Below are 55,325 nucleotides of genomic sequence, written 5' to 3'. Positions count from 1 at the left end.
CCGCGCCGGCCGCGCCCACGCCATCAATACCTGCATCGCCTGCAACCAGGCATGCCTGGACCATGTGTTCGAGAACAGGACCGCCAGCTGCCTGGTCAATCCGCGCGCGGTGGCCGAGACCGAGCTGAACTACCTGCCCACGACGGCGAAGAAGCGCATCGCTGTGGTCGGCGCCGGGCCCGCCGGCCTGGCCTGCGCCACCGTGGCCGCGCAGCGCGGGCACGCGGTGGTGCTGTTCGACGCGGCCACGGAGATCGGCGGCCAGTTCAACCTGGCCAAGCGCATCCCCGGCAAGGAGGAGTTCCACGAGACCCTGCGCTACTTCGGACACCGCCTGGCCGAGACCGGGGTGGAGCTGCGCCTGGGCACCCGTGCCGGGCCGGAGCAGTTGGCCTGCTTCGACGGGATCGTGCTGGCCACCGGCATCGTGCCGCGCACGGTCGACTTCCCCGGTGCCAGCCATCCGATGGTGGTCGGCTACCTGGACGTGCTCTCCGGCCGCGCGCGCGTGGCCGACCGGGTGGCAGTGATCGGCGCGGGCGGGATCGGCTTCGACGTGGCCGAATTCCTGGTCCACGAAGGCGTCTCCCCCAGCCTGGACCCGGTCCGCTGGCGTGCCGAATGGGGCGTGGACATCGAAGGCTGCGGCCGCGGCGGCCTGACTCCGCCGCGACCGGAGCCGCCGGCGCGCGAAGTCTGGCTGCTGCAACGCAGCCCCGGCCGCCCCGGCGCCAGGCTGGGCAAGACCACCGGCTGGATCCACCGCGCCACGCTCAAGGCCAAGGGCGTGAAGATGCTCGGCGGGGTCGAGTACCTGGGCGTGGACGACGCCGGCCTGCGCATCCGCCTCGAGGGCATCGAGCAGGTCCTGCCGGTCGGCAGCGTGGTGGTCTGCGCCGGGCAGGAACCACGCCGCGACCTGCACGCGCAGTTGCAGGCCGCCGGCAGCACCACGCCGGTGCACCTGATCGGCGGCGCCGACGTGGCCGCCGAACTGGACGCCAAGCGCGCGATCGACCAGGGCAGCCGGCTCGCCGCCGCACTCTGACCCCTGCCGCCGTTCGCTCCTCCTGTAGGAGCCCACTTCAGGGGGCGACCCGATCCCGTCTGGAGATGCCACGTTCGACGCGTGGGCTCCGGAAGGGGAGCGTTCAACGCGGTTGCATGTCCGGCGGCGTCGGGTCGCCCCCTGAAGTGGGCTCCTACAGAAATCCGTCGCGGCGGATCGGATCGGGCCAAGTAGCTGAATACGCAGGGAAGTTTGCCAGGAGTCACGATTTCACACCCCGTGCCAGCCCCGCCTGTCAAGCGGACGCGTTCAGTTTCGGTTGGGAAACCGGCCCCTATCGTGCCGCCACTTTCCCGACCCGCCGCTCTTCCGGCAGGTTGCGCCGGCCCTCCAGATTCGCCGGCAACCCGGGCGGCCCGTGGACCTTCGGCCGCCTCCCCATGACGCCCCGCGGCGCCGTGCCCGCCCCCTTCCGGGACGAGGCGTGGCCACGCGCAGACGGAGCAAGGAGAAACTGATGAAACTGGCATGGATCCTCTGGCTGTCGCAGCTCCTGCCGCAGCCGGCCGCCGACTCGCTGTGCCTGAGCACTACCGTGTACCTGGAAGCCCGCGACCAGAGCGTGCGCGGCCAGGAAGCCGTCGCCGAGGTGGCCCTGCGCCGCCGCGACAGTGGCCTGTGGGGCGACTCGATGTGCGACGTGGTCACCGCGCGCAAGCAGTTCGCGCCGACGATCGTCTCGCCCAACACCCGGCTGGCCAACATGCAGGCCTGGGACCGTTCGATCGACGTGGCCCTGCGCGCCGAGCGCAACTGGGCACTGCCGGTCGGCCAGCGCCGCGAGATCGTGCCCGGCGCCAGCCACTTCGCCGCCCACGCCATCGCCAGCCCGAGCTGGAGCAACGCCTACCAGGTGGCCACCATCGGCGACCACACCTTCTACCGGGTGCAGCGGCTACGGCCACGGGGCTGACGCGACGGCGGCGCAAGCCGGGCTGCCGCGACGCTCCGTTGCGGCACCACCACGCATGCTGGACGACAGGCCCGCGCATAATCGCGGGCCTGTCTCTTTCCATCGCGAGGATCGCTGCATGAAGCTCTACACCAAGCCCGGCGCCTGCTCGACCGCGGTCCACATCGACCTGTGCTGGACCGGCCAGCCGTTCGAGGCACAGGTGGTCGACGCCGACGCCATGAAGTCGGACGTGTTCCGCGCGCTCAACCCCACGGGTGCTGTGCCGGTGCTGGTCGACGGCGACTTCGTCCTGACCCAGAACGCGGCCATCGTCGGCTACATCGCCGACCGCTTCCCCAAGGCCGAACTGGCCGGTGACGGCAGCCCGCGCCAGCGCGCCGAGGCCGGGCGCTGGCTGGCCTTCGTCAATTCGGACCTGCACCCGGCGTTCAAGCCGCTGTTCGGTCCTGGCAACTACATCGACGACCCGGCCCAGCACGAGGCGGTCAAGGCCAGCGCACGCAAGCGCGTGCGCAGCCTGTTCGAGGCGGCGGACCGCCAGTTGCAGGGCCGCGAATGGCTGGCCGGTTTCCGCAGCTTCGCCGACCCCTACCTGTTCGTGACCCTGCTCTGGGCCGGCCGCACCGGCATCGACCTGTCCGGGCTGGAAGCGCTGGCCGCGTTCGTCGCACGCATGCAGGCCGACGCCGGCGTGCAGCGCGCGCTCAAGGCCGAAGGCCTGGCCTGATCGCCAGCGGCACTGGCCGTGCCGGCGCGACTTCACCGGCGCGACCCTCGCCTGCCGGCGGCGGCTCTCCCCCGCCGCCGCCGGCAGGCTCAGGCCGGCTCTACCAGCGCCCGCTCCCAGTCGCTGGCGAAGCTGGCGCCCTTGCTCTTGGCCAGGGCCTGGCGCAGCTCCGGGAGCACGGCCTGCAGGCCGGCTGCGTCAGTGCAGCGCTCGATCTTCAGCTGCAGGAAATAGCCGCGCAGGCCCAGGTGGGTACGCACCGCCTCGGTCATGCGGCCGTACAGGCGCACGTAGTGGTCGGGATCAAGGGCGGGCGTGGTCGCGTCCGGCGCGACGTCCAGCACGGCGATGGCTTCGTCGGCGATCTGGGCCTGGGACGCCGGTCCTGCCGCGGATGCGGTGGTGGGCTCGGGTGGTGCAGGCAGCGGCACCGGCGGTGCCACCGCCACTGCCGGCCTGGCCATGGCCGCGGCGGCGGCGCTGCCTGATGCGGCCCGCATCAGGCCTTCCACGTCGAAGCTGTCGGTGGTCGGCTCGATCAGCCCTTCCGCCAGCAGGCGCTCCAGTGCGTCGTCCGGCGCGCGCATGCCGCCGGCCACCTGGCGCAGGTCGGCCAGCGTGCGCTGGCCGTCCACCATCAACAGCACGGTCCTCAATGCCGGCGGCAGGCGCCGGCTGCGGTCACGGATCTCGTCCCGACCCGCATCCGTCTTGCGATAGATCCCCTCGCGCATCGCTCCCCCCGAGCATCCGCGTCATCGATGTCACCCCCGCCGATCCCTCGGCACGAACTTCTGGTCCTCAGGCCCGGTGTAGTTGGCGCTGGGCCGGATGATCTTGCCATCGATCCGCTGCTCGATCACATGGGCGCTCCACCCGGATGTGCGCGCGATCACGAAAAGCGGGGTGAACATCGCGGTGGGCACGCCCATCATGTGGTAGCTGACCGCGCTGAACCAGTCCAGGTTGGGGAACATCTTCTTGATGTCCCACATCACCGTCTCCAGCCGCTCGGCGATGTCGTACATCTTCATGCTCGACTGCTCGGCCGACAGGTCCTTCGCCACCTGTTTGATCACCTGGTTGCGCGGGTCGCCCACGGTATACACCGGGTGGCCGAAACCGATCACCACTTCCTTGCGCTCGACCCGGGCCTTGATGTCGGCTTCGGCGTCGTCCGGGCTGTCGTAGCGCTTCTGCACCTCGAAGGCGACCTCGTTGGCGCCGCCGTGCTTGGGCCCGCGCAGCGCGCCGATCGCACCGGTGATGCAGCTGTGCATGTCGCTGCCGGTGCCGGCGATGACGCGCGCGGTGAACGTGGACGCGTTGAACTCGTGCTCGGCGTAGAGGATCAGCGAGGTGTGCATCGCCCGCACCCACGATTCGCGCGGCGGCTCGCCGTGCAGCAGGTGCAGGAAGTGGCCGCCGATCGAGTCGTCGTCGGTTTCCACGTCGATCGCGCGGCCGTTGTGCGACCAGTGGTACCAGTACAGCAGCATCGAACCGAGGCAGGCCATCAGCTTGTCGGCGATGTCGCGCGCGCCGGGATGGTTGTGGTCGTCCTTCTCCGGCGACACGCAGCCGAGCACCGACACGCCGGTGCGCATCACGTCCATCGGGTGCGCCGACGGCGGCAGTTCTTCCAGCGCGGCCTTCACCGCGGCCGGGATCCCGCGCAGCGACTTCAGCTTGGCCTTGTAGCCGGCCAGTTCGGCGGTGTTGGGCAGCTTGCCGTGGACCAGCAGGTAGGCGATCTCCTCGAACTCGGAGCTCGTGGCCAGGTCGAGGATGTCGTAGCCGCGGTAGTGCAGGTCGTTGCCGCTGCGGCCGACCGTGCACAGCGCGGTATTGCCGGCGGCGGTGCCGGACAGGGCGACGGACTTCTTCGGCTTGAAGGGGGTGGTGGTGGTGTCGCTCATCGGGATTCTCCCTGTATTGGGCCACCTTCTCCCGCGGGAGAAGGGCGAAACGTCACTTCTTCGCGGCGAACAGCCCGTCGAGCTTCTGCTCGAAGGCGTGGTAGCCGATGCGGTCGTACAGCTCCTCGCGCGTCTGCATCGCGTCCACCACGGACTTCTGGTGGCCGTCGCGGCGGATCGCCTGGTAGACGTTCTCCGCCGCCCTGTTGGCGGCGCGGAACGCCGACAGCGGGAACAGCTGGATCGCCACGCCCACCGAGGCCAGTTCGTCGCGGGTGAACAGCGGGGTCTTGCCGAACTCGGTGATGTTGGCCAGCACCGGCACCTTCACCGCGTCGACGAAGCGCTTGTAGGTGGGCAGGTCGTAGGCGGCCTCGGCGAAGATGCCGTCGGCGCCGGCCTCCACGCAGGCGATGGCGCGCTCGATCGCCGCATCCACGCCGTCGACCTGGATCGCGTCGGTGCGCGCGATCAGGAAGAACGACGCGTCGGTCTTCGCATCGGCCGCGGCCTTGACCCGGTCGGCCATCTCGCCGGCGCTCACGATCTCCTTGCCCGGGCGATGGCCGCAGCGCTTGGCGCCGACCTGGTCCTCGATGTGGCAGGCGGCCGCACCGGCCTTGATCAGCGACTTGACCGTGCGCTCGATGTTGAACGCACTCGGGCCGAAGCCGGTGTCGATGTCGACCAGCAGCGGCAGGTCGCACACGTCGGTGATGCGGCGGGTGTCGACCAGCACGTCGTCCAGCGTGTTGATGCCCAGGTCCGGCAGGCCCAGCGAACCGGCGGCCACGCCGCCACCGGACAGGTAGATCGCGCGGTAGCCGGCACGCTGCGCCAGCAGCGCGTGGTTGGCGTTGATCGCGCCGATCACCTGCAGCGGCGATTCGGCGGCCAGGGCGGCGCGGAACTTCGCGCCGGCGGACAGGGGGCTGGACATGGACGGTTCCTCGGTGCGCAGGGTGCACGCGGCACCGGCAATGTGTCACCCTGCCATCAGTTGATCAATCTTGATCGTATCGATCAATATTTCCCGATGGACCGCGACCTCATTCCCGCCACCGAAGCCTGCCGGATCCTCGGCATCAGCGCCGCCACGCTGTATGCCTACGTCAGCCGCGGCCTGCTCGAATCGCGCCCCGGCGCGGACCATCGCAGCCGCGTCTACCGGCGCCAGGACGTGGAGCGGCTGGCCCAGCGCAAGCGCCTGGGCCGCGGCCCCGCGCGCGGCGCGGCGCAGAGCCTGGACCGCGGCCTGCCGGTGCTGGAAACCCGGATTTCGCTGATCCGCCCGGACGGCCCCTACTACCGCGGCCGCCCGGCCGTGGCCGCCGCCGAAGCCGGCGCCACCCTGGAAGACATCGCCCGCCTGCTGTGGGACTGCGGCAGCCAGAATCCGTTCGCCGACCCGCCCGGCGACTGGCCGGCGCACATCGCCGCGCTGGCCACCGACGCCGGGCTGCCGCCGCTGAGCCGGTCGATGGCCGCGATCCCGCTGCTGGCCCTGCACGTGCCGCATTCATTCCAGGCCGACCAGCCGACCCGCCGCGCGGTGGCCGCCACCCTGCTGCGCCAGAACGCCGCCCTGCTGGTCGCCCGGCGCCCGGCCGGCCCGGTCCACCGCCTGCTCGGCGAGGCCTGGCGCCCCGGCGATGCGGCCTTCGCCGAGCTGGTCCGCGCCGCGCTGGTGCTGTGCGCCGACCACGAACTCAACGTGTCCGCATTCGCCGCACGCGTGGTCGCCTCCACCGGCGCGCACCTGCACGCCACCGTCTGCGCCGGCCTGGCCGCGCTGTCGGGTCCGCGCCACGGCGGCGCCACCGCCCGCGCCTACGCCCTGGTGGAAAGCGCGCGCGAATCGGCCGACATCGAAAGCTTCATCGCCAAGCGCTGGCAACGCGGCGAAGACCTGCCGGGTTTCGGCCATGCGCTGTACCCCGACGGCGACCCGCGCGCGGCCACCCTGCTGGCGATGCTGCGCGCCAACCCGGTCGACGCCGACACGTTGCGCACGCTCGAAGCGGTGATCGCCGCCGCCGAAGCCGCCAGCGGGCGGCGCCCGAACGTGGACTTCACCCTGGCCGCGATCTGCTTCGCGCATGGACTGCCGGCTGCGCCGGCGCTGTCGATGTTCGCGGCGGGGCGGCTGGCCGGCTGGCTGGCGCACGCGCTGGAACAGCAGGCGCCGGGGCAGGTGATCCGGCCGCGCGCGAGCTACACCGGACTGCAGCCGGAGGCCGACGCCGACGTCGCCCACGATTGACCGGAAAGGCGCCCCGCCCGCCCCGCCGTTTTGACTTCGCGGCGCGCGGGAACCCCGCTGCCCTGCACCCGAACCGCCCTGGCACGACCATGGCCAAGCCCTCCGCGCCCGCCCTGCTCCTGGCGCTTGCCGCATGCGCCGCGCCCGCGTTCGCGCAGGAACCGGCGGGCGCGCCCGCCCCCGCCTCCACGCCGGTTCCGCCGCCCCCGGCATGGATGGCAGGGGTCGACGCGCTGTACCCCGGGCTGCGCGTGCCCGGCCTGGACCGGCGCGACTTCGACCCGGACCAGTGGTGGCGGGTCGCCACGCCCTTGCTCGGCCGCGATGCCGGCTTCCGCAGCGAAGACATCGGCCGCAGCGTCGAGGGCCGCCCGCTCCGGCACCTGCGCTGGGGCACGGGCAAGACCCGCGTGCTGCTGTGGTCGCAGATGCACGGCGACGAGAGCACCGGCACGATGGCGCTGGCCGACCTGTTCGCCTTCCTTGGCCAGCACCCGGACCATCCCGTGGCGGCGCGGCTGCGCGCGAACACCACGCTGCACGTCCTGCCGATGCTCAATCCGGATGGCGCCGCGCGCTTCCAGCGGCGCAACGCGCAAGGCATCGACATCAACCGCGACGCACGCCTGCTGGCCACGCCCGAGGCGCGCGCGCTGAAGACGCTGCACGACCGCGTGCGCCCGGCGTACGGATTCAACCTGCACGACCAGGACCCCGGCCACCGCGTCGGCGACTCAGGGCGCGGCACCGCCATCGCCCTGCTCGCCCCGCCCGCCGACGCCGCCAACCGCGTCGACGCGGCCCGCGCCCGCGCGATCGAGGTGGCCGCCACGATCCGCATCGCCCTGGAGCCGCACATCGCCGGCCACATCGCGCGCTGGGACGAGACCTTCAACCCGCGCGCGTTCGGCGACCTGACCGCACAGTGGGGCACCAGCACGGTCCTGATCGAAGCCGGCGGCATCGAAGGCGATCCGCAGAAGCAGGCACTGCGCAAGCTGTATTTCCTTGGCCTGCTGGCGGCGCTGGACGGCATCGCCGGCGGCGGCCACGCCGGCGTCGCGCACGCGCTCTATCGCGACCTGCCGGAGAACGGCGATACCTGGGCCGACCTGCGCATCATCGGCGGCACGCTGGCGATCCCCGGGCAACCACCCGCGCGCGCCGACCTGCTGGTGAACTTCCGCGAGCCGCTGGCCTGGCAAGGCGGCAGCATCCGCGACATCGGCGACCTGGCCGACACGCCCGCGCGCAGGACCATCGATGCCAGCGGGCTGTTCATCGTGCCGGCTCCCGATACCGGCGCAGCGTCGGATGCGCCTTGCCGGATCGCGATCAACGCCGCCGCCTGTTTCCACCTCGCCCGCGACCCGGAAGGCCGCGACCAAGTGTGGACGTTGCGCTACGACCTGGATCCCGCGCGACCGGTGCCCGACGCCGACCGCTGAGCCGGGTCAGCTTACCGCGTCGGTGCCCAGCGCTGGCCCGGCCAGGGTTCCGTAGACACCCAGTGGCGGCCGAGAAAACGCTATGACCACAAGAACCCATCGAACAACTTGAAGAGATAGGCGGGCTGTTGCACTTCGAGTGCTAATTCACCGCTCTATGCTTGATGGTGCCGCCGCCAGACGATCTGACAGCTCAGCTACCGCGACAAGCCACTCCGAAAGATCTGCGTCAGCCCACAACTCATACAGTTCGGAACCCTCCGGCGATACGATTCTTGAGATTGCGGATTTTGCGGAGGGGATGAGTGCGATGAGTTCTAGCGCTGATTGGCGGGCAATCCAGGAGTTCAGATCGTCTGGCAGGTCGGGGCTGGGATAGCCAGCCGCGGCCGCTACTACCTCTGCTGCAACGAGTGCGGTCATAGCCTCGGGTGCTTCGATGTACGTCGACCCTTTAATTGCCTCAAGTGCGCGCTGAACAACCAACGTCGATTCAGCCTCAGCCCAATCGGACGAACGATCCAGAGCCTCGTCGTTGTCGAACTGTCCAACACCCCAAGTGCCCGCCTGCGCGGGGAATGAGAGAAGAAGGACGAGGATAGCGATGAATGCTTTCATGAGCCCTGAATTAAGCCGCGCGGCAAAGCGGCGTCGGCTTGAATGACTGGCTAGGGCACAACGCCACCAGCCATGCCGGCCTAGCGACCACGGCGATAAACCCAACGCCAAGCCAGCGGGACTGTGCATATCGCAACAAGCCCGAAGGCCAATGACATGAGGCCGACCCACGGTGGGTTGTAAGAGAAATCGTCGGGCCCAGCCAGAAGACGTGGCAGAACGATCTTACAGGCCAAGCTTGCCAGGAGTGAAACAAGAAAAATTAGGGCAAACCAACCCCTAATTTTTCTTTCCCGGACCTCACGCCAAGTCTCAGTCCGAGATACGTTTGAACTCGTCATCGTGTCCCCTCTTGCCCCCCAACTACCAGTAGACCCCCAGCGGGGGTGTAGCACCGAGTTTGGGGCGGTCCGTGAGAGGCGTCAATTGAAAGATTCGCCCTCCGATCAGGAGGTTGCCCCGATGCAGCCAAGACCACACCTTGGCTGGCAACCGGGAAAGACGGCGAGCAGACCCCGATATGTTTTATGACGGTCTGCAGCCCCCGATATCTCTCAGCACCGGCTACGGAAGGGCAACAGGCATCCGGGTGTGCGCGCCCGATGGGATCACCCGTTTTTTCACCGGCCCCTGCTGGCTTGCCAAGTCCTTCTGCACCGGCCCGCTCAGCCGCCCGCGTCCGCGCCCCGCTCCAGCGCGCGCTTCACTTCCTCCAGCGCGTTGGGATCGTCCAGCGTGGACAGGTCGCCCGGGTCGCGCTGCTCGGCCAGCGCCTGCAGCGAACGCCGCAGCAGCTTGCCCGAACGCGTCTTCGGCAGCGCGTTGACCACGTACACCCGTGACGGCCGCGCCACCGCGCCGAGCTGCTCGGTCACGGTGCGCATCATCTGCGCGGCGGACTCGGCCGCATCGCCGTCGCTGCGCTTGAGCGTGGCGAACACCACCGGCACCTGCCCCTTCAGTTCGTCGTGCACGCCGATCACCGCCGCCTCGGCCACGGCCGGATGGCTGGATACCGATTCCTCGATCTCGCGCGTGCCCAGGCGGTGGCCGGCCACGTTGATCACGTCGTCGGTGCGGCCGAGGATGAAGGCGTAGCCGTCCTCGTCGCGGATCGCCCAGTCCAGCGAGCTGTACAGCAGCTCCTTGAAATGGCTGAAGTAGCTGGCGATGAAGCGCTCGTCGTTGCCCCACACCGTGGTCAGGCAGCCCGGCGGCAGCGGCGGCTGGATCGCCAGCACGCCCTTCTCGCCGGGGCCGCAGTCGCGCCCGGTGTTCTCGTCGATCACGCGCAGGCGGTAGCCCGGTGCGGGCAGGCCCGGCGAGCCGAGCTTCACCGGCTTCATCTCGACCCCGGGCATCAGGGTCAGCACCGGCCAGCCGGTCTCGGTCTGCCAGTAGTTGTCGATCACGGTCTTGCCGAGCGCGCCGGCGATCCAGTCGGCGGTCGGCTCGTCCAGCGGTTCGCCGGCCAGGAACAGGTATTGCAGCTTCGACAGGTCGTGCCGGCGCAGCCATTCCGGGTCCTGCTTCTTCAGCACGCGCACCGCGGTGGGCGAGGAGAACATGGTGCGCACGCCGTAGCGCTCGCAGATCTTCCACCAGATGCCCGGGTCGGGCGACGTCGGCAGGCCTTCGTAGAGGATCGAGGTGGCGCCGGCGATCAGCGGGCCATACACGTTGTAGGAATGGCCCACCACCCAGCCGATGTCGGAGGTGGAGAACATCACCTGGCCGGCGCGGATGTCGTAGATCGACCACATCGACAGCGCCAGTGCCACCGCGTAGCCGCCGACGTCGCGCTGCACGCCCTTGGGCTTGCCGGTGGTGCCGGAGGTGTAGAGGATGTAGCTGGGCGCGTTGGCTTCCAGCCATGCCACGGGCACTTCGGCGTCGGCATGGGCCTGGCGCAGCGGGCCGTACTCCAGGTCGCGGCCCTGCTGCATCGGCAACTCGCCCGCTAGGCCGCGGTTGACCACCAGCACGTGCACCGGCGGATGCGCCGACAGCGCCAGCGCCTCGTCCACCATCGGCTTGAACGGGATCACCTTGCCGCCGCGCATGCCGGCGTCGGCACAGACCAGCACCTTCGGCTTCGCATCGTCGATGCGCAGCGCCAGGTTGTGCGAGGCGAAGCCACCGAACACCACCGAGTGCACCGCGCCGATGCGCGCGCAGGCGAGCATGGCGATGGCCGCGTCCACGGTGTGCGGCATGTACACCACCACCCGGTCGCCGGTGTCCACGCCCAGCGACTGCAGCGCGGCGGCGAAGGTGTTCACCTCGCGGTGCAGCTGGCGGAAGGTCAGCTCGCACACGCTGCCAGTCTCGCTGGACCAGCCGACCAGGGCGAGCTGGTCGCCACGCTCGGCCAGGTGGCGGTCGACCGCGTTGTGGCACAGGTTGGTGGTGCCGCCGACGAACCAGCGCCGGAACGGCGGATTGTCGTAGTCGAGGATGCGCTGCGGCGGGGTGTGCCAGTCGATGGCCTGCGCGGCCTCGGCCCAGAACGCTTCCGGCTCCTCGATCGAACGCCGGTGGAAGTCTTCGTAACGCATCGCCTGCCCTCCCGGTAGCTAGCCTGAAGGCTAGACCCGGGCCGGGCGGGCCGCGTTAAGACCTTGGTCGAAAATCCGCCCGCCGGACCGGGAAAACACCGGATCCAGCGGCATTCCCACGCCCGAAAGGTTGATCGGGCTCGTCAATGCGGGCGCGGCGGAAGGCGTCGTGGTCCGCGCCGGGACCACGGCGATGGCTCAGCGGGCAGCGGGCTGCTGCGCCGGCGCTTCCTTCACGTAACGGTCGAACCAGGCCAGCATCTCGGCGACGAAATGCTCGTTGGACTCCTGCGCGGCGTACCAGTGCGGCTCGAACGGCAGCATCACCAGCCGGGTGGTGCCGCCGTTGCCGCGGATCGCCTGGAACAGGCGCGGCGACTGGGTCGGCTCGGTGCCGGGGTTGGCGTCGTCGCTGCCGTGCACGATCAGCAGCGGCTCGTTGATCCTGTCGGCGTGGAAGAAGGCGGAGGCCTGGTCGTACACCTCGCGCGCGTCCCAGAACGAGCGGCGTTCGTTCTGGAAGCCGAACGGGGTCAGGGTCTTGTTGTAGCCGCCGCTGGAGGCCACGCCGGCGCGGAACAGGTCGGTATGGGCCAGCAGGTTGGCGGTCATCAGCGCGCCGTGGCTGTGGCCGGTGACGCCGATCCGGTCGCGGTCGACCACGCCCAGCTCCACCGCCTTGTCCACCGCCGCCTGCGCGTCGGCGACCAGCTGCTCCAGGTAGGTGTCGTAGGCGGTCTTCGGATCGCCGACGATCGGGAACGAGGCGTTGTCGATGATCGCGTAGCCGGCCAGCAGCATCAGCCGGTAGCCGGTGAGGCGGGTGAAGGTCTGCTCCGAACCGCTCACCTGCCCGGCCTTGGACGGGTCGGCGTAGTCGGCCGGATAGGCGTACAGGATCGCGGGGATGCGCGTGCCTTCCTGGTAGCCGGGCGGCGTGTACAGGGTGAACGACAGGTCCACGCCGTCCTTGCGCTTGTAGGTCACCAGGCGCTTCTTCACCCCGCGCACCAGCGGCGCCGGGTCGGGGAAACGGGTCACCGTGACCGGGGTGGAGGCGTAGGCGGCCTCGCCGGCGGCGGCATCGGCCTGCGCCTGGCCCAGCGTGCGCAGGAACAGGTTCGGCGGATCGGACGGCGACTGGTGCCAGGTCAGCAGCCGGGCGGTATCGCCGCCAGCGAAGTCGACGAACGACTCCAGCGCATCCGGTGCGCTGCGGAACAGGCGCGTGCTTGTGCCGCTGGCCAGGTCGTAGCGGTCGAGGAACGGGCGATTGCCCTGCGGCGAGGCGCCGGCGCCGGAGAGGAACAGCGCACCATCCCGCTGCAGCAGCACCGCCGCGCCGTTGGCCAGGGTGTGGAACCGCGGCGAACCCGGATCGGCGTACAGCTCGTCGGTGGACAGGTCCCACAGCACGCGGCCCTTGTCGCCGGCCTTGTCGGCATCGACCAGGGTGGTGGTGCGCCAGTTGCGGTTGGCGTCGTATTCGTTGAGCAGCGCGGCGCCGCCGCGCTCGAACCAGGCCAGGCCGGCGTAGCGCTGCTTCGTGCGCGCGAACTCCTTCGGCTTGCCGGTAAACGGCGCGGCCAGGGTCAGCAGGCGGTCGCGCGCCGGCACCTCGGTCTTCCAGTCGCCGCCGTCCAGTGCCTCGGCCCAGACCAGGGTGGCCGGCTGGTTGGCGCGCCAGCCGTAGCTGCGCGGGCCGGTCGGCACGCCGCGCACCGGCACCCGATCGGCCACCGGCAGGCTGGCAAGCACGCGGCTGCTGCCGTCGGCCAGGTCGAGCACCAGCATGTCGTGGGCGAAGCGGTTGTAGGTGGTCACGTAGGAATACGGGCGCTTGAGCTTCTGCACGCGCACGTGGCGGCCGTCGGGCGCGACGGCGACGCTGGCGTACACCGCCGGCGGGCCGACCCTGGCGACCTTGCCCGAGGCCACGTCGACCGTGGCCAGTTGCGCAGTGGCGAAATGGTCGAACAGCGCCTCGTCCTCCGGGCTGGAGAGCGTGTCGCGCGCCTCGTAGGTGCTGCTCTCGCCCTTGCCGCCGATGGCTTCCTTCATCTCCGGGCCGGGCGGCACCGCGGCCTTCTGCGGCATCGGGCCGAGGTCGGCCGGGACCAGCTTGACCAGCAACTCGTGCCTGGCGCCCAGCCATTGCACGTCGCTGCCCAGGAGCGTGTTGAGCTGCACGCCCTCGATCCGGCGCACGCGGCCGTCGCGGGCGTCGCCGACCCACAGTTCCACCCCGGCATCGGTGGTGTTGTCGAAGGCGAAGCCGCGCCCGTCCGGCGACCATGTCGGCAGGCCCGGACAGGCGCCGGCTGGCAGCGCCACCCCTGTTTCGCGGCCGCTGGCCAGGTCGAGCAGGCTGAAGCCGTCCAGGCAGGTGCGGATGCCGTAGCCGTTGGCGCGGTCGTGGCGGCTGTGGTTGCGCGGCTCCACGCGCACGCCGGCCAGTTTCAGGTAGGGCTCGGCGACGCGTTCGACCGGCGGGTACAGCGATTGCCGCACCAGCAGCGCGGTGGTGCCGGTCGGGTCGATCGAAGGCGAGGGGTTGAGTGGTGCGCGCAGCACGCCCAGCAGCGGCTCGGGCGGCTGGCGGTAACCCGCGTCATCGGCCGCCTGCGCGGACAGCGCGAACGCGCTGCCAGCCAGCATCGACACTCCCAGGATCCGCCCACTCACGCGCATGCCACGTCTCCACCGCAGTTGAAGGATGCGGCGAACGTAACACGGGAAAACATCGGCTTCCGGGCCGGAATCGCCGCATGTGCCATCGGTCATGACGATGCCGCAAACGGAAAGGGGCGGCCGAAGCCGCCCCTTTCGCATCGCATACCGCCGTGGATCAGAGCAGGTGCGCCACGCCGGCGCGCTCTTCTTCCAGCTCGGCCAAAGTCTTGTCGATCGCGGCCTGGCTGAAGGCGTCGACCGGCAGGTCCTTGATCCGGGTGTACTTGCCGTTCTCGGTGGTCACCGCCACGCCGAAGATCACGCCCTCGGGGATGCCGTAGGAACCGTCGGACGGCACGCCCATCGTCACCCACTTGCCGTTGCTGCCCAGCACCCAGTCGCGGACGTGGTCGATGGCGGCATTGGCGGCCGAGGCGGCCGAGGACAGGCCGCGCGCCTCGATGATCGCGGCGCCGCGCTTGCCCACCTTCGGGATGAATTCGTTGGCGTTCCAGTCGGCGTCGTCGATCTTGTCCTTCAGCGACACGCCGCCGGCGGTGGCGAAACGGTAGTCCGGGTACATGGTCGGGCTGTGGTTGCCCCACACCACCAGCTTCTCGATATCGCCCACGGCCACGCCGGCCTTGCTGGCCAGCTGGCTCAGCGCGCGGTTGTGGTCCAGGCGCAGCATCGCGGTGAAGTTTTCGGGCTTGAGGTCCGGCGCGGACTTCATCGCGATGTAGGCATTGGTGTTGGCCGGGTTGCCGACCACCAGCACCTTGACGTCGCGGCTGGCGACCTTGTTCAGCGCCGCGCCCTGGGCGGTGAAGATCTTCGCGTTCTCCAGCAGCAGATCCTTGCGCTCCATGCCCGGGCCGCGCGGACGCGCGCCGACCAGCAGGGCCACGTCGGCGTCCTTGAACGCCACTTCCGGGTCGTCGGTGCCGACGATGCCGGCCAGCAGCGGAAACGCGCAGTCCTCCAGCTCCATGATCACGCCCTTCAGCGCGGCCTGGGCCTTGTCCAGCGGCAGTTCCAGCAGCTGCAGGATCACCGGCTGGTCCTTGCCCAGCATCTCGCCGGAGGCGATGCGGAACAGCAGGGCGTAGCCGATCTGGCCGGCCGCGCCGGTGACGGCAACTCGAACGGGGGTCTTCATCGTGGGGATGTCCTTCGTTGGGTGTTGCGGAAACGGGGGTGCGTGGCGGGGCCGGCGCGGGCCGGCGCTGCCGCGCAGGTTAATAGACGTCGTAGCCCAGCGGACCCAGTCTTTGGTCCAATGCGGCGGTGTCGTAGCCGCGGACCACCGCCTGGCCGATCACGGTCACCGGTACGCCACGGGTACCCAGTGCGCGCATCGCCCGATCGCCGTCGTCCTGGTCGATGTCGAGGACGCGGTAGCGCACGCCGGCGCGCTCGAAATCGCCCTGCTGTTTCCTGCAGTAGCCGCACCACTCCGCGGCGAGCATCACGATGCCCTGCTCGCCGGTGGCCAGGCGCGGGTCGTCGGGATGCAGTTCCGGCACGCGGGCCTTCGACCACCAGGCGAACAGGCCGCCGGCCAGGCCGAGGATCATCAGGAAGCCGAGGATGCGCATGGGTCCGTCGTCGCGAGCCGGTCGTCGGGAGCCGGCGATTCTACCATCCGCCCCCTTGCCGACCGGCGCCCCCCATGGCTGCAACAGTCCGCTGCGCCGCGGGCCGGCCGCACGGCCGGCCCTGCCTGCGAGGATCAGGCGCTGAGGTGGCGGTTCCACTCGGCGACGCGGTCGGCCTTGGCCGCCAGCACCGCCTCGGCATCGCCCTCGATCTTCACCGAGTTGATCGCATCACCCTGGGCGACGGCATCGACCACGTCCAGGCCCTCGACCACCTTGCCGAACACGGTATGGCGCCCGTCCAGCCACGGGGTAGCCACGTGGGTGATGAAGAACTGGCTGCCATTGGTGTTCGGGCCGGCGTTGGCCATGGACAGCACGCCGCGCTCGTGGGCCACGCCATTGCCGGTCTCGTCCTCGAAGCGGTAGCCCGGGCCACCGCGGCCGGAACCTTCCGGGCAGCCGCCCTGGACCATGAAATCCGGGATCACCCGGTGGAAATTCAGGCCGTCGTAGAAGCCGCGCCTGGCCAGGTTGACGAAATTGGCCACGGTCAGCGGCGCCTTCTCGGGCAGCAGCTCGACCCGGATCGGGCCGCGGGCGGTGTCGAAGGTGGCGATCAGGCTCATGTATTCAGCTCCAGGTGCCCGGACCGGGCGGTTGACCGGCTATAATAGCGCGCTTCCTTCCGTCCACCCCTCGCGCCCTGCCCCTTCGAAGGGGGTATCCGGGTGCGCTTTTTCGATCCCACGCGATCCGATCCCAGAATCCATGTCCATCCAGAACCTGCGCAACATCGCCATCGTCGCCCACGTCGACCACGGCAAGACCACCCTGGTCGACCAGCTGCTCAAGCAGTCCGGCACCTTCAGCGAGCGTGCGCAGGTCGGCGAGCGCGTGATGGACAGCAACGACCTGGAAAAGGAACGTGGCATCACGATCCTGTCCAAGAACACCGCGATCCGCTGGACTTCGCCCGAGGGCGAGGAATACCGCATCAACATCGTCGACACCCCCGGCCACGCCGACTTCGGCGGCGAGGTCGAGCGCGTGCTGTCGATGGTCGACTCGGTGCTGATCCTGGTCGACGCGATGGACGGCCCGATGCCGCAGACCCGCTTCGTCACCCAGAAGGCCTTCGCGATGGGTTTCAAGCCGATCGTGGTGATCAACAAGGTCGACCGCCCCGGCGCGCGCCCGGACTGGGTGCTCAACCAGACCTTCGACCTGTTCGACCGCCTCGGCGCCACCGACGAGCAACTCGATTTCCAGGTCGTGTACGCCTCCGGCCTGAACGGCTACGCCGGCCTGACCGAGGACGTGCGCTCGGGCGACATGACCCCGCTGTTCCAGGCGATCGTGAACCATGTCCCGCCGCCGCCGGTGGACCTGGAAGGCCCGTTCCAGATGCGCATCACCTCGCTGGACTACAACAACTACGTCGGCATCATCGGTGTCGGCCGGGTGCAGCGCGGCACGATCCGCACCAACATGCCGGTCACGGTGATGGACCGCGAGGGCAAGACCCGCAACGGCAAGGTGCTGCAGGTGCTGGGCTTCCACGGCCTGGAACGGCACGAGGTCAAGGAAGCGCAGGCCGGCGACATTATTGCCATCTCCGGCATCGAGGCGCTGGGCATCTCCGACACCATCTGCGACACCTCCGCGGTCGAGCAGCTGCCGGCGCTCACCGTGGACGAGCCGACCATCAGCATGACCTTCCAGGTCAACGATTCGCCGTTCGCCGGGGTTAAGGACCGCAGCGGCGGCAAGTTCCTCACCAGTCGCCAGCTGCGCGACCGCCTGACCCGCGAGACCCAGCACAACGTGGCGCTGAAGGTCGAGGACACCGAGGACGCCGACAAGTTCAAGGTCAGCGGCCGCGGCGAACTGCACCTGTCGATCCTGATCGAGACCATGCGCCGCGAGGGCTACGAACTGGCCGTGTCGCGCCCGGAAGTGATCGTCAAGGAGATCGACGGCACCATGCAGGAGCCGTACGAGCAGCTCGTGGTCGACCTGGACGAGCAATACCAGGGCGGCGTGATGGGCCGCCTCGGCGAGCGCAAGGCGCTGCTGCAGAACATGGAACCGGACGGCAAGGGCCGCGTGCGCCTGGAGTTCATCATCCCGGCGCGCGGGCTGATCGGCTTCCAGACCGAGTTCCGCACCCTCACCGCCGGCACCGGCCTGCTGTTCCACGTGTTCGACCACTACGGCCCGAAGGCCGACGGCAGCATCGGCCAGCGCCAGAATGGCGTGCTGATCTCCAACGGCACCGGCCCGTCGCCCGCCTACGCGCAGATGGCGATGCAGGAGCGCGGCCGGCTGATGATCGAGCCGGGCGAGGAGATCTACGAGGGCCAGATCGTCGGCATCCATTCCAAGGACAACGACCTGACCGTCAACGCGCTGCGCGGCAAGCAGCTGACCAACTTCCGCGCCGCCGGCAAGGACGACGACGAAGGCCTGATCCCGCCGGTCAAGCTGTCGCTGGAACAGGCGCTGGAGTTCATCGACGACGACGAACTGGTCGAGGTCACCCCGCAGCAGATCCGCCTGCGCAAGAAGTTCCGCTCCGAAACCGACCGCAAGCGCGCCTCGCGCGCCGCCTGAGCACCATCCCTCCCCGCGGCGGTTTGCCAACCGCCGCCACCGGCGGTAGCCTCGGCCCCGTCGCCGTGGGGAAGCAAGGCATGCGTCTGCTCGCACTGCTGGCGGTCGCGCTGCTGTGCACAGGCGCAGCGGGTTGCCGCCGCGAGGATCCTGCCGTGCCGGCGCCGCCGGCGCAGGCAGCCGTCGCGCCCGCCGCGGCAGCCGCCTTCCCCTACGCCGAAGCCGACATCGCGGAACTGCAGGCGGCGATGGAGCGCGGCGAGACCAGCAGCCATGCGCTGGTCCAGGCCTACCTGGCGCGGATCATCGCCCTGGACCGCAACGGGCCCCGGCTCAACGCCATCATCGAACTCAACCCGCTCGCGCGCAGCGAGGCCAGCACGCTGGATGCCGAGCGCGCCGCCGGCCGCGTGCGCGGGCCGCTGCACGGCATCCCGGTCCTGCTCAAGGACAACATCGACGCCGCGCCCATGGCCACCAGTGCCGGCTCGCTGGCCCTGGCCGACTTCCGCCCGGGCACCGACGCCTTCCTGGTGAGCCGGCTGCGCGAGGCCGGCGCGGTGATCCTGGGCAAGACCAACCTGAGCGAATGGGCGAACTTCCGCTCCACCCGTTCCACCTCCGGCTGGAGTTCGGTGCGCGGCCAGACCCGCAACCCCTACGCCCTGGACCGGTCGCCCTGCGGCTCCAGTTCCGGCACCGCGGTGGCGGTGGCGGCCAACCTGGGCGCGGTCGGCATCGGCACCGAGACCGATGGCAGCATTCTCTGCCCGGCGGCGGTGAACGGGCTGGTCGGGCTCAAGCCGACGGTCGGCCTGGTCAGCCGCGACGGCATCGTGCCGATCTCCAGCAGCCAGGACACCGCCGGCCCGATGACCCGCACCGTCGAGGACGCCGCGCTGCTGCTGGCCGCCATCGCCGGCCGCGACCCGGCCGACCCGGCCACCGCCGACAACAGCGCGCTCACCACCTTCGACTACGCCGCGCGCCTGCGCGACAGCAGCCTGCGTGGCGTGCGCATCGGCCTGCTGCAGGACAAGCTGGCGATCTCGCCGGAAGTGGCCGCGGCGACCACGCGCGCCGTCGCGGCCCTGCGCGAGGCCGGCGCGATCGTGGTCCAGGCCCGGATCCCCACCGAGGGCCAGTGGGACGCCGACGAGCGCGAGGTACTGCTGTCCGAGTTCGGCCCATCGCTGGAGCGCTACCTGGGCCGGCGCCAGGCGCCGCTGCGCAACCTGGGCGAACTGATCGACTGGAACCGGCGCCACGCCAACCGGGTCATGCCGCTGTTCGGCCAGGAACTGTTCGAACAGGCCGCAACGCGCCCGGGCCTGGCCTCGCCGGCGTACATCGCGGCGCGCACGCGCGCGCGCCGGCTGGCCGGCCCCGAAGGCATCGATGCGGCGCTGCGGGCGCAACAACTGGACGTGCTGGTGGCGCCCACCACCGGCGTCGCCTGGCCGCTGGATCCCGCGCATGGCGACACCTTCCCCGGCGACGGCTACGGCGCCGCGGCGGTCGCCGGCTATCCGGCGCTGACCGTGCCGATGGGCCACAGCAACGGGTTGCCGCTCGGACTGGTGTTCATCGGCCCGGCCTGGAGCGAGGCGCGGCTGCTGCGGATCGGCCACGCCTACGAGCAGCTCACCCGCGCGCGCCGCCCGCCCACGTTCCGCGCCAGCGTCGAGTCGCCGGCGGCGGCAGGCGCGCCGGCGCACGCGGCGCATTGAAGCCAGCCATGGCGGACGCCCGTGCGGCGTCCCGCGGCCTCAGGCCCGCGCGTCGCCCTTGCGCTGGCCCTGCTTGCGCACGATCGCCATCGCGATCTCCAGCGACTGCTCGTAGTTCAGCCGCGGGTCCACGCTGGAACGGTAAGCCCGCTCCAGGTCCGCCTCGGTCAGTTCGCGCGCGCCGCCGGTGCATTCGGTGACGTCCTCGCCGGTCAGCTCCAGGTGCACGCCCCCCAGGCGCGTGCCCGCGGCCGCGTGCAGGTCGAACGACTGCTCCACCTCGGCCAGGATGTTGGCGAAGCGCCGGGTCTTGTAGCCGTTGGTGGTGCTCTCGGTATTGCCGTGCATGGCGTCGCACACCCACAGCACGCGGCGGCCGTCGCGGCGCACCGCCTCCAGCAGCGGCGGCAGCCTCTCGGCGACCTGGCCCGCGCCCATGCGGTGGATGAAAGTCAGCCGGCCCGGCTCGTCATCCGGGTTGAGCGCATCCATCAGGCGCAGCAGCTGGTCCGGCTGCACCGACGGTCCGACCTTGATCGCGATCGGGTTGCGGATGCCGCGGAAATACTCCACGTGCGCCCCGTCCAGCGCCGCGGTGCGCATGCCGATCCAGGGATAGTGCGTGGACAGGTTGAACCAGCCCCACTGCCTGGGCACCTGCCGGGTCAGCGCGGCTTCGTACGGCAGCAGCAGCGCCTCGTGCGAGGTGTAGAAGTCGATCCGGTTGAGGTTGTGGACCTCCGCGCCGGCCAGCGTCTCCATGAAGCGCACCGCATCGCCGATCGAATTCACCATCTCCTGGTAGTCCTCGGCCAGCGGCGAGCAGCCGACCCAGCTCAGGTTCCAGTACTCGGGGTGGTGCAGGTCGGCGAAGCCGCCGTCGATCAGCGCGCGGACAAAGTTCATGGTCATCGCCGAACGCGCGTGCGCGGTGAGCATGCGCCGCGGATCGGGCACGCGCGCGGCGGCGGTGAACTCCGGCCCGTTGACCACGTCGCCGCGGTAGCTGGGCAGGCTGACCTCGCCGCGCGTCTCCATGTCGGCCGAGCGCGGCTTGGCGTACTGGCCGGCGAAGCGGCCCACGCGAACCACCGGCAGGCGCAGGCCGTGGACCAGCACCAGGCTCATCTGCAGCAGCACCTTGAGCCGGTTGGAAATGGTGCCCGACTCGCAGTCGGCGAAGTTCTCGGCGCAGTCGCCGCCCTGAAGCAGGAAGCGCTTGCCTTCCTGTGCCTCGGCGATCTGCTTCTTCAGTGCGAAGATCTCCCACGAGGTCACCAGTGGCGGCAGCTGGCGCAGCTCGGCAAGGGCCGCCTCCAGGGCGCCGGCATCCGGGTACTGCGGCAACTGCAACGCCGGCTTGCCGCGCCAGCTTTCCGGCGACCAGCCTTCGGCGAGCGTGACGGGATGCAGGGTGCGTTCGGGCGTGCTCATGGGGGACTCGTGTGGGGGATAACGGAATGCGTTGCCGGTCAGAGCCGGTTGCGGCCCTTGCGCCGCCTGAACGCGGCGTACAGGCCCCAGCCCGCCAGCAGCACGAAGCCGATCAGGCTCCACACCGGCATGCTCAGGCCGAACAGGGTCCAGTCGACGGTGCCGCAGTCGCCGGTGCCGGTGAGCACCTTGCGCACAAGTTCCATCGGGCCCAGCGTCTCCTGCAGGAACGAGAGAGGCGGCCCGCACGAAGGCGCGGTGCCCTTGGGCAGCAGCTGCAGCCAGACGTGGCGACCGGCGATGCCGATGCCAACCAGCGAGGCCAGCGCGACCAGGCCACCGTAGAAGCGCCGCCCGCCCATGGCCCGTGGCGCATGCAGGCCGCCAATCAGGAACACCACTGCCAGCGCCGCATAGGCCATGCGCTGGAAGATGCACAGCGGGCACGGCTCCAGGCCCTGGTAGAGCTGGGTGTAGATCGCGTAGGACAGCAGCGCGGCGCAGCCGAGGAAGCCGGCGAGGAACTGCGCGCGGAAACTCCAGCGGAAGGGATTCATCGGCGGGTCGGACCCGGGGACAGTGGAAGGATGCGGTCGATTATTCCGCATCCGCGGCCCCCGCGCGTAGCGATGGTGGCGCCTGAAACGGAAAACCCCGGCGCGGGCCGGGGTTTCCGTTCACGTTGCCGCCACAGGGCGGCCGGCGTGGCTTACTCGGCCGCCTGCGGGCGGTCGACCAGCTCGACGTACGCCATCGGCGCGTTGTCGCCGGCGCGGAAACCGCACTTGAGGATGCGCAGGTAGCCGCCCGGGCGGGCCTGGTAGCGCGGGCCCAGTACGGTGAACAGGTTGCCCACCGCTTCCTTGTCGCGCAGGCGCGCGAAGGCCAGGCGGCGGTTGGCGACGCTGTCGACCTTGCCCAGGGTGATCAGCGGCTCGGCGACGCGGCGCAGTTCCTTGGCCTTGGGCAGGGTGGTCTTGATCAGTTCGTGCTTGAACAGCGAGGCGGCCATGTTCTTGAACATCGCTTCGCGGTGGGCACTGGTGCGGCTGAACTTGCGGCCGGCTTTCTGGTGGCGCATGACGGTGTGTCCTTTATCGATTCAATGGTGGATCGTTGTGGTTCGCTGTCGCCATCCTGGCGCTGGAGCTTTGGACTGCGCTGGCCCGATCCGGCGTTCCCTTGCCGGGGAGTCGCCGCGGGCCTGAGGGCCCGTCGGCGCTTTGACGCTCCCGCATCGCGGTGGATGCGGGAACGGTGTCGCTTCTCTTAGCCAAGCATGCCGTGGGCGGCAACGCCGGCCGGCGGCCAGTTCTCGAGCTTCATGCCGAGGGACAGGCCGCGCTGGGCGAGGACTTCCTTGATCTCGGTGAGCGACTTCTTGCCCAGGTTCGGGGTCTTGAGCAGCTCGACCTCGGTCTTCTGGATCAGGTCGCCGATGTAGTAGATGCTCTCGGCCTTGAGGCAGTTGGCCGAACGCACGGTCAGCTCGAGGTCGTCGATCGGACGCAGCAGCACCGGATCCACGCCGGTCGGGGCCGCCTTGGCGGCGCCACGATCGCGGTGGGTGAAATCGCCGAACACCGACAGCTGGTCGCTGAGGATGTCGGCAGCGGTGCGCACGGCCTCCTCGGCGTCGATCGTGCCGTTGGTCTCGATGTCCAGGACCAGCTTGTCCAGGTCGGTGCGCTGCTCGACGCGCGCGGCTTCCACCGCGTAGGCGACGCGGCGGACCGGCGAGAACGAGGCGTCCAGCACCAGGCGGCCGATCGCACGGGTCTCTTCGTCCGGATGGCGGCGCGAGGTGGCCGGCTGGTAGCCGAAGCCGCGCTCGATCTTCAGGCGCATGTTCAGCGCCGTGTCCTTGGTCAGGTGGCAGATCACGTGGTCGACGTTGAGGATCTCGACGTTGTGGTCGGTCTTGATGTCGCCGGCGGTGACCACGCCCGGGCCCTGCCTGGACAGGGTCAGGGTGGAGCTGTCGCCGTTGTGCATGCGGATGGCGACGTCCTTCAGGTTCAGCAGGACTTCCAGCACGTCCTCCTGCAGGCCTTCGACCGTGGTGTACTCGTGCAGCACGCCGTCGATCTCGACCTCGGTGATCGCGAAGCCGGGGATCGAGGACAGCAGGACGCGGCGCAGCGCGTTGCCCAGGGTGTGGCCGTAGCCACGCTCGAGCGGTTCGATCACGATCTTGGCGCGATTGTCGGTGAGGCGTTCGATCTGCGGTCCGCGGGGACGCAGGACCTGGTTGGCGGTAACCGTCATGTTGCGGATTCTCCTGCAGTGAGCCGACGATCAGGGGAACCGCCGGCTCTGGCTTGTGGCCCCGTCATCCGGGGACGGCCGGAAGGCGGGGCAACGCGTTCCGGCCGGGGCGTGGAATACGGCGCCGCGCCCGGGTGGGCGCGGCAGCCTGCCACTGTTACTTCGAGTACAACTCGACGATCAGCGCTTCGTTGATGTCAGCCGGCAGGTCGGCCCGGTCGGGCACGGCCTTGAACACGCCAGCGAACTTCTTCGAGTCGACCTCGACCCACGACGGGGTGATGTCGTGCTGCTCGGCGACGGTCAGGGCCTCCTGGACGCGCAACTGCTTCTGCGCCTTCTCGGACAGGGCGATCGCGTCGCCGGCCTTGACCTGGTACGAGGGCAGGTTCACCGGCTTGCCGTTGACCAGCACGCCACGGTGGCTGACCAACTGGCGGGCCGACGGGCGGGTCACCGCGAAACCCATGCGATAGACGACGTTGTCCAGGCGGGTTTCCAGCAGCTGCAGCAGGTTCTCGCCGGTGTTGCCCTTCTTGGTCGAGGCCTTCTTGTAGTAGTTGCGGAACTGGCGCTCCAGCAGGCCGTAGATACGCTTGACCTTCTGCTTCTCGCGCAGCTGGGTGGCGTAGTCGGACAGCTTGCCCTTGCGCGCGGTGGCGCCGTGCTGGCCGGGCTTCTGCTCCAGCTTGCACTTGGAGTCGAGCGCGCGGCCCGGGCTCTTGAGCGACAGGTCGGCGCCTTCGCGGCGCGCGAGCTTACAGGTGGGACCGATGTAACGAGCCATTGTCTTATCGCTCCCTTAGACGCGACGCTTCTTCGGCGGACGGCACCCGTTGTGCGGGATTGGCGTCACGTCGATGATGTTGGTGATCTTGTAGCCCACGTTGTTGAGCGAGCGGACGGCCGACTCGCGGCCCGGGCCCGGGCCCTTGATGCGGACTTCAAGCGACTTCACACCATAGTCGAGGGCGGCCTTGCCGGCCTTCTCGGCGGCCACCTGGGCGGCGAACGGGGTGGACTTGCGCGAACCGCGGAAGCCCGCGCCGCCCGAAGTCGCCCACGACAGCGCGTTGCCCTGGCGGTCGGTGATGGTCACGATGGTGTTGTTGAAAGAAGCGTGGACATGCGCGATGCCGTCGGTGACGACGCGCTTGATCTTCTTCTTGGTCTTGGCTGCTGCCGGCTTTGCCATGGTCGTTTACTTCCTGATCGCCTTGCGCGGACCCTTGCGGGTGCGGGCATTGGTGCGGGTGCGCTGGCCGCGCAGGGGCAGGCCGCGACGATGGCGCAGGCCGCGGTAGCAGCCCAGGTCCATCAGACGCTTGATGGCGATGCCGATTTCGCGACGCAGGTCGCCTTCGACGATGTACTTGCCGACCTCGGCGCGCAGGCGCTCGACTTCCGGCTCGGACAGGTCGCGGATCTTGGTGGAGGAAGCCACGCCAGCGGCCTCGCACACCTTCTTCGACCGGGTACGGCCGATGCCGTAGATGCTCTGCAAGCCCACCCAGACGTGCTTCTGGGTCGGCAGGTTGACGCCTGCAATACGCGCCATGACGCGATCTCCAAACTTGGGGGTCGGCACGCGCCCAGGGCACGCCCGACAGGAATGGTTCAAAAGTGAACTGCGAATTCTATCAATGTCCCGGATTACATGGAAGCCCACGGCCCGAAGGCCCTGGACCCGGCATGGGGAGTGTGCCCATGCTCCGGCGCCGGACTCTGCTGGCCTCCCCGGTCGCCCGGTCGGGCCGGCCGCGCTACTCCAGCGCGGCACCGCATCGTCTCACCCGCGCGCGAGACGTCGCGCGGGCCGCCCATTTTGGTCTACCCGGCCGCGGGCCGGATTCGGCGGAATGGGTCCGCCGGAGGTATTCGTGGGTCAGCCCCGGGCCAGACCGCCGCCGCGGGAACCGCCCTTGAGGTTGGCCTTCTTGAGAAGGCTCTCGTACTGGTGCGACATCAGGTGGGCCTGGATCTGGGCGATGAAGTCCATCACCACGACCACCACGATCAGCAGCGAGGTGCCGCCGAAGTAGAACGAAGTCTGCAGCTGGGTACGCATCACTTCCGGCAGCAGGCACACGATCACCAGGTAGGCCGCGCCCGCGGCGGTCAGCCGGGTCAGCACGCCATCGATGTAATCGGCAGTGGCCTTGCCGGGGCGGATGCCCGGGATCAGCGCGCCGGACTTCTTCAGGTTGTCCGCGGTTTCCTGCGAGTTGAACACCAGCGCGGTGTAGAAGAACGCGAAGCCGGTGATCAGCGCGGCGAACACGATCATGTGCAGCGGCTCGCCCGGGGCCAGCGCGTTGGAGAAGCGCTGCAGCCAGGTGGCCGAAGTGGCCTGGCCGGACCACATGCTCAGCGTGGCCGGGAACGCCAGGATGCTGGAGGCGAAGATCGGCGGGATCACGCCGGACATGTTGAGCTTGAGCGGCAGGAACGAGGTCTGGTTCATGTACGCGTTGCGACCGCCCTGGCGGCGCGCGTAGTTGACCGTGATCCGGCGCTGGCCGCGCTCGACGAACACCACGAACCAGGTGAAGGCCAGCACCAGCACCACGATCAGCAGCAGCGCCAGGAAGTTCATGCTGCCGCTGCGGAAAGCCTCGACCGTCTGGATGATCGCCGACGGCAGGCCGGCGACGATGCCGGCGAAGATGATCAGCGACACGCCGTTGCCGATGCCGCGCTCGGTCACCTGCTCGCCCAGCCACATCAGGAAGATGGTGCCGGCGGTCAGCGACACGACCGCGGTGAGGACGAAGCCCATGCCCGGGGTGTAGACCACCGGCACGCCGCCCGGGGCGACCTGGTTCTGCAGCGCCATGGCGATGCTGCCGCCCTGCACTACCGCCAGCAGCACCGCGCCGATGCGCGAGAACTGGGTGATCTTGCGACGGCCGGACTCGCCTTCCTTCTGCAGCGACTTCAGCGTCGGGAAGATGTGCACGGCCAGCTGCATCACGATCGACGCCGAGATGTACGGCATCACGTTCAGCGCGAAGATGCTGAACCGGTGCAGGGCGCCACCCGAGAACATGTTGAACATGTCCACGATGCCACCGCCCTGCGCCTGCATCATCGACAGCATGGCATCGGGGTTGACGCCCGGCACCGGCACGAAGCAGCCGATGCGGTAGACGAGCAACGCGCCAAGCACGAACAGCAGGCGCTGGCGCAGTTCGGTGAACTTGCCCAGGCCGCTGCCGAGATTGCCGATACCAGCTTGCGCCATGTGCTGCTTACTCCTCGATGCTGCCGCCGGCGGCTTCCACCGCGGCCTTGGCGCCGGCGGTGAGCTGCACGCCCTTGATGACCAGCTTGCGGGTCAGCTCGCCCTTCTTGACGATCTTGGCGCGCTTGGCGGTCGACGGGACCAGCTTGGCCGCCTTCAGCGCGGCGAAGTCGACGGTGTCGCCTTCGACCAGGGCCAGCTTGTACAGCAGCACCTCGGCGGTGTCCTTGGCGGTCATCGAGCGGAAGCCGATCTTCGGCAGGCGGCGCTGCATCGGGGTCTGGCCGCCTTCGAAGCCGGCCTTGATCTTGCCCTTGCCGGAACGCGCGAACGAACCCTTGTGGCCGCGGCCAGCGGTCTTGCCCAGGCCCGAACCGATGCCGCGACCGACGCGGGTGCGCTCCTGGCGGGCGCCCTCTGCGGGCTTGAGAGTGTTGAGACGCATGGTGTTCTCCTTAGTCCTCGACCCGCACCAGATAGTGCAGCTGGTTGATGAGGCCACGAACCTGCGGGCTGTCCTTCAGCTCGCGCACGTCGTTGAGCTTGTTCAGGCCCAGGGCCTTCACCGACAGGCGGTGGCGGGACTGGGTGCCGCGAAGGCCGCGCACCAGGCGCACCTTGACGGTCTTGTTGGACTCGTTAGCCATTGAGGAGTTCCTCCGCCTTCTTGCCGCGCTTGGCCGCGATCTGCGTCGGCGACTGCATGGCCTCCAGGCCCTTCAGGGTGGCGCGGACCAGGTTGATCGGGTTGCGCGAACCGACGGCCTTGGCCAGCACGTTCTTCACGCCTACCGCCTCGAGCACGGCGCGCATGGCACCGCCGGCGATCACGCCGGTACCTTCAGAGGCCGGCTGCATGAACACGCGGGCCGCGCCGTGGCCGGCCTTGACCGGGTGCCACAGGGTGCCGTTGTTCAGGTCGACGTTGAGCATGCCCTTGCGCGCGTACTCCATCGACTTCTGGATCGCCACCGGGACCTCGCGGGCCTTGCCGTAGCCGAAACCGACCTTGCCGTCGCCGTCGCCGACCACGGTCAGGGCGGTGAAGGTGAACTGGCGGCCGCCCTTGACGGTCTTGCTGACGCGATTGACCGCGACCAGCTTCTCGATCATGCCGTCGTCGACCTTCTCTTCGCGGTTGCGATCGCGATCGCGGCCGCGCTGCTGACGCTCTTCTGCCATTTCCGTATTCCTGTGTTCGTTATGGGATGTACGGCTCGCGGCCGCTTATGGTTGTGGTCTGTCGCGGTGCAACGTCATGTCCCCGCAGAAGGAGGACAGCGCCCGGCGCACCCTGCGCCGGCAGGCCGGACCCGCCGCAGCGGGCCCCGGGGATCAGAACTGCAGGCCACCCTCGCGGGCGGCGTCGGCCAGCGCCTTGATGCGGCCGTGGAAGCGGTAGCCCGAGCGGTCGAAAGCGACCTTCTCGATGCCCGCGGCCCTGGCGCGCTCGGCGAGCAGCTTGCCGACCTTGGCGGCCGCTTCGGTGTTCTTGCCGCTCGTCAGGCCGTCCTTGACGTCGGCCTGCAGGGTGTTGGCAGCCGCGATCACGGTGGCGCCATCGGCGGTGAACAGCTGCGCGTACAGGTGCTGGCCGGTGCGCAGCACCGACAGGCGCGGCACGCCGAGCTTGCGGATGTGGGCCCGGGTGGACTTGGCGCGGCGCAGGCGGGCGTCGTTCTTGATGCTCATGTGTGTTTACCTCGTGGAAGCTGAAGGATGGTGCAGGCCTTCGTAGCGGCAGATCCGGCCATGGAGGACCGGGCTCCCGCGGATGGCCCCGCGAACGCTTACGCCTTCTTGGCTTCCTTGCGGATGATGACTTCGTCGGAATACTTCACGCCCTTGCCCTTGTACGGCTCCGGCTTGCGGTAGGCGCGGATCTTGGCGGCGACTTCGCCCACCAGCTGCTTGTCCGCGCCCTGGACCACGATTTCGGTCTGGGTCGGGGTGCTGATGGTGATGCCTTCCGGCGCCGCGTACACGACCGGGTGCGAGAAACCGAGCGACAGGCTCAGGTCCTTGCCCTGCATCGCGGCGCGGTAGCCCACGCCCACCAGCTCGAGCTTGCGCTCGAAGCCCTCGGAAACGCCCTTGACCATGTTGGCCAGGATCGCGCGGACGGTGCCGGTCAGCGGCACCAACGAGGCATCGTTGGCCGACAGCACGGCATTGCCGTCCTCGACCACGATCTGCACGCCGGCCGGCTTGGCAAGCGACAGGGTGCCCTTCGGACCCTTGGCGCTGACGCTGGTGTCCTGGATGTTCAATTCGACGCCCTTCGGCAGGGCGATCGGCTTCTTGGCTACGCGGGACATGTCGTCGTACTCCTTAGGCCACGTAGCACAGGACTTCGCCGCCAACGCCGGCGCGACGCGCCTGCGCATCGGTCATGATGCCCTGCGAGGTGGAGATGATGGCCACGCCGAGGCCGCCAAGGACCTTCGGCAGCTCGCTCTTGCCGCGGTACAGGCGCAGGCCCGAACGCGAGGCGCGCTTGAGCTGCTCGATGACCGGGCGGCCCTCGAAGTACTTCAGCACGATCTCGAGTTCGGCCTTGTTGTTCTCGGCCTGGACGACGCGCAGGTCGGCGATGTAGCCCTCGTCCTTGAGGACGTTGGCGATGGCGACCTTGATCTTGGAGGACGGCAGCTTCACCGTCTGCTTGCCCACAGCGGCCGCATTCTTGATGCGGACCAGCATGTCGGCGATGGGATCAGTCATGCTCATGAATGGTTCCTTGAGTGCACCGATATCCGCTTTCGCGAAATCTGGATTGTGTCCCGGAGGAGGCCGGGTCCTGTACCGCCGCCCGGAGGAGCCGGGGGAAGCGGGCAATCATAGCAGAAGAAACCGGCCTTGTGGGCCGGTCCCGTCCGGTCTTGCGGGGACGGGCGGCCGGGGCCACCCCGCCCTTCTTACCAGCTGGCCTTGCGCAGGCCCGGCACGTCGCCGCGCATGGTGGCTTCGCGCAGCTTGTTGCGGCCCAGGCCGAACTTGCTGTACACGCCGCGCGGGCGACCGGACAGCTCGCAGCGGTTGCGCTGGCGGCTCGGCGAGGAGTCGCGCGGCAGCTTGGCCAGCCTGGTCGCGGCCTCGATCTTCTCTTCGTACGACGCGGTCTGCGAGGAGACGACCTTCTTCAGGGCGTCGCGCTTGGCCGCGTACTTCTTGGCCAGCTTTTCCCGCTTCGCGTCGCGGTTGACCATGGAGGTCTTTGCCATGTCTCTAAGCCTTAGTTGCGGAACGGGAACTTGAACGCCTCGAGCAGCGCCTTCGCTTCGGCGTCGGTCTTGGCGGTCGTGGTGATGGCGATATCCATGCCACGCACCGCGTCGACGGCGTCGAAATCGATCTCCGGGAAGATGATCTGCTCCTTGACGCCCATGTTGAAGTTGCCGCGGCCGTCGAAGGAACGGCCGGACACGCCGCGGAAGTCGCGCACTCGCGGCAGCGAGACGCTGATCAGGCGGTCCAGGAACTCGAACATCTGGTGCCGGCGCAGGGTGACCTTGCAGCCGATCGGCCAGCCGTCGCGGATCTTGAACGACGCCACCGAGACGCGCGACTTGGTCGTCACCGGCTTCTGGCCGGCGATCTTGGCCATGTCGGCGAGTGCGTTCTCCAGCACCTTCTTGTTGGCCGCAGCCTCGCCCACGCCCATGTTCAGCGTGATCTTGACGAGCCTGGGCACTTCCATCGGATTGGTGTAGCCGAACTTCTCCATGAGAGCCGGCACAACCTGTTCCTTGTAGATCTTTTCGAGCCGCGTGGTCATTGCTTCATTCCTCAGGCGTCGAGCGCCTCACCACTGGAGCGGAACACACGCAGTTTGCGTCCATCCTCCAGGACCTTGAAACCGATGCGCTCGCCCTTGCCGGTGGCGGGGTTGAGCGGCATGACGTTGGAAATGTGGATCGAGGCTTCGCGCTCGACCACGCCGCCGGCGACGCCCGCCTGCGGGTTCGGCTTGGTGTGGCGCTTGACCAGGTTGATGTTGGAGACGACCACGCGGTCGCCCTCAACGCGCACAACCTCGCCCTGCTTGCCCTTGTCCTTGCCGGTGGTGACGACGACCTGGTCGCCCTTCTTGATACGGTTTGCCATGTCTGCTTCCTCCGCTCAGAGCACTTCGGGCGCGAGCGAAACGATCTTCATGAACTTCTCGGAACGCAGCTCACGGGTCACCGGTCCGAAGATACGGGTACCGATCGGCTCCTGCTTGTTGTTCAGCAGGACGGCGGCGTTGCCATCGAAGCGGATAAGCGAACCGTCGGCACGACGGACGCCCTTGCGGGTACGGACCACGACGGCGTCGTAGATCTCGCCCTTCTTGACCTTGCCGCGCGGGATCGCGTCCTTGACGGTCACCTTGATGATGTCGCCGATGCCGGCGTAGCGGCGCTTGGAGCCGCCCAGCACCTTGATGCACATCATTTCCTTGGCGCCGGAGTTGTCGGCGGCTTCGAGGTAGCTTTGCACCTGGATCATGTCTCAGCCCTCTTATTCAGCCGCGCGGGTGATGACTTCCACCACGCGCCAGTTCTTGGTCTTGGACAGCGGCGCGATCTCGGTCACGCGCACCACGTCACCCTCGTTGCAGCTGTTGTCGGCATCGTGGGCGTGGAGCTTGGTCGAGCGCTTGATGTACTTGCCGTACAGCGCATGCTTGACCTGGCGCTCGACGAGCACGGTGACCGTCTTGTCCATCTTGTTGCTGACGACGCGGCCTTCGACCGTGCGCAGCGTCTTTTCGTTGTTGTCGCTCATCGCTGCGATCCCTTACTGGTTGCCGCCGAGCAGGGTCTTCACGCGAGCGATCTCGCGGCGCACCTGGCGGGTTTCGTGGGTCTTCGTCTGCTGGCCGGTCGCCCGCTGCATGCGCAGGGAGAACTGCTCCTTGCGCAGGTCCAGCAGGTGGGCCTTCAGCTCGTCGGCCGACTTTTCGCGGAGTTCGTTGATCGTAGCCATTAGCGCACCGTACGGGTCACGAAGGTGGTGGTGACCGAGAGCTTGGCGGCCGCCAGGCGGAACGCCTCGCGCGCCTGGTCCTCCGGCACACCCTCGATTTCATAGATCATGCGGCCGGGCTGGATCTGGGCGACCCAGTACTCGACGTTGCCCTTGCCCGAGCCCATGCGGACTTCGATCGGCTTCTGGGTGATCGGCTTGTCCGGGAACACGCGGATCCACATCTTGCCGCCGCGCTTGACGTAGCGGCTGATCGTGCGGCGGGCCGCCTCGATCTGGCGCGCGGTCAGGCGGCCATGGTCGGTGGCCTTCAGGCCGTACTCGCCGAAGGACACGGCGTTTGCGCTCCAGCTCAGGCCGTCGTTACGGCCCTTGAACTGCTTGCGGAACTTGGTTCGCTTGGGTTGCAACATCGCCGTTACCTCGCTTCACGTGCGGGACGGGAGGGACGCTCGCGGTCGCCGCGCTCGCCGCGCGGGCTGCTGGCTTCTTCCTGCTTCTCCTGTCCGACCTGGGCGAAGTCGAAGATCTCGCCCTTGTAGACCCATACCTTGATGCCGATCACGCCGTAGGTGGTGTGCGCCTCGGCGAAGCCGTAATCGATGTCCGCGCGCAGGGTATGCAGCGGCACGCGGCCTTCGCGGTACCACTCCGAACGGGCGATCTCGGCACCGTTCAGGCGGCCGGCGACGTTGACCTTGATGCCCAGGGCCCCGAGGCGCATCGCGTTGCCGACGGCGCGCTTCATCGCGCGGCGGAACATGATGCGGCGCTCGAGCTGCTGCGCGATCGACTCGGCGACCAGCTGCGCGTCGAGCTCCGGCTTGCGGACCTCGGTCACGTTGATGTGCGCCGGGACGCCCATCAGCGCGCTGACTTCCTTGCGCAGCTTCTCGATGTCCTCGCCGCGCTTGCCGATCACCACGCCCGGGCGGGCGGTGTGGATCGTGACGCGCGCGGTCTTGGCCGGGCGCTCGATCAGGATCTTGCTGATCCCGGCCTGCGCCAGCTTCTTGCGCAGCATCTCGCGCACCTTCAGGTCGGCCGCCAGGTACTGGGCGTACTCGCCCTTGTCGGCGTACCACTTCGAATTCCAGTCCTTGGCGATGCCAAGACGGATGCCGGTGGGGTGAACTTTGTGACCCATATTACTTGCCCTCTCCGACGACGACGGTGATGTGGCTGGTCCGCTTCAGGATGCGGGTGCCGCGGCCCTTCGCACGCGCCATGAAGCGCTTCAGCGTCGGACCCTCGTCGACCATGATGGTCTTGACCTTGAGCGCGTCGACGTCGGCGCCCTGGTTGTTCTCGGCGTTGGCGATGGCGGACTCGACGACCTTCTTGATCAGGGCGGCGGCCTTCTTGTCGGAGAACTTCAGCAGGTTGACGGCGCGTTCGGCCGGCAGGCCACGCACCTGGTCGGCGACCAGGCGGGCCTTCTGCGGGGAGATGCGCGCGGTGCGCAGGATGGCTTTCGCTTCCATGGTCATCTCCTTACTTCGACTTCTTGTCGCCGCCGTGACCCTTGAAGGTCCGGGTGACAGCGAACTCGCCGAGCTTGTGGCCGACCATGTTCTCGTTCACGAGGACCGGGACATGGTTCTTGCCGTTGTGCACGGCGATGGTGAATCCGACCATTTCCGGCAGGATCATGGAACGACGCGACCAGGTCTTGATCGGGCGCTTGCTGCCGCCCGCGGCCTCCACCTTCTTGACGAGGTGGTGATCGACGAACGGGCCTTTCTTGAGGGAACGTGGCATGGTCGATTAGCCCCTACGATCACGGACGATGAATTGCTGGGTGCGCTTGTTCTTGCGCGTCTTGTAACCCTTGGTCGGCACGCCCCACGGGGTGACCGGATGCGGGTTGCCCTGGCCGGCCTTGGCCTCGCCGCCACCGTGCGGGTGGTCGACCGGGTTCATGGCCGCGCCGCGGACGGTCGGCTTGACGCCGCGCCAGCGCTTGGCACCGGCCTTGCCCAGCTTCTCCAGGTTGTGCTCGTCGTTGCCGACTTCGCCGATGGTCGCGCGGCACTCGGCCGGGACCTTGCGCATCTCGCCCGAACGCAGGCGCAGCAGCGCATGGGTGCCTTCGCGGGCGACCAGCTGCACGCCGGCGCCGGCGGCACGCGCGATCTGCGCGCCCTTGCCCGGCTTCAGCTCGATGCAATGCACCGTGGTGCCGACCGGGATGTTGCGCAGCGGCAGGGTGTTGCCGGCCTTGATCGGGGCATCGGAACCGGCGATCACCTGGTCGCCGGCCTTCAGGCCCTTCGGCGCGATGATGTAGCGGCGCTCGCCGTCGACGTAGCACAGCAGGGCGATGTGCGCGGTGCGATTCGGGTCGTACTCGATCCGCTCGACGCGCGCGACGATGCCTTCCTTGTTGCGCTTGAAGTCGATCAGGCGGTAGTGCTGCTTGTGGCCGCCGCCGACGTGGCGGACGGTGATGCGGCCGTGGTGGTTGCGGCCACCCGACTTGCTCTGCTTCTCGACCAGCGCGGCGTGCGGGGCACCCTTGTGCAGGTCGGGGGTGACCACGCGGACCGCGGAACGGCGGCCGGCGGAGGTGGGCTTGAATTTCATCAATGGCATGGGTTTACCCTCAGGCCTTCGCGGACACGTCGATGCTCTGGCCGTCGGCCAGGCGCACGTACGCCTTACGCCAGTCGCCACGGCGACCGGAACGGAAGCGGAAGGACTTGTTCTTGCCCTTCACGTTGACGACGTTGACCGACTCGACCTTGACGTCGAACAGCTGCTCCACGGCGGCCTTCACTTCGGCCTTGGTGGCGTCGTTCGAAACTTCGAACACGTACTGGTTGCTGACTTCCTGCAGGCGCGCGGTCTTTTCGGACACGCGCGGCGCGAGCAGCACGCTGAAAACTTTCTCGTTGGCGCTCATGCCAGCCACTCCTCGACCTTCTTGACCGCATCGGCGGTGATCAGCACGGAATCGGCGGCGACCAGGGCGACCGGATCCAGGCCCTGCACGTCGCGGACCTGCACGTAAGGCAGGTTGCGGGCCGACAGGAACAGGTTCTCGGACGCGTCCTCGGTGACGATCAGCGGACGCTTGCCCAGGTCCAGGCCGGCCAGCTTCTCCACCAGGCCGCTGGTCTTCGGCGCGTCGATGTCGAACGACTCGACGACCGTCAGGCGACCCTGGCGGTTGAGCTCCGACAGGATCGCGGCCATCGCGGCGCGGTACTGCTTGCGGTTGACCTTCTGCGCGAAGCTGCGCGGCTTGGCCGCGAAGGTCACGCCGCCGCCGACGAAGATCGGGGCCGTCAGGGCGCCATGACGCGCGCCGCCGCCCTTCTGCTTCTTCGACTTCTTGGTGGTGCCGTTGACCTCGGCGCGGGTCTTCTGCGCCTTGGTGCCGGCGCGACCAGCGTTGCGGTAGGCGACGACGACCTGGTGGACCAGGTCCTCGCTGAAATCGCGGCCGAACACTTCGTCGGAAACCGACAGCTTGTTGGCGCTACCCGTAATGGTGAGTTCCATGGTGATTCTCCTTACGCCTTGCTCGCCGGGCGCACGACCACGTCGCCACCCGGGGCACCCGGGACGGCGCCGCGGACGGCGATCAGGCCGCGCTCGGCATCGACGCGAACCACTTCCAGGTTCTGCGCGCTCTGCGTTTCGGCGCCCATGTGGCCGGACATCTTCTTGCCCGGGAACACGCGGCCCGGCGTCTGCCGCTGGCCGATCGAACCCGGCGAGCGATGCGACAGCGAGTTGCCGTGGGTGGCGTCGCCCATGGTGAAGTTGTGGCGCTTGATCGTGCCCTGGAAGCCCTTGCCCTTGGTCACGCCCTGGACGTCGACGATCTGGCCGACCTCGAAGATGTCAGCCTTGATCTCGCCACCAACGGCGAAGTCACCGAGCTTGTCGTCGGCGACGCGGAACTCCCACAGGCCACGGCCGGCTTCGACCTTGGCCTTGGCGTAGTGCCCGGCCAGCGGCTTGTTGACCAGCGCGGCGCGGCGCGAGCCGGCCGTCACCTGGACGGCGCTGTAGCCGTCGGCTTCGACGGTCTTGATCTGGGTGATGCGGTTCGGGGTGGCCTCGATCAGGGTCACCGGGATGGAACGGCCATCATCGGTGAAGACCCGGCTCATGCCGGCCTTGCGGCCGACCAGACCCAACGAATACTTCTTCGTCATGTCGGCAGTCCTCAGGCGAGCTTGATCTGGACGTCGACGCCAGCCGCGAGCTCGAGCTTCATCAGCGCGTCCACGGTCTTGTCGTTGGGGTCGACGATGTCGAGCACGCGCTTGTGCGTGCGGGTCTCGTACTGGTCGCGCGCATCCTTGTCGGCATGCGGGGAGACGAGAATGGTGTAGCGCTCGATCTTGGTCGGCAGCGGGATCGGGCCACGCACCTGCGCGCCGGTCCTCTTGGCCGTTTCGACGATCTCGCTGGCCGAACGGTCGATCAAACGGTGATCGAACGCCTTGAGCCGAATCCGGATCTTTTGGTCCGCCATGACGGAGTTCCTTCGTTAAAAGAGCGACGGGCGCGGCCTCTGGGATGCCTGCCCCGGTTTCAGGGTTCCTGTTCGCCCACCAGGCGTTGCCTGCGGGCGGGAGCCGGCGCTGCCGGCCCCCAAAAGCGCGGGCAGACCAGCAAGCCGGTCTGCCCAGACGGAAAAGTATAGAACGCGTAAACATGCACGTCAACAGCCTGTGAGGCTGCCACGCGCGTTGCGTCACGCGACCCTTCCCTGTCCGGCGAACACGAGGCACGTCCTGTGCCTCTTTTCGCGTTGGGGATCGCCGCCCACCCAGGGAGCGGCGACCCAAGTTACTGAATTACTTGATGATCTTGGCCACGACGCCGGCGCCGACGGTGCGGCCGCCTTCGCGGATCGCGAAGCGCAGGCCTTCGTCCATCGCCACCGGGTTGATCAGGGTGACCACCATCTTGATGTTGTCGCCCGGCATCACCATCTCCACGCCTTCCGGCAGCTGAACCGCGCCGGTGATGTCGGTGGTGCGGAAGTAGAACTGCGGACGGTAGCCCTTGAAGAACGGGGTATGACGGCCACCCTCGTCCTTCGACAGCACGTACACCTCGGCCTCGAACTCGGTGTGCGGGGTGATCGAACCGGGCTTGGCCAGCACCTGGCCGCGCTCCACGTCGTCACGCTTGGTGCCGCGCAGCAGCAGGCCCGCGTTGTCGCCCGCCTGGCCCTGGTCCAGCAGCTTGCGGAACATCTCCACGCCGGTGACCGTGGTCTTCTGCGTCGGGCGGATGCCCACGATCTCGATTTCGTCGCCCACCTTGATGATGCCGCGCTCGATGCGCCCGGTCACCACGGTGCCGCGGCCGGAGATCGAGAACACGTCTTCCACCGGCATCAGGAACGGCTTGTCCACGTCGCGCTGCGGCTCCGGGATGAACGTATCCAGCGCGTCCACCAGCTTCAGGATCGCCGGCACGCCGATCTCCGACTGGTCGCCTTCCAGCGCCAGGCGGGCCGAGCCGTGGATGATCGGGGTGTCATCGCCCGGGAAGTCGTACTTGCTCAGCAGCTCGCGGACTTCCATCTCCACCAGCTCCAGCAGCTCGGCGTCGTCCACCATGTCGGCCTTGTTCAGGAACACCACGATGTACGGCACGCCGACCTGGCGCGACAGCAGGATGTGCTCGCGCGTCTGCGGCATCGGGCCGTCGGCCGCCGAGCACACCAGGATCGCACCGTCCATCTGCGCCGCACCGGTGATCATGTTCTTCACGTAGTCGGCGTGGCCCGGGCAGTCCACGTGCGCGTAGTGGCGCGTCGGGGACTCGTATTCCACGTGCGCGGTCGAAATCGTGATCCCGCGCGCCTTCTCTTCCGGCGCCGCGTCGATCGCGTCGTACGCCTTGAACTCGCCGCCGAAACGCTCCGCGCCGATCTTCGTCAGCGCCGCCGTCAGCGTCGTCTTGCCGTGGTCAACGTGACCGATCGTGCCCACGTTCACGTGGGGTTTGGTGCGCTCGAACTTACCCTTGGCCATGTCTCTGTCTCTCTAACTTGGGAAACTGCTTCTTTTGGGAAGTGCGGCCACGGATGGCCGCTTCTTGATTCTGCTTCCGCGCCCATGGACGGGCGCACTAAGCCTTACGCCTTCTTGATCACCGTCTCGGCGATGTTGTTCGGCGCTTCCTCGTAGTGGTCGAACTCCATCGAGAAGGTCGCGCGGCCCTGGCTCATCGAACGCAGCGAGGTCGCGTAGCCGAACATCTCGCCCAGCGGGATCTGCGCGTTGATGATCTTGCCCGACGGGCTGTCGTCCTGGCCCTGGAGCACGCCGCGGCGGCGGCTCACGTCGCCCATCACGTCGCCCAGGTAATCCTCCGGGCTGACGATCTCGACCTTCATGATCGGCTCGAGCAGCACCGGACGGGCCTTGGCGAAGCCCTGCTTGAACGCCATCGAGGCGGCCAGCTTGAACGCCATTTCCGAGGAGTCGACGTCGTGGTACGAGCCGAACACCAGCTTCACCTTCACGCCCACGACCGGGAAGCCGGCCAGCGGACCGCTGGTGATGGTCTCGCGCATGCCCTTCTCGACCGACGGGATGAATTCCTTTGGGATCACGCCACCGGTGATCTCGTTGAGGAACAGGAAGTCGTCCTTGATGTCGGCGGCGTACTTCTCGCGATCTTCCTGGGTCAGCGGCGACAGCTCGATCACGACGTGGCCGTACTGGCCCTTGCCGCCCGACTGCTTGGCGTGCTTGTAGTCCGACTTGACGTCGCTCAGGCGGATGGTCTCGCGGTACGCGACCTGCGGCTTGCCGACGTTGGCCTCGACGTTGAACTCGCGCTTCATGCGGTCAACGATGATGTCCAGGTGCAGCTCGCCCATGCCCGAGATGATCGTCTGGCCCGACTCCTCGTCGGTCTTGACGCGGAACGACGGGTCTTCCTGTGCCAGGCGGCTCAGGGCGTTGCCCATCTTCTCCTGGTCGGACTTGGTCTTCGGCTCGACCGCCATCGAGATCACCGGCTCCGGGAACGCCATGCGCTCCAGGATGATCGGCGCGTCCTGCGCGCACAGGGTGTCGCCGGTGGTGACGTCCTTCAGGCCCACCGCGGCGGCGATGTCGCCGGCCAGCACTTCCTTGATCTCGTCGCGGTTGTTGGAATGCATCTGCAGCAGGCGGCCGATGCGCTCCTTCTTGCCCTTGACCGAGTTCAGCACGGCGTCGCCGGCGTTGAGGGTGCCGGAGTAGACGCGGAAGAAGGTCAGCGAACCCACGAACGGATCGGTCATGATCTTGAACGCCAGCGCCGAGAACGGGGCCTTGTCGCTGGATTCGCGGGTCAGCTCCCTGGTCTCGTCGTCAACGTCCACGCCCTTCACCGCCGGCACGTCGACCGGCGACGGCAGCAGGTTGACCACGCCGTCGAGCATGGCCTGCACGCCCTTGTTCTTGAACGCGGTGCCGCAGAACATCGGCACGATCTCGGTGTTCAGCGTGCGCGCGCGCAGGCCGCCGATGACCTCCGCCTCGGTGAGGTCGCCCTCTTCGAGGTACTTGTTCATCAGGTCTTCGTTGGCCTCGGCCGCGGACTCGACCATGAACGCGCGCTCTTCCTCGGCCTTCGCCTGCAGCTCGGCCGGGATGTCGCGGTACTCGAAGGACAGGCCCTGCGAGGCGGTATCCCAGTGGATCGCCTTCATCTTCAGCAGGTCGACCACGCCCTCGAAGCCGTCCTCGGCGCCGATCGGCACCTGCATCGGCACCGGCACCGCGCCCAGGCGCGACTTCAGCTGGTCGCGGACCTTGTAGAAGTTGGCGCCGGTGCGGTCCATCTTGTTGACGAACGCGATGCGCGGCACGTGGTACTTGTTGGCCTGGCGCCACACGGTTTCCGACTGCGGCTGCACGCCGCCCACGGCGCACAGCACGAACACCGCGCCGTCGAGCACGCGCAGCGAACGCTCGACCTCGATGGTGAAGTCGACGTGCCCCGGGGTGTCGATGATGTTGAAGCGATGCTCCGGCAGGGACTTGTCCATGCCCTTCCAGAACGCGGTCGTGGCGGCGGACTGGATCGTGATGCCACGCTCCTGCTCCTGCTCCATCCAGTCCATGGTCGCGGCGCCGTCGTGCACTTCACCGATCTTGTGGCTCTTGCCGGTGTAGAACAGGATGCGCTCGGACGTCGTGGTCTTGCCGGCATCGATGTGGGCCATGATGCCGAAGTTGCGGTAACGCTCGATGGGAGTGGTGCGAGCCACGGGAATCTCTCGTTTGCTTGGGGCTTCTGGAGGCGGAGCGGCGCGCGGCGCCGGCTTCCGTTCGACGGGGGGCGCGGAGCCTGCCGCGCCGCCCGGGCTGGTCGCGCGGGCCCGGTCACGGGCCCGCGGGAATCACCAGCGGTAGTGCGCGAAGGCCTTGTTGGCCTCGGCCATGCGGTGCGTCTCTTCGCGCTTCTTGATCGCGCCGCCACGGTTTTCCGAGGCGTCGAGCAGCTCGGCGGCCAGCTTGCGGGCCATGGTGTTCTCGCCGCGCTTGCGCGCCGAATCGATCAGCCAGCGCATGGACAGGGCCAGGCGACGCGAGGAACGCACTTCGACCGGCACCTGGTAGGTGGCACCGCCGACGCGACGCGACTTGACCTCGACGGACGGCGACACGTTGTCGAGCGCCTTCTGCACGACTTCGATCGAGTTGGGATTCTTCTGGCCGATGACGTCCATCGCGTCGTACACGATGTTCTCGGCAATCGACTTCTTGCCGCTCTTCATCACCATGTTGATGAAGCGGGCGATGGTCTCGCTCCCGTGCTTCGGATCGGGAAGGACGGCGCGCTGGGGGGTGGAACCTTTACGGGACATGTCGTGACTTCCTCAATCAGCTCTTCGGGCGCTTGGCGCCGTACTTCGAACGGCCCTGGCGACGCTTGGTCACGCCGGCGGCGTCAAGCGAGCCGCGGACGGTGTGGTAACGGACACCCGGGAGGTCCTTGACGCGGCCACCGCGGATCAGGACAACCGAGTGCTCCTGCAGGTTGTGGCCTTCGCCGCCGATGTACGAAATGACCTCGTAGCCATTGGTCAGGCGGACCTTGGCGACCTTGCGCAGGGCCGAGTTCGGCTTCTTCGGGGTGGTGGTGTACACGCGCGTGCAGACGCCACGGCGCTGCGGGCACTTTTCCAGCGCCGGCGAGGCGCTCTTGTAGGTTTCCGCCTGCCGCGGCTTGCGGACCAGCTGGTTGATAGTCGCCATTGGTAAGGTTCTTCTGCTTGGGGCCCCGCATCGGTGGGGGCCGGAAGGAACATGAAAACGACGGCAGGCCGAAGGACGGCCTGCCGAGAAGCGGGAGTATAGCGGCCGCGCGGAAATCGCGTCAACCGAGCCCCTTCCGTGGGTTCAGCCCCCGGCAGCCGGACGGGCCGGGCCGGGGACCTCGCGGCGGGGATCCTTCCCCGCCCTGCCCCGGGCCTGGCGGCCCGGGAGGCACTGCTCACTCGCCCGCGGTGCCCTCGTCGGCGACGGCCGCGGCCTCGACCGGCGCTTCGGCCACAGCCTCGGCACCACCCGACAGTGCGGCGATCTCAGCCTCCGTGAGACCAGAGGCGGTGCGACGGCGCTGGCTGTGGTACGCCAGGCCGGTGCCGGCCGGGATCAGGCGGCCGACGATCACGTTCTCCTTCAGGCCGCGCAGGCTGTCGCGGGTACCGCGCACGGCGGCCTCGGTCAGCACGCGGGTGGTCTCCTGGAACGAGGCCGCGGAGATGAACGACTCGGTCGCCAGCGAGGCCTTGGTGATGCCCAGCAGCACCGGGTCGAACTTCGCCGGCAGCTCGTTGCGGCCGACCAGGCGGGAATTCTCCTCGATCACGCGCTGGCGCTCGACCTGCTCGCCGTTGAGGAACTTCGAATCGCCCTGGTCGGCGATCTCGACCTTGCGCAGCATCTGGCGGGTGATCACCTCGATGTGCTTGTCGTTGATCTTCACGCCCTGCAGGCGGTACACGTCCTGGATCTCCTTGACCAGGTAGGCCGCCAGCGGCTCGATGCCCAGCAGGCGCAGGATGTCCTGCGGGCTCGGCTCGCCGTCCACCACGGTCTCGCCCTTGGTCACGTGCTCGCCTTCGAACACGATGATCTGGCGGTACTTCGGGATCAGCTCCTCGTGCTCGCCGCCCTCGTTGTCCTTGATGATCAGGCGCTGCTTGCCCTTGGTGTCCTTGCCGAAGCTGACCACGCCCGAACGCTCGGCCAGGATCGCCGGATCCTTCGGCTTGCGCGCTTCGAACAGGTCGGCCACGCGCGGCAGACCGCCAGTGATGTCGCGGGTCTTGGACGCTTCCTGCGGGATCTTGGCGACCACATCGCCCACGCCGACCGGCGCCCCATCCTGCAGGTTCACCAGCGAGCGCGGCGGCAGCAGGTACTGCGCCGGCAGGTCGGTGCCCGGGATGGTCAGGTCCTTGCCGTCCTTGTCGACGATGCGGACCAGCGGACGCAGGTCCTTGCCCTGGGTGCCGCGGCGCTTGGGATCGGTGATCTCGCGCGAGGCCAGGCCGGTCAGCTCGTCGGTCTTCTCGATGACGGTGACGCCATCCACGAAGTCCACGAAGCGGACGAAGCCAGCCACTTCCGACACGATCGGGTGGTTGTGCGGATCCCAGTTGGCGACCGACTGGCCGGCCTTGACCTCGGCGCCGTCCTTGACGCTGATGGTCGCGCCGTACGGCAGCTTGTAGCGCTCGCGCTCACGGCCGTGCGGGTCGAGCACGGAGATCTCGCCCGAACGCGACACCGCGACCAGGGTGCCGTTGCTGTGGTCCACCGACTTGAGGTTGGTGAACTTCACCGAACCGGTGGTCTTGACCGTGATGTTGTCCACCGCCGCCGCACGCGAAGCCGCGCCGCCGATGTGGAACGTACGCATGGTCAGCTGGGTGCCCGGCTCGCCGATCGACTGCGCGGCGATGACGCCGACCGCCTCGCCGATGTTGACGATGTGGCCACGGGCCAGGTCGCGACCGTAGCACTGCGAGCACACGCCGAACGAGGATTCGCAGGTGATGGTCGAGCGGACCTTGATCGACTGCACGCCGGCGTCTTCCAGCTTCTGCACCCAGCCCTCGTCGAGCAGGGTGTTGCGGGTGACGATCGGATCCTCGTCGTTGCCCGGCAGGAACACGTCTTCGGCCACAACGCGGCCCAGCACGCGATCGCGCAGCGGCTCGACCACGTCACCGCCCTCGACGATGGGGGTCATGGTCAGGCCGTAGCCGGTGCCGCAGTCGACCTCGGTGATCACCACGTCCTGGGCCACGTCGACCAGGCGGCGGGTCAGGTAACCGGAGTTGGCGGTCTTCAGCGCGGTGTCGGCCAGGCCCTTTCGCGCGCCGTGGGTGGAGTTGAAGTACTCCTGCACGTTCAGGCCTTCGCGGAAGTTGGCCTTGATCGGCGTCTCGATGATCGAGCCGTCCGGACGTGCCATCAGGCCGCGCATGCCGGCCAGCTGGCGGATCTGTGCCTGCGAACCACGCGCGCCGGAGTCGGCCATGATGTACAGCGAGTTCATCGACTTCTGCGCGATGGCCTCGCCCTTGGCGTTGACCACCTTGTCGGTGCCGATGGTGTCCATCATCGCCTTGGCGATGCGCTCGTTGGTGCGCGACCAGATGTCGACCACCTTGTTGTAGCGCTCGCCGGCGGTGACCAGGCCGCTCTGGTACTGCTCCTGGATCTCCAGCACCTCGGCCTCGGCCTCGGTCAGGATGCCCTTCTTCTCCTGCGGGATCAGCATGTCGTCGATGCCGATCGAGACGCCGGCGCGGGTCGCGTAGGCGAAGCCGGTGTACATCAGCTGGTCGGCGAACACCACGGTGTCCTTCAGGCCGAGCTGGCGGTAGCAGGAGTTGATCAGGCGCGAGATCGCCTTCTTGTTCAGATCGGTGTTGGCCAGCGCGAACGGCAGGCCTTCCGGCAGGATCTCGGCCAGCAGGGCGCGGCCGACCGTGGTGTCCACGATCGAGGTCTTGCTCGCCTTGTTGCCAGCCTCGTCGGTGACGACTTCGGCGATGCGGACCTTGACCTTGGCGTGCAGCTCGACCACGCGGTTGTCGTAGGCGCGCTTGACCTCGGCCACGTTGGCGAACGCCATGCCCTCGCCCTTCTTGTTCTCGAGGGCGCGGGTCATGTAGTACAGGCCGAGCACGACGTCCTGCGACGGCACGATGATTGGCTCGCCGTTGGCGGGCGAGAGGATGTTGTTGGTCGACATCATCAGCGCGCGCGCTTCCAGCTGGGCCTCCAGGCTCAGCGGGACGTGCACGGCCATCTGGTCACCGTCGAAGTCGGCGTTGAACGCGGTGCAGACCAGCGGGTGCAGCTGGATCGCCTTGCCTTCGATCAGCACCGGCTCGAACGCCTGGATGCCCAGGCGGTGCAGGGTCGGGGCGCGGTTCAGCAGCACCGGGTGCTCGCGGATCACCTCTTCGAGGATGTCCCACACGTCGGCCTCTTCGCGCTCGACCAGCTTCTTGGCGGCCTTGATCGTGGTGGCCAGGCCGCGACGCTGCAGCTTGGCGAACACGAACGGCTTGAACAGCTCCAGCGCCATCTTCTTCGGCAGGCCGCACTGGTGCAGGCGCAGGTACGGGCCCACGACAATCACCGAACGACCCGAGTAGTCCACGCGCTTGCCGAGCAGGTTCTGGCGGAAGCGGCCCTGCTTGCCCTTGATCATGTCGGCCAGCGACTTGAGCGGGCGCTTGTTGGTGCCGGTGATGGCGCGGCCACGGCGGCCATTGTCCATCAGCGCGTCGACCGACTCCTGCAGCATGCGCTTCTCGTTGCGCACGATGATGTCGGGCGCGTTGAGCTCCAGCAGGCGGCGCAGGCGGTTGTTGCGGTTGATGACGCGGCGGTACAGGTCGTTCAGGTCGGAGGTCGCGAAGCGGCCGCCGTCCAGCGGGACCAGCGGGCGCAGGTCCGGCGGCAGCACCGGCAACACGGTCATGACCATCCATTCCGGGCGGTTGCCGGACTCGATGAACGCCTCGACCAGCTTGATCCGCTTGGTCAGGCGCTTGAGCTTGGTCTCCGAACCGGTGGCGGCGATCTCCTCGCGCAGGCGGGCCATCTCGGCCTGCAGGTCGATCGTGCGCAGCAGCTCGTAGATCGCCTCGGCGCCCATGGCGGCGTCGAAGTCGTCGCCGTGCTCCTGGCGCGCGGTGAGGTACTGCTCCTCGGTCAGCAGCTGGCGGCGCTCAAGCGGGGTCAGGCCCGGCTCGGTGACCACGAACGCTTCGAAGTACAGGATCCGCTCGATGTCGCGCAGGGTCATGTCCAGCATCAGGCCGATGCGCGACGGCAGCGACTTGAGGAACCAGATGTGCGCGACCGGCGAGGCCAGGTCGATGTGGCCCATGCGCTCGCGGCGCACCTTGGCCAGGGTCACCTCGGTGCCGCACTTCTCGCAGACCACGCCGCGGTGCTTCATGCGCTTGTACTTGCCGCACAGGCACTCGTAGTCCTTGATCGGGCCGAAGATGGCGGCGCAGAACAGGCCGTCGCGCTCGGGCTTGAAGGTGCGGTAGTTGATCGTCTCGGGCTTCTTCACCTCGCCGAACGACCACGAGCGGATCAGGTCGGGCGAAGCCAGCGCGATCTTGATCGCGTCGAAGTCCAGCGTCTGGCGCTGCTGGTTGAAGAGGTTGAGCAGGTCTTTCATTTCATGTCTCCGTCAGGAGTGAAGGCGTGTTTGGCGGTTCGATGCGGGATCGCGGCGGCCTGGCCCGGGTTGCGGGCGGCCGCCACGCGCCTTACTCGTCCTCCAACTCCATGTTGATGGCCAGCGAGCGGATTTCCTTCACGAGCACGTTGAAGGACTCCGGCATGCCGGCGACCATCTCGTGGTTGCCGTCGACGATGTTCTTGTACATCTGGTTGCGGCCCTGCACGTCGTCGGACTTCACCGTCAGCATTTCCTGCAGGGTGTAGGCCGCGCCGTAGGCTTCCAGCGCCCAGACTTCCATTTCGCCGAAGCGCTGGCCGCCGAACTGCGCCTTGCCGCCCAGCGGCTGCTGGGTGACGAGCGAGTACGGGCCGGTCGAACGGGCGTGCATCTTGTCGTCGACCAGGTGGTTGAGCTTCAGGTAGTGCATGTAGCCGACGGTCACCTCGCGCTCGAACGCCTCGCCGGTGCGGCCGTCGTGCAGCACGGTCTGGCCGCTGCTGGGCAGTTCGGCCAGCTCGAGCATGCGCTTGATCTCGGCCTCGCTGGCGCCGTCGAACACCGGGGTCGCCATCGGCACGCCATTGGTCAGGTTCTTCGCCATGCCCAGCAGCTCCTCGTCGCTGAACTGCGACAGGTCCACCCGCTCGCCGACCGCGGTGCGGTCGTGGTTGTAGATGTCCTCGAGGAACTTGCGCAGGTCCTTGACCGCGGCCTGGGCCTCCAGCATGCGCTGGATCTTGCGACCCAGGCCCTTGGCCGCCCAGCCCAGGTGCACTTCCAGGATCTGGCCGATGTTCATTCGCGAAGGCACGCCCAGCGGGTTGAGGACGATGTCCACCGACTCGCCCGAGGCCATGTACGGCATGTCCTCGACCGGGACGACGTTCGACACCACGCCCTTGTTGCCGTGGCGGCCGGCCATCTTGTCGCCCGGCTGGATGCGGCGCTTCACCGCCAGGAACACCTTGACCATCTTCAGCACGCCCGGGGCGAGGTCGTCGCCCTGGGTGATCTTGCCGCGCTTGTCGTCGAAGCGGCGCTCGAACTCCTTCTCGTGCGCGGCGATCTGCTTCTGCGCGCGCTCGATGGCTTCCGAGGCGTCCTCGTCCTTCATCCGCAGCAGGAACCAGTCGGACTTCTTCAGGCCGTCCAGGTAGGCGTCGGTGAGGCTGTCGCCCTTCTTCAGGCCCGGGCCGCCGTTGGCGACCTTGCCCACGATCTGCGAGCGCAGGCGCGCGTAGATCGCCGCTTCCAGGATCCGGAACTGGTCGTCGAAGTCCTTCTTGACGCGCTTGATCTCGCTCTCTTCGATCTGCTTGGCGCGCTTGTCCTTCTCGATGCCGTCGCGGGTGAAGACCTGGACGTCGATGACGGTGCCGTCCATGCCCGGGGGCACGCGCAGCGAGCTGTCCTTAACGTCCGAAGCCTTCTCGCCGAAGATCGCGCGCAGCAGCTTCTCTTCCGGAGTCAGCTGGCTCTCGCCCTTCGGCGTGACCTTGCCGACCAGGATGTCGCCGGCGCGGACCTCGGCGCCGATGTAGACCACGCCCGACTCGTCCAGGCGGCCGAGCGCCTGCTCGGACACGTTGGGGATGTCGGCGGTGATCTCCTCCGGGCCCAGCTTGGTGTCGCGGGCCGCACAGGTCAGTTCCTCGATGTGGATCGTGGTGTAGCGGTCTTCCTGGACCACCCGCTCGGACAGCAGGATCGAGTCCTCGAAGTTGTAGCCGTTCCACGGCATGAACGCGATCAGCATGTTCTGGCCCAGGGCCAGCTCGCCGATGTCGGTGGACGGACCGTCCGCCAGCACGTCGCCGCGCGCCACCACGTCGCCCACGTGCACCAGCGGGGTCTGGTTGATGCAGGTGTTCTGGTTGGAGCGGGTGTACTTGGTCAGGGTGTAGATGTCGACGCCGGCATCGTGCTCGCCGGAGATCTCCACCTCGTTGACCTTGACCACGATGCGGCCGGCGTCGACCTGCTCGATCACGCCGCCGCGGCGGGCGTTCACGGTCACGCCCGAGTCGCGCGCCACGGCGCGCTCGATGCCGGTGCCCACCAGCGGGGTCTGCGAACGCAGGGTCGGCACGGCCTGGCGCTGCATGTTCGCGCCCATCAGCGCGCGGTTGGCGTCGTCGTGCTCCAGGAACGGCACCAGCGCCGCGGCGACCGACACGGTCTGCATCGGCGACACGTCCATGTAATGGATCTCGGACGCCGGCTTCAGCAGCGACTCGCCCTGGTAGCGGACCGGGGCGAAGGCCTCGGTCAGGCGGCCGTCCTTGTCGTGGGCAGCGTTGACCTGGGCGATGACGTACTCGTTCTCCTCGATCGCCGACAGGTAGTCGACCTCGTCGGTGATGCGGCCGTCCACGACCTTGCGGTACGGCGTCTCCAGGAAGCCGTACTGGTTGGTGCGGGCGAACACCGCCAGCGAGTTGATCAGGCCGATGTTCGGGCCTTCCGGGGTTTCGATGGTGCAGACGCGGCCGTAGTGGGTCGGGTGCACGTCGCGCACTTCGAAGCCGGCGCGCTCGCGGGTCAGGCCGCCCGGGCCCAGCGCCGAGACGCGGCGCTTGTGGGTGACTTCCGACAGCGGGTTGTTCTGGTCCATGAACTGCGACAGCTGCGAGGAGCCGAAGAACTCCTTGATCGCGGCGGCGACGGGTTTCGCGTTGATCAGCTCCTGCGGGGTCAGGCCTTCCGACTCCGCCATCGACAGGCGCTCCTTCACCGCGCGCTCGACGCGGACCAGGCCCACGCGGAACACGTTCTCGGCCATTTCGCCGACCGAACGCACACGACGGTTACCGAGGTGGTCGATGTCGTCCACGGTGCCACGGCCGTTGCGGATCTCGGTCAGCACGTTGAGCACGTCGAGGATGTCGGAGGTGGCGCCCTGCGCTGCGACCAGCCGCTTGGACTCCTCGTCGTTGCGCTCGCCGAAGTACTTGGAATCGAACAGCACCGACGGGCCGAGCACGTCCTTGCGGCCGACGCGGCGGTTGAACTTCATCCGGCCCACGGCCGACAGGTCGTAGCGCTCGAAGGTGAAGAACAGGTTGTGGAACAGGTTCTGCGCGGCTTCCTTGGTCGGCGGCTCGCCCGGACGCATCATCCGGTAGATCTCGACCAGCGCCTCGAGCTGGGTGCGGCTCGGGTCGATGCGCAGGGTGTTGGACAGGTACGGGCCGCGGTCCAGGTCGTTGACCCACAGCGTGCCCACGGCGGCGACGCCGGCCTTGCGGAAGGCGGCCAGCTGCTCGTCGGTGATCTCGTCGTTGGCCGAAGCCAGCAGCTCGCCGGTGTTGGCGTCGACCACGTCATGGGCCAGGATGCGGCCGAGCAGGTACTCGTCCGGCACCGCCAGCGCGGCGATCTGCGACTGCTCCAGCTGGCGCACGTGGCGCGCGGTAATGCGCTTTCCGGCTTCCACGATGACCTTCTCGCCGTCGGCCAGGTCGAAGTTCAGCGTCTCGCCGCGCAGGCGCTCGGCCACCAGCTCCAGCTGCACGCCTTCGTTCGGGTCGATGTGGAAGGTGTTGATCTCGAAGAACGCACGCAGCATCTCTTCGTTGTTGTAGCCCAGCGCGCGCAGCAGGATCGTCACCGGCAGCTTGCGGCGACGGTCGATGCGGGTGTACAGCGCGTCCTTCGGGTCGAACTCGAAGTCCAGCCAGGAGCCGCGGTAGGGGATGATGCGGGCGCTGTACAGCAGCTTGCCCGAGCTGTGGGTCTTGCCGCGGTCGTGGTCGAAGAACACGCCCGGCGAACGGTGCAGCTGCGAGACGATTACGCGCTCGGTGCCGTTGACGATGAAGGTGCCGTGCTCGGTCATCAGCGGGATCTCGCCGAGGTAGACCTCCTGCTCCTTCACGTACTTGATCGCCTTGGTCGACGACTCGCGGTCGTAGATCACCAGGCGCACGGTCACCCGCAGCGGGGCGCCGTAGGACAGGCCGCGGTTGCGGCACTCGCGCTCGTCGAACACCGGCTCGCCGAGCTTGTAGCCGACGTATTCCAGGGCGGCGTTGCCGCTGTAGCTGGAGATCGGGAACACCGACTTCAGGGCGGCGTGCAGGCCGGTGTCGCGGCGCTTGGCCGGGTCGGTGTCGGCCTGCAGGAACTCGCGGTACGAGTCGACCTGGATGGCCAGCAGGAACGGCACCTCGAGGATCGAGCGCTGCTTGCCGAAATCCTTGCGGATGCGCTTCTTCTCGGTGAACGAGTACGTCGTCATTGGGTGTACCACCTTTGGCAGTGCGGGCCGCGCGTCCGCGGACCGGGGGGAACATGAAGCTGTCAGTCGGTAGTCGCTGGTATTGCCGGCACCAGCACGCCCTATCCCGCTACTTCCGACTACCAGCTCCGCATGTGCGTGAGACTGGGTTTCCTGTTGCTTGCGGCCGCCTGGAGCCCGCGGCTCCGGAACGACCAAAGGCCGGGGGCTTTCGCCCCCAGCCTTCGCGCATCACCGAGTATGCCGGCGATGCAAGGTGTCGCTTACTTGAGCTCGACGGTGGCGCCGGCGGCTTCCAGGTCCTTCTTGAACTTGGCGGCGTCGTCCTTCGACACGCCTTCCTTGACGTCCTTCGGGGCGCCTTCGACCAGGTCCTTGGCTTCCTTCAGGCCCAGGCCGGTGATGGCGCGGACGGCCTTGATGACCTCGACCTTCTTCTCGCCGGCGGCCTTCAGCACGACGGTGAACTCGGTCTGCTCCTCGACCGGGGCGGCGGCGGCGGCCGGGCCGGCGGCCACGGCGACCGGGGCGGCGGCGGAGACGCCGAACTTCTCTTCGATGGCCTTGACCAGCTCCATCACTTCCATCAGGGTCTTGCCGGCGATGGCTTCGACGATCTGCTCGTTGGAAAGGGACATTGTGATTACCTTCTGGATGTTTATCTAAAGGGAAAGGGAAATCGTCGACGCGACTCAGGCTTCCGCCGGAGCCTCTTCGGCCGGGGCGGCTTCGCCACCACCCTGCTGCTCGGCGACGGCCTTGACCGCGCGGGCGAACATGGTGGCCGGTTCGGCCAGGACGCGGGCCAGCATGGCCAGGGCCTGGTCGAGGGTCGGCAGCGAGGCCAGGACTTCGACGTGGCTGGCCGGGTACAGCTGGCCGCCGACGGCGACCACCTTCGGCTGCAGCTTGTCGTTGCCCTTGGCGAACTCCTTGATCAGGCGACCGGCGGCGCCGGGCTCCTCGGTCGAGAACGCATACAGCAGCGGACCCACGAGCGCATCCTTGGTGCACTCGAACTCCGTGCCTTCGATGGCGCGCGCGGCCAGCGTGTTCTTGACAACCTTCAAGTACACGCCGTTCTCGCGGGCCTTCTTGCGCATCGCGGTCATCTGGGAGACCGAGGTGCCTGCGTATTCGGCGGCGATCAGGGAGTGCGCCTTGGCGGCGACGTCGGCCAGTTCGGCGACGACTTCCTTCTTCTGGGACAGATTGAGAGCCATAACACTCCTCCGTAGTAACTCCGCTCGCGGCTCCTGCCGCTTGCGGTCCTGGGCGGCGCCCTTCCGTGCGCGCCGGGGATGCCTCGGGCATCCCGGTGCTGGCCTTTCTGATCCGGAGTCCCGAATGGATCGGTCTACCGGTAAAACTTCCAGAAGGCGGCACCATCTGCGCAGGTTTCGGGTCCTCGCGGACCTTCGATTAAGCGATCCCGCTGCATCGACGGCGATTCCCTGCCAATGCGAGCATCCGTGCCCGTCGTCGATGTGCGCCGACCGCGCCTGCGGTCTTTGACGGCTGTCGCCGGGATGAACCGGCGACTGCCCTCAAAATGCCGCCTGGCGCTCGCGCGCCAGGACGGGTGAAACGATTACTTCAGGGTCAGCGAGGCCTGGTCGACGGTCACGCCCGGGCCCATGGTCGAGCTCAGCGAGATCTTCTGCAGGTACTGGCCCTTGGAGGTCGCCGGCTTGGCCTTGATCAGGTCCAGCAGCAGCGCCTGCAGGTTGGACTTCAGCGCGTCATCGCCGAAATCGGCCTTGCCGATCGTGGTGTGGATGATGCCGGCCTTGTCGGTGCGGTAGCGGACCTGGCCCGACTTGGCGTTCTTCACCGCCTCGGCCGGGTTCGGCGACACGGTGCCGACCTTCGGGTTCGGCATCAGGCCGCGCGGGCCCAGCACCTGGCCGAGCTTGCCGACCACGCGCATGGCGTCCGGGGTGGCGATGACCACGTCGTAGTCCAGGTCGCCGGCCAGCATCTTCTCGGCCAGGTCGTCCATGCCCACGGCCTCGGCGCCGGCGGCGGTGGCCTCGTCGGCCTTGGCGCCGGCCGGGGCGAACACCGCCACGCGCACGGTCTTGCCGGTGCCCGCGGGCAGCACGGTCGAGCCGCGCACCTGCTGGTCGGACTTCTTCGCGTCAACGCCCAGGCGGACGGACACGTCCACGGCCTCGACGAACTTGGCCTTGGTGAAGCCCTTGATGATCTTCAGCGCCTCGTCGATGGAGTACGCCTTGCCCGGCTCGACCGCAGCCTTGATCGCCTTCTGTCGCTTGTTCAGTGCCATGTCCTCAGCCCTCCACCGTCAGGCCCATCGAACGGGCCGAGCCCGCGATGGTGCGCACAGCCGCATCCAGGTCCGCCGCTGTCAGGTCGGGCTCCTTCGCCTTGGCGATGTCCTCGAGCTGCTTGCGGGTGACCTTGCCCACCTTCTCGGTGTTCGGGCGCTTGGAGCCGGAGGTGATGCCGGCGGCCTTCTTGAGCAGCACGGTGGCCGGGGTGCTCTTGGTGACGAAGGTGAAGGTACGGTCCGAGTAGGCCGTGATGATGACCGGGGTCGGCAGACCCGGCTCGAGCTTGGAGGTCGCCGCGTTGAACGCCTTGCAGAACTCCATGATGTTCAGGCCGCGCTGGCCCAGGGCCGGACCGACCGGCGGCGAGGGGTTGGCCTGCCCGGCCTTCACCTGCAGCTTGATGTAACCGACTACTTTCTTTGCCATTTCAATGCTCTCCGGGTGCAGACGCCTGGGTCACAGGCTCCCCATCGTTCCGGGAAAATCACGCGTCCCGGCATCGCGTCTTGAACTCGAACCCCGATCGGGCAAAGGCCGCCAGTGCGGCGGCCATTGCGGATACCCGGCTGTCCCGGGCAGGGAGCCGCGTATTATAACAGGTTTTTACAGGCCCGTGGGCGGCGCCGTCCGGCGCCCGCCGCGGCCGGCCTCAGGCCTTCTCGACCTGGCCGAATTCCAGCTCCACCGGGGTGGAGCGGCCGAAGATCAGCACCGCCACGCGCAGGCGGCTCTTCTCGTAGTTGACTTCCTCGACCACGCCGTTGAAGTCGTTGAACGGGCCGTCGGTGACCCGGACCATCTGGCCGGGCTCGAACAGGACCTTGGGCTTGGGCTTCTCCACGCCCTCCTGCACGCGCTGCAGGATCGCGTCGGCCTCTTCGTCGCGGATCGGCAGCGGGCGGTCGGCGGTGCCGCCGATGAAGCCCATGACCTTGGAGGTCTCCTTGATCAGGTGCCAGCTCTCGCTGTCGATGCGCGGGATGCCGCCCTCGTCGTGGGTCTCGATCTGGACCAGCACGTAGCCCGGGAAGAACTTGCGCTCGGAGCGGCGCTTCTGCCCGGCGCGCATCTCGACCACTTCCTCGGTCGGCACCAGGACGTCGCCGAAGCGGTCTTCCATGCCGTTGCGGACGATGCGGTCGCGCAGCGCCTGGGCGACGCTCTTCTCGAAACCGGAATAGGCATGAACCACGTACCAACGCTTCACTGCGTCATTCTCCTCAACGGCCCAGGAACCACTGGATGGCCTTCTGCACCACGAAATCGAAGCCGGCCAGCGTCAGGCTGACGATGACCACGACGATGATTACCACCCAGGCCATGCGCGTGGTCTCCTGGCGGGTCGGCCAGACCACCTTGCGCAGCTCGAAGCGCGACTCGGACAGGAACTCGCGCACGTCGCGCCCCTTGGCCGTAACCAGGAACACCGCGGTGGCGGCCAGCAGGCCGGCGACCACGGCCAGGCCACGCAGCTGCGGACCCCATTCGCCCAGCTGGGCGGCGCGCGCCGGCGCCGAGAACCAGAACCAGACGAACAGGCCACCGATCGCCAGCAGGGCGGCGATGACGTACTTGGCGATGTCGCCGCCGGAAGCGGCCTGGGCCGGGTTGATCTTGCTGTTCGCCAATGCGAGTCCCTCGCAGGAGCCCGCCATCCGTGCGCGGACTTCTCGATCTCTTGCAGAACGGCCGTCCGACGACCGCATTCGGTAAGTGGCACGCCAGGAGGGACTCGAACCCCCAACCTGCGGTTTTGGAGACCGCTGCTCTGCCAATTGAGCTACTGGCGTACGTGTTGAAACCTTCAGCTCCCTTAGACGGCGAAGGCGGACCGGGGTTCCGGACCGCCTTTGCCTGTCAGTCCTGCAGTGGGAGCCACTGGATCCACGCCTGGGCGGGGATCGCGGACCGACGCAGCCGGGCAGGCTCGCGCCTGCCCGGGCCGGTCCATTACTTGATGATCTTGGCCACGACGCCGGCGCCGACGGTGCGGCCGCCTTCGCGGATCGCGAAGCGCAGGCCTTCGTCCATCGCCACCGGGTTGATCAGGGTGACCACCATCTTGATGTTGTCGCCCGGCATCACCATCTCCACGCCTTCCGGCAGCTGAACCGCGCCGGTGATGTCGGTGGTGCGGAAGTAGAACTGCGGACGGTAGCCCTTGAAGAACGGGGTATGACGGCCACCCTCGTCCTTCGACAGCACGTACACCTCGGCCTCGAACTCGGTGTGCGGGGTGATCGAACCGGGCTTGGCCAGCACCTGGCCGCGCTCCACGTCGTCACGCTTGGTGCCGCGCAGCAGCAGGCCCGCGTTGTCGCCCGCCTGGCCCTGGTCCAGCAGCTTGCGGAACATCTCCACGCCGGTGACCGTGGTCTTCTGCGTCGGGCGGATGCCCACGATCTCGATTTCGTCGCCCACCTTGATGATGCCGCGCTCGATGCGCCCGGTCACCACGGTGCCGCGGCCGGAGATCGAGAACACGTCTTCCACCGGCATCAGGAACGGCTTGTCCACGTCGCGCTGCGGCTCCGGGATGAACGTATCCAGCGCGTCCACCAGCTTCAGGATCGCCGGCACGCCGATCTCCGACTGGTCGCCTTCCAGCGCCAGGCGGGCCGAGCCGTGGATGATCGGGGTGTCATCGCCCGGGAAGTCGTACTTGCTCAGCAGCTCGCGGACTTCCATCTCCACCAGCTCCAGCAGCTCGGCGTCGTCCACCATGTCGGCCTTGTTCAGGAACACCACGATGTACGGACGCCGACCTGGCGCGACAGCAGGATGTGCTCGCGGGTCTGCGGCATCGGGCCGTCGGCCGCCGAGCACACCAGGATCGCACCGTCCATCTGCGCCGCACCGGTGATCATGTTCTTCACGTAGTCGGCGTGGCCCGGGCAGTCCACGTGCGCGTAGTGGCGCGTCGGGGACTCGTATTCCACGTGCGCGGTCGAAATCGTGATCCCGCGCGCCTTCTCTTCCGGCGCCGCGTCGATCGCGTCGTACGCCTTGAACTCGCCGCCGAAACGCTC

The 55,325-nt window shown here is 68.1% G+C and carries 57 protein-coding genes, 1 tRNA gene and 1 pseudogene (1 of these 59 running past the window's edge); 7 read left to right on the top strand and 52 right to left on the bottom strand.

Annotated elements, in window-relative coordinates; genetic code table 11:
* The 3 genes from CSC64_RS07520 to CSC64_RS07510 form a co-directional block, all read left to right on the top strand.
* Positions 1–1,048, top strand: partial view of an NADPH-dependent 2,4-dienoyl-CoA reductase gene (locus CSC64_RS07520; RefSeq protein ID WP_162434707.1) — the 3' portion only. The gene continues 989 nt to the left of window position 1, outside the view; 1,048 of the gene's 2,037 nt are visible here — the last part of the coding sequence; its start codon lies off the left edge, out of view; the stop codon is at positions 1,046–1,048.
* 478 nt (positions 1,049–1,526) lie between these two features.
* A complete protein-coding gene (locus CSC64_RS07515; RefSeq protein ID WP_162434706.1) occupies positions 1,527–1,982 on the top strand; it encodes a cell wall hydrolase in 456 nt (151 codons plus the stop codon).
* Positions 1,983–2,100: 118 nt separating this feature from the next.
* Positions 2,101–2,712 carry a glutathione S-transferase family protein gene (locus tag CSC64_RS07510; RefSeq protein WP_162434705.1) on the top strand — a complete coding sequence of 204 codons (612 nt, stop codon included), beginning with the start codon at positions 2,101–2,103 and terminating at the stop codon, positions 2,710–2,712.
* Between the two features lie 89 nt (positions 2,713–2,801).
* On the opposite strand, the gene CSC64_RS07505 is transcribed toward CSC64_RS07510, so the two are convergent.
* The 3 genes from CSC64_RS07505 to prpB are packed head-to-tail and all read right to left on the bottom strand — an operon-like array spanning position 2,802 to position 5,571.
* A complete protein-coding gene (locus tag CSC64_RS07505; protein WP_162434704.1) occupies positions 2,802–3,446 on the bottom strand; it encodes a hypothetical protein in 645 nt (214 codons plus the stop codon).
* 30 nt (positions 3,447–3,476) lie between these two features.
* On the bottom strand, positions 3,477–4,631 hold the full coding sequence (gene prpC / locus CSC64_RS07500; RefSeq protein WP_162434703.1) for a bifunctional 2-methylcitrate synthase/citrate synthase: 1,155 nt from the start codon (positions 4,629–4,631) through the stop codon (positions 3,477–3,479).
* A gap of 52 nt (positions 4,632–4,683) precedes the next feature.
* Positions 4,684–5,571: a methylisocitrate lyase gene (gene prpB, locus CSC64_RS07495; protein WP_162434702.1), complete on the bottom strand. Its 888-nt coding sequence runs from the start codon at positions 5,569–5,571 to the stop codon at positions 4,684–4,686.
* A gap of 96 nt (positions 5,572–5,667) precedes the next feature.
* Here prpB and CSC64_RS07490 point away from each other — a divergent pair, with 96 nt between their 5' ends.
* Positions 5,668–6,894, top strand: a complete 1,227-nt coding sequence (locus CSC64_RS07490) for a citrate synthase family protein (RefSeq protein WP_162434701.1) — start codon at positions 5,668–5,670, stop codon at positions 6,892–6,894.
* Between the two features lie 215 nt (positions 6,895–7,109).
* Entirely contained in the window at positions 7,110–8,342 is a 1,233-nt protein-coding gene (locus CSC64_RS07485; protein WP_162434700.1) for a M14 family zinc carboxypeptidase, read from the top strand.
* A gap of 147 nt (positions 8,343–8,489) precedes the next feature.
* Here the strand turns inward: CSC64_RS07485 and CSC64_RS07480 are convergent, their stop codons facing one another.
* The 6 genes from CSC64_RS07480 to CSC64_RS07455 form a co-directional block, all read right to left on the bottom strand.
* Complete coding sequence (locus tag CSC64_RS07480; RefSeq protein WP_162434699.1) at positions 8,490–8,960, bottom strand: DUF4259 domain-containing protein; 471 nt, start codon at positions 8,958–8,960, stop codon at positions 8,490–8,492.
* A gap of 665 nt (positions 8,961–9,625) precedes the next feature.
* Entirely contained in the window at positions 9,626–11,518 is a 1,893-nt protein-coding gene (gene prpE / locus CSC64_RS07475) for a propionate--CoA ligase (protein WP_162434698.1), read from the bottom strand.
* Positions 11,519–11,716: 198 nt separating this feature from the next.
* Positions 11,717–14,176 carry a S9 family peptidase gene (locus tag CSC64_RS07470; RefSeq protein ID WP_238389803.1) on the bottom strand — a complete coding sequence of 820 codons (2,460 nt, stop codon included), beginning with the start codon at positions 14,174–14,176 and terminating at the stop codon, positions 11,717–11,719.
* A 190-nt stretch (positions 14,177–14,366) separates the two neighbouring features.
* The gene (locus CSC64_RS07465; protein ID WP_162434696.1) at positions 14,367–15,350 is read right to left on the bottom strand and encodes a malate dehydrogenase; all 984 of its coding nucleotides are present in this window, start codon (positions 15,348–15,350) and stop codon (positions 14,367–14,369) included.
* A 79-nt stretch (positions 15,351–15,429) separates the two neighbouring features.
* A complete protein-coding gene (locus CSC64_RS07460) occupies positions 15,430–15,789 on the bottom strand; it encodes a glutaredoxin family protein (protein WP_162434695.1) in 360 nt (119 codons plus the stop codon).
* A gap of 134 nt (positions 15,790–15,923) precedes the next feature.
* A complete protein-coding gene (locus CSC64_RS07455; RefSeq protein WP_162434694.1) occupies positions 15,924–16,418 on the bottom strand; it encodes a peptidylprolyl isomerase in 495 nt (164 codons plus the stop codon).
* A gap of 142 nt (positions 16,419–16,560) precedes the next feature.
* On the opposite strand from CSC64_RS07455, the gene typA reads away from it, so the two are divergent.
* Both typA and CSC64_RS07445 read left to right on the top strand, forming a co-directional pair.
* Entirely contained in the window at positions 16,561–18,405 is a 1,845-nt protein-coding gene (gene typA / locus CSC64_RS07450; protein ID WP_162434693.1) for a translational GTPase TypA, read from the top strand.
* A gap of 80 nt (positions 18,406–18,485) precedes the next feature.
* The gene (locus CSC64_RS07445) at positions 18,486–20,135 is read left to right on the top strand and encodes an amidase (RefSeq protein WP_162434692.1); all 1,650 of its coding nucleotides are present in this window, start codon (positions 18,486–18,488) and stop codon (positions 20,133–20,135) included.
* A gap of 39 nt (positions 20,136–20,174) precedes the next feature.
* Here CSC64_RS07445 and CSC64_RS07440 read toward each other — a convergent pair whose 3' ends face one another.
* From CSC64_RS07440 to tuf (CSC64_RS07230), 43 genes and pseudogenes are all read right to left on the bottom strand, one after another.
* Positions 20,175–21,569: a class II 3-deoxy-7-phosphoheptulonate synthase gene (locus tag CSC64_RS07440; RefSeq protein ID WP_162434691.1), complete on the bottom strand. Its 1,395-nt coding sequence runs from the start codon at positions 21,567–21,569 to the stop codon at positions 20,175–20,177.
* A 38-nt stretch (positions 21,570–21,607) separates the two neighbouring features.
* On the bottom strand, positions 21,608–22,126 hold the full coding sequence (locus CSC64_RS07435) for a disulfide bond formation protein B (RefSeq protein ID WP_162434690.1): 519 nt from the start codon (positions 22,124–22,126) through the stop codon (positions 21,608–21,610).
* Positions 22,127–22,278: 152 nt separating this feature from the next.
* Complete coding sequence (rplQ, locus tag CSC64_RS07430; RefSeq protein WP_162434689.1) at positions 22,279–22,650, bottom strand: 50S ribosomal protein L17; 372 nt, start codon at positions 22,648–22,650, stop codon at positions 22,279–22,281.
* Between the two features lie 188 nt (positions 22,651–22,838).
* Positions 22,839–23,837, bottom strand: coding sequence for a DNA-directed RNA polymerase subunit alpha (locus tag CSC64_RS07425; RefSeq protein ID WP_162434688.1), 999 nt, complete (start codon positions 23,835–23,837; stop codon positions 22,839–22,841).
* 157 nt (positions 23,838–23,994) lie between these two features.
* Positions 23,995–24,624 carry a 30S ribosomal protein S4 gene (rpsD, locus tag CSC64_RS07420; RefSeq protein ID WP_162434687.1) on the bottom strand — a complete coding sequence of 210 codons (630 nt, stop codon included), beginning with the start codon at positions 24,622–24,624 and terminating at the stop codon, positions 23,995–23,997.
* A 15-nt stretch (positions 24,625–24,639) separates the two neighbouring features.
* Complete coding sequence (rpsK, locus tag CSC64_RS07415) at positions 24,640–25,032, bottom strand: 30S ribosomal protein S11 (RefSeq protein WP_013535974.1); 393 nt, start codon at positions 25,030–25,032, stop codon at positions 24,640–24,642.
* A gap of 6 nt (positions 25,033–25,038) precedes the next feature.
* Positions 25,039–25,395, bottom strand: coding sequence for a 30S ribosomal protein S13 (gene rpsM, locus CSC64_RS07410; RefSeq protein ID WP_162434686.1), 357 nt, complete (start codon positions 25,393–25,395; stop codon positions 25,039–25,041).
* A 327-nt stretch (positions 25,396–25,722) separates the two neighbouring features.
* Positions 25,723–27,081, bottom strand: coding sequence for a preprotein translocase subunit SecY (gene secY / locus CSC64_RS07405; RefSeq protein WP_162434685.1), 1,359 nt, complete (start codon positions 27,079–27,081; stop codon positions 25,723–25,725).
* Between the two features lie 7 nt (positions 27,082–27,088).
* Entirely contained in the window at positions 27,089–27,526 is a 438-nt protein-coding gene (rplO, locus tag CSC64_RS07400) for a 50S ribosomal protein L15 (protein ID WP_162434684.1), read from the bottom strand.
* Between the two features lie 10 nt (positions 27,527–27,536).
* Positions 27,537–27,728: a 50S ribosomal protein L30 gene (gene rpmD / locus CSC64_RS07395; protein WP_162407456.1), complete on the bottom strand. Its 192-nt coding sequence runs from the start codon at positions 27,726–27,728 to the stop codon at positions 27,537–27,539.
* Positions 27,721–28,263 (bottom strand): 30S ribosomal protein S5, encoded by a 543-nt coding sequence (gene rpsE / locus CSC64_RS07390; protein ID WP_162434683.1) that lies wholly within the window; start codon positions 28,261–28,263, stop codon positions 27,721–27,723. Before rpsE ends, rpmD begins: the two co-directional genes overlap by 8 nt.
* Before the next feature lie 153 nt (positions 28,264–28,416).
* Complete coding sequence (rplR, locus tag CSC64_RS07385; protein ID WP_162434682.1) at positions 28,417–28,773, bottom strand: 50S ribosomal protein L18; 357 nt, start codon at positions 28,771–28,773, stop codon at positions 28,417–28,419.
* Positions 28,774–28,871: 98 nt separating this feature from the next.
* Positions 28,872–29,399, bottom strand: coding sequence for a 50S ribosomal protein L6 (gene rplF, locus CSC64_RS07380; protein ID WP_162434681.1), 528 nt, complete (start codon positions 29,397–29,399; stop codon positions 28,872–28,874).
* 13 nt (positions 29,400–29,412) lie between these two features.
* On the bottom strand, positions 29,413–29,811 hold the full coding sequence (gene rpsH / locus CSC64_RS07375; RefSeq protein WP_162434680.1) for a 30S ribosomal protein S8: 399 nt from the start codon (positions 29,809–29,811) through the stop codon (positions 29,413–29,415).
* Between the two features lie 188 nt (positions 29,812–29,999).
* Positions 30,000–30,305, bottom strand: coding sequence for a 30S ribosomal protein S14 (rpsN, locus tag CSC64_RS07370; protein ID WP_162434679.1), 306 nt, complete (start codon positions 30,303–30,305; stop codon positions 30,000–30,002).
* Positions 30,306–30,316: 11 nt separating this feature from the next.
* Entirely contained in the window at positions 30,317–30,859 is a 543-nt protein-coding gene (gene rplE, locus CSC64_RS07365) for a 50S ribosomal protein L5 (protein ID WP_162434678.1), read from the bottom strand.
* Between the two features lie 11 nt (positions 30,860–30,870).
* On the bottom strand, positions 30,871–31,188 hold the full coding sequence (gene rplX / locus CSC64_RS07360) for a 50S ribosomal protein L24 (protein ID WP_162434677.1): 318 nt from the start codon (positions 31,186–31,188) through the stop codon (positions 30,871–30,873).
* A 15-nt stretch (positions 31,189–31,203) separates the two neighbouring features.
* Positions 31,204–31,572 carry a 50S ribosomal protein L14 gene (gene rplN / locus CSC64_RS07355; protein WP_162434676.1) on the bottom strand — a complete coding sequence of 123 codons (369 nt, stop codon included), beginning with the start codon at positions 31,570–31,572 and terminating at the stop codon, positions 31,204–31,206.
* 12 nt (positions 31,573–31,584) lie between these two features.
* Positions 31,585–31,851 carry a 30S ribosomal protein S17 gene (gene rpsQ, locus CSC64_RS07350; RefSeq protein WP_162434675.1) on the bottom strand — a complete coding sequence of 89 codons (267 nt, stop codon included), beginning with the start codon at positions 31,849–31,851 and terminating at the stop codon, positions 31,585–31,587.
* A 12-nt stretch (positions 31,852–31,863) separates the two neighbouring features.
* On the bottom strand, positions 31,864–32,052 hold the full coding sequence (rpmC, locus tag CSC64_RS07345) for a 50S ribosomal protein L29 (protein ID WP_162434674.1): 189 nt from the start codon (positions 32,050–32,052) through the stop codon (positions 31,864–31,866).
* The gene (gene rplP, locus CSC64_RS07340) at positions 32,052–32,465 is read right to left on the bottom strand and encodes a 50S ribosomal protein L16 (protein WP_162434673.1); all 414 of its coding nucleotides are present in this window, start codon (positions 32,463–32,465) and stop codon (positions 32,052–32,054) included. The genes rpmC and rplP overlap by 1 nt, the downstream gene beginning before the upstream one ends.
* A gap of 5 nt (positions 32,466–32,470) precedes the next feature.
* The gene (gene rpsC / locus CSC64_RS07335) at positions 32,471–33,199 is read right to left on the bottom strand and encodes a 30S ribosomal protein S3 (protein WP_162434672.1); all 729 of its coding nucleotides are present in this window, start codon (positions 33,197–33,199) and stop codon (positions 32,471–32,473) included.
* 1 nt (position 33,200) lies between these two features.
* Positions 33,201–33,536, bottom strand: a complete 336-nt coding sequence (gene rplV, locus CSC64_RS07330) for a 50S ribosomal protein L22 (RefSeq protein WP_028918209.1) — start codon at positions 33,534–33,536, stop codon at positions 33,201–33,203.
* A gap of 10 nt (positions 33,537–33,546) precedes the next feature.
* Positions 33,547–33,813 (bottom strand): 30S ribosomal protein S19, encoded by a 267-nt coding sequence (rpsS, locus tag CSC64_RS07325; RefSeq protein ID WP_162434671.1) that lies wholly within the window; start codon positions 33,811–33,813, stop codon positions 33,547–33,549.
* Between the two features lie 6 nt (positions 33,814–33,819).
* Entirely contained in the window at positions 33,820–34,647 is an 828-nt protein-coding gene (rplB, locus tag CSC64_RS07320; RefSeq protein WP_162434670.1) for a 50S ribosomal protein L2, read from the bottom strand.
* Between the two features lie 10 nt (positions 34,648–34,657).
* Positions 34,658–34,957, bottom strand: coding sequence for a 50S ribosomal protein L23 (rplW, locus tag CSC64_RS07315; RefSeq protein WP_162434669.1), 300 nt, complete (start codon positions 34,955–34,957; stop codon positions 34,658–34,660).
* On the bottom strand, positions 34,954–35,559 hold the full coding sequence (gene rplD, locus CSC64_RS07310) for a 50S ribosomal protein L4 (protein ID WP_162434668.1): 606 nt from the start codon (positions 35,557–35,559) through the stop codon (positions 34,954–34,956). Before rplD ends, rplW begins: the two co-directional genes overlap by 4 nt.
* A gap of 11 nt (positions 35,560–35,570) precedes the next feature.
* Positions 35,571–36,221 (bottom strand): 50S ribosomal protein L3, encoded by a 651-nt coding sequence (gene rplC / locus CSC64_RS07305; protein ID WP_162434667.1) that lies wholly within the window; start codon positions 36,219–36,221, stop codon positions 35,571–35,573.
* Between the two features lie 11 nt (positions 36,222–36,232).
* On the bottom strand, positions 36,233–36,544 hold the full coding sequence (rpsJ, locus tag CSC64_RS07300) for a 30S ribosomal protein S10 (RefSeq protein ID WP_013535997.1): 312 nt from the start codon (positions 36,542–36,544) through the stop codon (positions 36,233–36,235).
* Between the two features lie 325 nt (positions 36,545–36,869).
* Positions 36,870–38,060: an elongation factor Tu gene (tuf, locus tag CSC64_RS07295; RefSeq protein WP_162434666.1), complete on the bottom strand. Its 1,191-nt coding sequence runs from the start codon at positions 38,058–38,060 to the stop codon at positions 36,870–36,872.
* A 104-nt stretch (positions 38,061–38,164) separates the two neighbouring features.
* On the bottom strand, positions 38,165–40,294 hold the full coding sequence (fusA, locus tag CSC64_RS07290) for an elongation factor G (RefSeq protein WP_162434665.1): 2,130 nt from the start codon (positions 40,292–40,294) through the stop codon (positions 38,165–38,167).
* Between the two features lie 132 nt (positions 40,295–40,426).
* A complete protein-coding gene (gene rpsG / locus CSC64_RS07285; RefSeq protein WP_162434664.1) occupies positions 40,427–40,894 on the bottom strand; it encodes a 30S ribosomal protein S7 in 468 nt (155 codons plus the stop codon).
* 16 nt (positions 40,895–40,910) lie between these two features.
* Entirely contained in the window at positions 40,911–41,285 is a 375-nt protein-coding gene (gene rpsL / locus CSC64_RS07280; RefSeq protein WP_013536001.1) for a 30S ribosomal protein S12, read from the bottom strand.
* A gap of 238 nt (positions 41,286–41,523) precedes the next feature.
* Complete coding sequence (gene rpoC, locus CSC64_RS07275) at positions 41,524–45,753, bottom strand: DNA-directed RNA polymerase subunit beta' (RefSeq protein WP_162434663.1); 4,230 nt, start codon at positions 45,751–45,753, stop codon at positions 41,524–41,526.
* 91 nt (positions 45,754–45,844) lie between these two features.
* The gene (gene rpoB / locus CSC64_RS07270; protein WP_162434662.1) at positions 45,845–49,999 is read right to left on the bottom strand and encodes a DNA-directed RNA polymerase subunit beta; all 4,155 of its coding nucleotides are present in this window, start codon (positions 49,997–49,999) and stop codon (positions 45,845–45,847) included.
* A gap of 263 nt (positions 50,000–50,262) precedes the next feature.
* On the bottom strand, positions 50,263–50,637 hold the full coding sequence (gene rplL / locus CSC64_RS07265; RefSeq protein ID WP_162376517.1) for a 50S ribosomal protein L7/L12: 375 nt from the start codon (positions 50,635–50,637) through the stop codon (positions 50,263–50,265).
* Between the two features lie 54 nt (positions 50,638–50,691).
* Positions 50,692–51,222: a 50S ribosomal protein L10 gene (gene rplJ / locus CSC64_RS07260; RefSeq protein ID WP_162434661.1), complete on the bottom strand. Its 531-nt coding sequence runs from the start codon at positions 51,220–51,222 to the stop codon at positions 50,692–50,694.
* A gap of 368 nt (positions 51,223–51,590) precedes the next feature.
* On the bottom strand, positions 51,591–52,289 hold the full coding sequence (gene rplA / locus CSC64_RS07255) for a 50S ribosomal protein L1 (protein WP_162434660.1): 699 nt from the start codon (positions 52,287–52,289) through the stop codon (positions 51,591–51,593).
* A 4-nt stretch (positions 52,290–52,293) separates the two neighbouring features.
* Complete coding sequence (gene rplK / locus CSC64_RS07250) at positions 52,294–52,722, bottom strand: 50S ribosomal protein L11 (RefSeq protein WP_162434659.1); 429 nt, start codon at positions 52,720–52,722, stop codon at positions 52,294–52,296.
* 223 nt (positions 52,723–52,945) lie between these two features.
* Positions 52,946–53,503 (bottom strand): transcription termination/antitermination protein NusG, encoded by a 558-nt coding sequence (nusG, locus tag CSC64_RS07245; RefSeq protein WP_162434658.1) that lies wholly within the window; start codon positions 53,501–53,503, stop codon positions 52,946–52,948.
* 13 nt (positions 53,504–53,516) lie between these two features.
* Positions 53,517–53,924 (bottom strand): preprotein translocase subunit SecE, encoded by a 408-nt coding sequence (secE, locus tag CSC64_RS07240; protein WP_162434657.1) that lies wholly within the window; start codon positions 53,922–53,924, stop codon positions 53,517–53,519.
* 86 nt (positions 53,925–54,010) lie between these two features.
* Positions 54,011–54,086: transfer RNA gene (locus CSC64_RS07235), tRNA-Trp, on the bottom strand.
* Positions 54,087–54,246: 160 nt separating this feature from the next.
* Positions 54,247–55,325 (bottom strand): annotated as a pseudogene (gene tuf, locus CSC64_RS07230) (elongation factor Tu); the annotation flags it as partial.

This window comes from Pseudoxanthomonas koreensis, assembly GCF_010093225.1.
Lineage (GTDB): Bacteria > Pseudomonadota > Gammaproteobacteria > Xanthomonadales > Xanthomonadaceae > Pseudoxanthomonas > Pseudoxanthomonas koreensis.
This window is presented reverse-complemented; position numbering and strand designations above follow the sequence as displayed.

Excerpts from the sequence above, each read along its gene's own strand:
- rpsQ (WP_162434675.1), bottom strand. The coding sequence starts at position 31,851 with ATGAGCGACAACAACGAAAAGACGCTGCGCACGGTCGAAGGCCGCGTC.
- CSC64_RS07510 (WP_162434705.1), top strand. The coding sequence starts at position 2,101 with ATGAAGCTCTACACCAAGCCCGGCGCCTGCTCGACCGCGGTCCACATC.
- CSC64_RS07505 (WP_162434704.1), bottom strand. The coding sequence starts at position 3,446 with ATGCGCGAGGGGATCTATCGCAAGACGGATGCGGGTCGGGACGAGATC.
- rplL (WP_162376517.1), bottom strand. The coding sequence starts at position 50,637 with ATGTCCCTTTCCAACGAGCAGATCGTCGAAGCCATCGCCGGCAAGACC.
- CSC64_RS07440 (WP_162434691.1), bottom strand. The coding sequence starts at position 21,569 with ATGAGCACGCCCGAACGCACCCTGCATCCCGTCACGCTCGCCGAAGGC.
- rplD (WP_162434668.1), bottom strand. The coding sequence starts at position 35,559 with ATGGAACTCACCATTACGGGTAGCGCCAACAAGCTGTCGGTTTCCGAC.
- rplQ (WP_162434689.1), bottom strand. The coding sequence starts at position 22,650 with ATGCGCCACCAGAAAGCCGGCCGCAAGTTCAGCCGCACCAGTGCCCAC.
- rplC (WP_162434667.1), bottom strand. The coding sequence starts at position 36,221 with ATGACGAAGAAGTATTCGTTGGGTCTGGTCGGCCGCAAGGCCGGCATG.
- rplR (WP_162434682.1), bottom strand. The coding sequence starts at position 28,773 with ATGAGCATCAAGAACGACGCCCGCCTGCGCCGCGCCAAGTCCACCCGG.
- rplE (WP_162434678.1), bottom strand. The coding sequence starts at position 30,859 with ATGACCACGCGGCTCGAAAAGATCTACAAGGAACAGGTTGTGCCGGCT.
- rpsH (WP_162434680.1), bottom strand. The coding sequence starts at position 29,811 with ATGAGCATGACTGATCCCATCGCCGACATGCTGGTCCGCATCAAGAAT.
- prpE (WP_162434698.1), bottom strand. The coding sequence starts at position 11,518 with ATGCGTTACGAAGACTTCCACCGGCGTTCGATCGAGGAGCCGGAAGCG.
- rpsJ (WP_013535997.1), bottom strand. The coding sequence starts at position 36,544 with ATGGCGGACCAAAAGATCCGGATTCGGCTCAAGGCGTTCGATCACCGT.
- CSC64_RS07480 (WP_162434699.1), bottom strand. The coding sequence starts at position 8,960 with ATGAAAGCATTCATCGCTATCCTCGTCCTTCTTCTCTCATTCCCCGCG.
- CSC64_RS07455 (WP_162434694.1), bottom strand. The coding sequence starts at position 16,418 with ATGAGCCTGATCGCCACCTTCGACACCGCCCGCGGCCCGATCCGGGTC.
- rpmC (WP_162434674.1), bottom strand. The coding sequence starts at position 32,052 with ATGGCTACGATCAACGAACTCCGCGAAAAGTCGGCCGACGAGCTGAAG.
- CSC64_RS07465 (WP_162434696.1), bottom strand. The coding sequence starts at position 15,350 with ATGAAGACCCCCGTTCGAGTTGCCGTCACCGGCGCGGCCGGCCAGATC.
- rpsL (WP_013536001.1), bottom strand. The coding sequence starts at position 41,285 with ATGGCGACTATCAACCAGCTGGTCCGCAAGCCGCGGCAGGCGGAAACC.
- rpsS (WP_162434671.1), bottom strand. The coding sequence starts at position 33,813 with ATGCCACGTTCCCTCAAGAAAGGCCCGTTCGTCGATCACCACCTCGTC.
- CSC64_RS07470 (WP_238389803.1), bottom strand. The coding sequence starts at position 14,176 with ATGCTGGCTGGCAGCGCGTTCGCGCTGTCCGCGCAGGCGGCCGATGAC.
- rpmD (WP_162407456.1), bottom strand. The coding sequence starts at position 27,728 with ATGGCTAACGAGTCCAACAAGACCGTCAAGGTGCGCCTGGTGCGCGGC.
- CSC64_RS07425 (WP_162434688.1), bottom strand. The coding sequence starts at position 23,837 with ATGACGGTTACCGCCAACCAGGTCCTGCGTCCCCGCGGACCGCAGATC.
- rplJ (WP_162434661.1), bottom strand. The coding sequence starts at position 51,222 with ATGGCTCTCAATCTGTCCCAGAAGAAGGAAGTCGTCGCCGAACTGGCC.
- rplX (WP_162434677.1), bottom strand. The coding sequence starts at position 31,188 with ATGGCAAACCGTATCAAGAAGGGCGACCAGGTCGTCGTCACCACCGGC.
- tuf (WP_162434666.1), bottom strand. The coding sequence starts at position 38,060 with ATGGCCAAGGGTAAGTTCGAGCGCACCAAACCCCACGTGAACGTGGGC.
- rpsG (WP_162434664.1), bottom strand. The coding sequence starts at position 40,894 with ATGTCCCGTAAAGGTTCCACCCCCCAGCGCGCCGTCCTTCCCGATCCG.
- rplB (WP_162434670.1), bottom strand. The coding sequence starts at position 34,647 with ATGCCATTGATGAAATTCAAGCCCACCTCCGCCGGCCGCCGTTCCGCG.
- rpsK (WP_013535974.1), bottom strand. The coding sequence starts at position 25,032 with ATGGCAAAGCCGGCAGCAGCCAAGACCAAGAAGAAGATCAAGCGCGTC.
- typA (WP_162434693.1), top strand. The coding sequence starts at position 16,561 with ATGTCCATCCAGAACCTGCGCAACATCGCCATCGTCGCCCACGTCGAC.
- CSC64_RS07515 (WP_162434706.1), top strand. The coding sequence starts at position 1,527 with ATGAAACTGGCATGGATCCTCTGGCTGTCGCAGCTCCTGCCGCAGCCG.
- rpsN (WP_162434679.1), bottom strand. The coding sequence starts at position 30,305 with ATGGCAAAGACCTCCATGGTCAACCGCGACGCGAAGCGGGAAAAGCTG.
- prpC (WP_162434703.1), bottom strand. The coding sequence starts at position 4,631 with ATGAGCGACACCACCACCACCCCCTTCAAGCCGAAGAAGTCCGTCGCC.
- rplV (WP_028918209.1), bottom strand. The coding sequence starts at position 33,536 with ATGGAAGCGAAAGCCATCCTGCGCACCGCGCGCATCTCCCCGCAGAAG.
- CSC64_RS07490 (WP_162434701.1), top strand. The coding sequence starts at position 5,668 with ATGGACCGCGACCTCATTCCCGCCACCGAAGCCTGCCGGATCCTCGGC.
- rpoC (WP_162434663.1), bottom strand. The coding sequence starts at position 45,753 with ATGAAAGACCTGCTCAACCTCTTCAACCAGCAGCGCCAGACGCTGGAC.
- CSC64_RS07445 (WP_162434692.1), top strand. The coding sequence starts at position 18,486 with ATGCGTCTGCTCGCACTGCTGGCGGTCGCGCTGCTGTGCACAGGCGCA.
- rpsM (WP_162434686.1), bottom strand. The coding sequence starts at position 25,395 with ATGGCGCGTATTGCAGGCGTCAACCTGCCGACCCAGAAGCACGTCTGG.
- rplW (WP_162434669.1), bottom strand. The coding sequence starts at position 34,957 with ATGAGCGCCAACGAGAAAGTTTTCAGCGTGCTGCTCGCGCCGCGCGTG.
- rplN (WP_162434676.1), bottom strand. The coding sequence starts at position 31,572 with ATGATCCAGGTGCAAAGCTACCTCGAAGCCGCCGACAACTCCGGCGCC.
- rplK (WP_162434659.1), bottom strand. The coding sequence starts at position 52,722 with ATGGCAAAGAAAGTAGTCGGTTACATCAAGCTGCAGGTGAAGGCCGGG.
- rpoB (WP_162434662.1), bottom strand. The coding sequence starts at position 49,999 with ATGACGACGTACTCGTTCACCGAGAAGAAGCGCATCCGCAAGGATTTC.
- CSC64_RS07485 (WP_162434700.1), top strand. The coding sequence starts at position 7,110 with ATGGCAGGGGTCGACGCGCTGTACCCCGGGCTGCGCGTGCCCGGCCTG.
- CSC64_RS07460 (WP_162434695.1), bottom strand. The coding sequence starts at position 15,789 with ATGCGCATCCTCGGCTTCCTGATGATCCTCGGCCTGGCCGGCGGCCTG.
- secY (WP_162434685.1), bottom strand. The coding sequence starts at position 27,081 with ATGGCGCAAGCTGGTATCGGCAATCTCGGCAGCGGCCTGGGCAAGTTC.
- rplA (WP_162434660.1), bottom strand. The coding sequence starts at position 52,289 with ATGGCACTGAACAAGCGACAGAAGGCGATCAAGGCTGCGGTCGAGCCG.
- rpsC (WP_162434672.1), bottom strand. The coding sequence starts at position 33,199 with ATGGGTCACAAAGTTCACCCCACCGGCATCCGTCTTGGCATCGCCAAG.
- CSC64_RS07435 (WP_162434690.1), bottom strand. The coding sequence starts at position 22,126 with ATGAATCCCTTCCGCTGGAGTTTCCGCGCGCAGTTCCTCGCCGGCTTC.
- rpsD (WP_162434687.1), bottom strand. The coding sequence starts at position 24,624 with ATGGCTCGTTACATCGGTCCCACCTGTAAGCTCGCGCGCCGCGAAGGC.
- rplP (WP_162434673.1), bottom strand. The coding sequence starts at position 32,465 with ATGTTGCAACCCAAGCGAACCAAGTTCCGCAAGCAGTTCAAGGGCCGT.
- rplO (WP_162434684.1), bottom strand. The coding sequence starts at position 27,526 with ATGCGTCTCAACACTCTCAAGCCCGCAGAGGGCGCCCGCCAGGAGCGC.
- rplF (WP_162434681.1), bottom strand. The coding sequence starts at position 29,399 with ATGTCCCGCGTAGCCAAGAAGCCGATCGCCCTGCCGAAGGGCGTCGAA.
- prpB (WP_162434702.1), bottom strand. The coding sequence starts at position 5,571 with ATGTCCAGCCCCCTGTCCGCCGGCGCGAAGTTCCGCGCCGCCCTGGCC.
- rpsE (WP_162434683.1), bottom strand. The coding sequence starts at position 28,263 with ATGGCAGAAGAGCGTCAGCAGCGCGGCCGCGATCGCGATCGCAACCGC.